This window comes from Caulobacter sp. CCNWLW153, assembly GCF_036889365.1.
GTDB lineage: Bacteria > Pseudomonadota > Alphaproteobacteria > Caulobacterales > Caulobacteraceae > Caulobacter > Caulobacter radicis.
On sequence record NZ_JBAKFV010000005.1, the window covers coordinates 42,803 to 97,173 of the forward strand.

Here is a 54,371-nt window from a genome sequence, read left to right on the forward strand (position 1 = left end):
CGAACCTACGACCAGCCGGTTAACAGCCGGCTGCTCTACCACTGAGCTACCGCGGAACAGGTCGCTCTCTGTCGAGGAGGCGGTTGATAGCGGCCGCTGCGACTCGACGCAAGACGCATGAACGTCGCATCGAAAACAAAAGCTTATGTTCTTGTGGAGGAATTTCTCGGCGAGGCGACTTCGACGGATCGAAGGAAGAGTGGCTCCGCGGGTAGGATTCGAACCTACGACCAGCCGGTTAACAGCCGGCTGCTCTACCACTGAGCTACCGCGGAACAGGTCGCTCTCTGTCGAGGCGCGGTTGATAGCCGCCCGACTGACTCGGCGCAAGCGCCTTCTGACAAAAAAACAGCCCGGCCAGAAAGCCGGGCTGTGAAAAGTTGAGTGATGGTGGGGCGCCTTCAAAAGAAGACGTCCACAGGCTCGCCAATCATGGTTAACGAGACCCTAATTTGAGCCCGACTTGCCAAAAGGTCGCAGGCCGAGCCGCCCGGTCGCGGCAATGTGTAACGGCGATACGCCGCTCCCTTCCCGCGACGCGACTCGGTCGCTAAAGCGTTCATGATGAACGAACCCGACGACCAGTGGTCCGTCACGCTCCAGCGCGGCGTGGCCAGCCTCGACTTTACCGTGACCCGCGACCCGACCGTCGGAACCCCGGTGATGACGGGCGCGCTGGGCGACGTGCGCGGCGCCCGGGCCCTGGTCCAGGCCGCCGCCCTGGCCGCCGTGGAAGCCGACCGCTGGGTGGCCACCGGCGCCGGCGACGTTCCCATCCCGCGTGACCTTGTGCTGACCCGCCGGGACCTGGCCAACGCCAAGGCGGCCGAACCGCCCGGCAGCGCCACCTCGCCGTTCACCGCCGGCTATGCGGCCGTCTATCGCCTGGAGCTGGCCCGCCTGCTGTGGTCGGCGATCTCGGACGCCCCCGCCCGCCGCCTGGAAGAGCTGGCGCGACGCATTCCGTCCTGAGGCCTCAGAACCGCCGCCACACGGCCAGGACCGCGCCCCGCTCGCGCAGGGCGTTGCGACCCGTGGCCGTGCCGACGGCCCCGGCCTGCACCGACCAGCCGGCCGGTAGGTCGTAGACGGCGGTGAGCTGGAGGTTGCGATAGCGGTAGGCCTCGAAGACCCCCTGCCCCGCGCCCGCCGAAGAGACATCGAAGACCTGGGCCAGCAGCATAAGCCGGTTGCTCGGCCGGCCGCCGATGGTGACATCCAGGCGTCGCTCGTCCGGCGCATCGCCCTCGCGACGACGAAGCCCCGCCTGCAGGTCGAGAAAGATCGGCCGTCCCGCCAACTTGCCGCTCTTCCCAAGCAGGAAGCGCGCGTCGTACTCGGCGTCGGGCGATCCACGCTGGGCCGCACCCGGATCGCCGTCGCCGCCCGGCAGCCGCACGGCGCTTTCGCTCGACAGCACCCAGGTCTTGCCCGACAGGATCTGGTAGCGCGCGGCCAGCTCCACGTGGCCAGGTTCGGTGTCGCGGGCGTCGCGCGTGCGCAGTCGCCGGACGGAGCCCTGGGCCCTGACGGTCAGACGATCCGACAGGCCGTATTCGGCGAAGGCCTGCAGCTCGGTCTTGCGATAGTCGACGATGTCGACCGCCTCGCCGTCGAGATCGAAGCCGTGCGTGCTGTCCTGGCGATGCAGGCTGACGATGATTTCCTTGTCGCCCTTGCCTTGCGTCCAGGCGGCTGCCTGGCTCTTGCCCGCCACGCCGAGCGGAATCGCCAGCGCCATCCAGGCGAGCATCATCGATCGTCGCGCCATGCCACCCCCACACGACCGGTTCGCGAGGATAGAAGCACAAACTATCGCATAAGATGTATATGATTTTATGAGATTGACTCGCAACAACAGTCGAAATAGACCTTGTTGCGATCAATTCTCAAATCCGATGTCGGGTTTCCTCCCCTCACCCACATCGACTGCGTCCGGCGGGGCTCCCCTCCGCCGGACGCCTTTTCCCGCCCGGAGCCCTTGATGAGTTGCGCCTGCGGACTGGACCTCGATTTCGAAGACACCGGCCCGGAAGGCCTGGCCCGCGGCGAGCGGCTCCTGTTGTGGGGCGTTCGCACCTGGGCCGCGCTGCGCCTGCAGGGCCAGCCGGCCGACGCCACGATCAGGACCGCCTTCGCCCGCGCGGCCTCGCCCCGCACGGCCTCGCTGTTCCTGCAGACGATGATGCTGATCGAGGGCGAACTGGTGCGCCCGTTGCAGATCCAGTGTCCGCACTGCGTCGGCTACGCCATCGACGAACAGAGGCTGGTGACGGCCTGCGGCCTGGCGGCGGCGGCCCCGGGGCTTGCCTCACGCCTGCTGTCGCCGCTGGTGGCGCGCCCGGACGTGACGGCGGTGCTGGCCCGCGCCCTCAATCACGCCATGGCGCTGGACGGCGCGCCGCTGCCCGTTCGCATGGGCGAACCGGCCGAGGATACGCGGCCGATGCAGACCGCGACGCTGCACTAGGCCCTAGACGGCGACCTCGAACCGCATGCCGTCATAGGCCGGCTCGACGCCCGCCGGCAGCCTGGCGGCCAGGGCGTTGTAGTCCAGGTCGATGTGCAGGTTGGTGAGCACCGCCCGCTTGGGCTGGGCGCGCTCAATCCAGGACAAAGCCCGCTCGACATTGGCGTGGGTGGGGTGCGGGATCCAGCGGAGGGCGTCGACGATCAGGACGTCGAGCCCCTCCAGCACCGGCCAGCTTTCCTCGGGGATCTGCAGCGCGTCGGGCGCATAGGCCACGCCGCCGAAGCGGAAACCGGCGGCGCGGATCTCGCCGTGGTCGACATCGAAGCTGGTGACAGGGATCCGGCCGCTTGGCCCCTCGACGCTCCAGCCCTGACCGTGCGGCGGCAGGTGGCGCGCCTCGCAGATGGCCGGATAGCCGCCCTTGGTCTCGAAGACGTAGCCGAAGCGCGCCAGGAGGCCGTCATAGGTCGCCGGATCCATGTAGGTCGGGATCTTGAAGCGGTGATTGAGGAAGAACGGGCGCACGTCGTCGATGCCGTGGGCCTGGTCGGCGTGGTCGTGGGTGAAGAGGACCGCGTCTATGCGCCCTGCCCCGGCCCGCGCCGTCTGCAGGCGCAGGTCCGGCGAGGTGTCGACCAGCACGGTGGTGTCGCCGCGCGGATCGCCGCCCGACAGCCGGCGCACCAGCATCGAGCAGCGCGAGCGGTGATTCTTCGGCTCGGCCGGATCGCAGTCGCCCCAATTGCCGTCAGCGCGCGGCACCCCGCCCGAGGAGCCGCTGCCGAGGATGGTGAACTCGAGCCGGTCGCCGGTCATGGACGCGGGATCTGGTCGAACAGGGCGAAGAAGGCGTCTTCGGAGCGCTTCTCGGCGTCGGCGCGGGTCCAGCCGCGGATCTCGGCCAGCTTGTCGACGATGTGCGGCAGGTGGGCCGGCTCGCAGCGGCGGCCACGCATCGGCACGGGGGCGAGGTACGGGCAGTCGGTCTCGACGATGATCCGGTCCTCCGGCATGTCGCGGATCACGGAGCGCACGTCCTCGGCCTGCTTGAAGGTGGCGATGCCCGAGACCGAGAACCAGGCGCCCAGAGCGGCGGCCCGGCGGGCGAGCTCTGCGCCGCTTGTGTAGCAGTGCATCAGGATCTTGAAGGCGCCCCTGGCGTGCTCCTCCTCCAGGATCTGGCCCATGACGTCGTCGGCCTCGCGGGTGTGGACCACCAGCGGCAGGCCCGTCTCGCGGGCGGCGGCGACGTGCTGCTTGAACACGGCGGCCTGAACGTCGCGCGGCGAAAGGTCGTAATGGAAGTCGAGCCCGGTCTCGCCGATGCCGACGACCTTGGGCTTGCCGGCAAGCTCGACCAGGTGGGCGCTCGTCAGGTCGACGTGATCCTTGGCCTCGTGCGGGTGAGCACCGACCGTGCACCAGATGTCGGCCTCGGTCATGGCGATGGCGTGGACGGCCGGGAAGTTGGGGATCTTGTCGCAGATGGTCAGCATCATTTCGATGCCGGCCTCGCGGGCGCGGGCGATGACCGCGTCGCGATCCTCGGCGAACTGGGGCGCGTGCAGGTTTACGTGGCTGTCGATGAGCATGCGGTCAGATGGAGGCCTTCGCCGCGGCGCGCAAGTCCGCAATCGCCGTCCAGAACACGTCGGCGCGGTCGAGGTTCACCGCCTCGGCCTCGATGGGCCAGCGCACCAGGCGCTCCCAGGCGGCGGCCCAGCGGTCGAGGCCGGACGGCGTGCGCTCGCCGGCCATGCCGACGGCCATGGCGTGGATCTGGTCGGCCAGGCGCTCGAACAGAAGCTCGAAGCGGGCCTGGCCCTCGGCGCCCTTGAAGGTATCGGCCAGGGCCAGCAGAGCGGCCTCGTCGATCTCGGGCAGCTTGCGCAGGATCTCGCCGGCGGTGTCGTCTGCCTCCAGGGCCTTGGCGGCGGCCAACTGCAGGGCCTTGCCGGGCGCGCCATGGGCCATCCGGCCCAGGCGTTCGGCCTGGCGGCGGTCGAGGCCCAGGCGGTGCTCGACCATGTCGGCGGCGCGCTCGACGCCGGGCGCGGGCACGGCCAGGCGGCGGCAGCGCGAACGGATCGTGGGCAGCAGCTTGCCGGGCGAATGGCTGATCAGCAGGATCACCCCGCGCGGCGGCGGCTCCTCCAGCGTCTTCAGCACCGCGTTGGCGGCGTTGACGTTGAGGTCGTCGGCGGCGTCGATGATCGCCACCCGGTAGGGCGAGGTCGCCGGCGAGTTGGCGAAGAAGCCGGGCAGCAGGCGGGCCTCGTCGACGGGGATCGACTTGCGGGCCTTGCCGTCGTCGGTGGCGCGCTCAAGCACCATCAGGTCGGGGTGCGAGCGGGCGGCGACCTGGCGGCTGACGAAGTCGGACGGGGCCGAACCCAGCGCGCCGAACGACTTGTCCTCCCGCGCGCCCAGCAACCGGCGGGCCATGCGGTAGGCCAGCGTGGCCTTGCCGACGCCCTCGGGGCCGGTCAGCAACCAGGCATGGTGCAGGCGCCCGCGCCCCAGAGCGTCGAGGAACGACAGCTCGGCCTTCTCCTGGCCGTCCAGCGAGAAGACGTCGCGGGGATGCGGAGGGGCGTCGCTCATGCCAGGTCCAGCCGTTCGCCGACGGCGGCCCAGACCGCGCGCGAAACCTCGTCGATCGAGGCGGTGGCGTCGATGACCGCGCAGCGCTCGGGCTCGCGGCGGGCGATCTCGAGGAAGCCGGCGCGCAGGCGCTCGTGGAAGTCGAGACCCTTGGACTCGAAGCGCGCCGCCCCGCCCCGGGCGGAGGCGCGTTCGAGGCCCACGGTCGCGGGCAGGTCGAAGACCAGGGTCAGGGCCGGGATCGTGGCGCCCAGCACGTGCTCTTCCAGGCTGGCGATCAGCGAGGCGGGCGCGTCGCCGCCGGCGCCCTGATAGGCCCGGGTCGAATCGGCGAAGCGGTCGCAGACGACCACCGCCCCGCGCGCCAGGGCCGGACGGATCACCCGCTCCACGTGGTCGCGGCGGGCGGCGTACATCAGCAGGGTCTCGGTGACCGGCGACCAGCGATCGGCCGCGCCGTGCACCAGAAGCTCGCGGATCGCCTCGCCGCCGGGACTGCCGCCCGGCTCGCGGGTCAGCACGACCTCGCGGCCCAGCGCCTCCAGGCGCTGCACCAGGAGGCGCACCTGGGTGGATTTGCCGGCGCCCTCGCCGCCTTCGAAGCTGATGAACGTTCCGCTGGCCATCGGCCTCAAATCGGCCGGAACGCCCGCCTTGTCCAGACCCGCTTAGGGCCTCAGCACCGTGGCGTCGCCAAAGCCCAGCGAAGCGACGCGGTCGCGGACGCTCCAGGCCAGGCCCTCGTCGTCGCCGGCGCTGACCAGCACGCGATAGAGCGTGCCGCCCGAGCGCTCCATCGGCTCGACGGTGACGCGCCCGGCCGAAGACAGGCGCTCGGCGGCGCGTTCGGCGTTGTCGCGATTGGCGAAGCTGCCCGCCTGGACGCGGTAGGCGCCCGACGGCGGGGCGGCGACGGTGACGATCTCGGGCTCGCGCGGCGGCGGGGCCACTGGCGGACGGTACGGCGCGACCGGCGGCGGCTTGACGGGAGCCGAGGCGTAGCGACGGGGCTGGTCGGCCGCGCTCTTCGGCGCGGGGCCGATGTAGCGCACGCGCACCTTGGCCAGGCCCTTGCCGCGATAGCCGAGCTCGTCGGCGGCGGCCTTGGACAGATCGATCAGGCGGTCGCCGACGAACGGCCCGCGGTCGTTGACCCGCAGGCGCATCTTGCGGCCGTTCTCGAGATTAGTGACCTCGACGATGGACGGCAGCGGCAGCGTCTTGTGCGCCGCCGAAGGCAGGTCCATGTCGAAGACCTCGCCGTTGGCGGTGCGGCGGTTGTGGAACTGCTCGCCGTACCACGAGCCGGTCCCGACCACGTCGTAGTTCGGATCGGCCTTCGGATAGTACCATATCCCCTTGATCTGATAGGGCTTCTCGGTGCCGCGCAGGCCCTGGCCGTAACCGGGCGGCGGCGGGCCGTGATACTCGCGATCGGGCGTGGACTTCGGAACGCCCTTGGCGATCGGCAGCCGCGGCGAAGGCGTGGCGCAGGCGGCCAGGCCCGCGGCGCCCAGCGCCACAAGGCCCAGGACCTTCAGCGCCCGGATTTCAGATCTGTGCTCGCGCCGCATACGTCGCCAAAACTCCGGATGGTTCGTCCCCCATCATGGTTTCAGCTTCGTTCAGATGTTTTTAGGCTTGGTTAAGGATGCCTGCGACAGATCGCTCTGGAGCCGAAGCACGGGCGCTGATATAGCCGCCCGCTCCGGGCAGGTGGCCGAGTGGTTTAAGGCAGCGGTCTTGAAAACCGCCGTGGGTGAAAGTCCACCGTGGGTTCGAATCCCACCCTGCCCGCCACGACCTCGTCGTCTTGGCCATGCTATCCCGGCGGCATGACCCTTCGCCTCCCCCTCCGCTCAGCCGCCTTCGTCGCCGCGCTCGTCTGCGCCGCGCCGGCCGTGGCCAACGACACCTCGGCCGAACTGGCCGCCGGCGGGCTGGTGGTCGACAAGGGCGCGCCGCGGAACCTGGTCAGATTCTGCGCCGATGGCGTGAAGAAGATCGGCCCGACGCAGTTCGAGGTGCGCCGGAAGAACTGGCGGCCGGAGAAGGACTTGCAGATCCTGCTGCTGGAGCGGCGGGAGCCGTAGGGGCAAATGAAGCCCTCTCTCTTTGAGAGAGGGTCCCCCTACCCCAGCCTCGCCAGGATCTCGTCCGTCCGCGTCACCACCGCGTACTCGCCGTCGAGGTTGGATAGGCTCATCAGGTGCCACTCCTCGGCATCGCGGACGACGCCTTCGAGGTCGGCCTTGTCGAAGGTGAAGCAGGCGTCGGCCGGCACGGCGACGTCGAAGCCCAGGCAGGCGGCTGAGCGCACGGTGGCTTCCACCGAGTTGTTGGTGGCCACGCCGACCACGACCAGGTGATGCACGTCGCGCAGGCGCAGCCAGCGCTCCAGCCCGCTGCCGGCGAAGGCGTCGGGGACGTTCTTCTCAAGGCGGTGCTCGGACGGCAGGGGCTCAAACCTTCCCTGGAACTCGCAGTTGGACGAGCCCGGCCAGAACGAGCCCTCGGGCGAGCGGCTCATATGGCGCACATGGACCACCGGCAGGCCGCGAACCCGCCAGGCGTGCAGCAGGTGGGCGGCGTTGTCCTCGGCCTCGAGGTTGTTGCGGGGCCCGGTGTTCTCCGGGAGCATGCCGCGCTGCAGGTCGATGAGGATGAGGGCCGTGGCGTTCATGGCCAAAGCTTGCTTCGGCGCCCCGCCCCAAGCAATGCCCGCGACGCCGAAGTGTGAAACTCTGGCGTCGAGGGCCCGCCCAAGGTAACCAACGGCCCTTTCCCGCCCTTCGCGTTCCACGGCCCAAGATCCCTAGCTCATGACCGACACCATCTCCGCCGCCGTTTATGGCTTCCCCCAGCGCGAGGTGATCGAGACGCCGCGCGGCGCCGTACAGACCGCGCCGACCGTGCCGGGCGCTCAGCCGCTTGAAGGCCTGGCCGACGCCTCGCTGGACGCCTTCGTGGTCCTGGCCCCGGCCGGCGCGGTGGAACGGCGCTACGTGCTGGCCCAGGCCCTGCGGGCGCTCAAAGCCGGCGGCCGCCTGACCGTGGCCGCGCCCAAGGATCGCGGCGGCCTGCGCCTGAAGAAGGAGCTGTCGGCCTTCGGCTGCACCATCGGCGAGGACGCCCGCCGTCACCACCGCATCTGCGTGACCCTGCGCCCCGAGGCGCCGACGGGCCTGACCGAAGCCCTGGCCGAGGGCGCGCCGCGCCGCATCGACGGCGAGGGCCTGTGGACCCAGCCCGGCGTGTTCAGCTGGGATCGGCTCGACACCGGCACCGCCCTGCTGATGCAGGCCCTGCCCGCCTTCTCGGGCGCCGGCGCGGACCTGGGCTGCGGCATCGGCGTGCTGGCCCACCAGGTGCTGGCCTCGCCCAAGGTGACCAAGCTTGCTTTGGTGGACATCGACCGCCGGGCGCTGGACGCGGCGCAGCGCAATGTCGACGACGCGCGGGTCAGCTTCTCGCACGCCGATATTCGCCTTGGCCTGCCGGAGCTTTCCAATCTCGACTTCGTGGTCTCCAACCCGCCGTTCCACGAGGGCGGCGGCGAGGACAAGGCGCTGGGCCAGGCCTTCATCCGGGGCGCGGCGGCGCTGCTGAAGAAGGGCGGCGTGCTGTGGCTGGTGGCCAACCGCCACCTGCCCTACGAGGCCGTGCTGGCCGATCACTTCACCCGTGTGAAGCCCGTGGTCGACCAGGAAGGCTTCAAGGTGCTCGAGGCCGTGAAATGACCAAGGCGCTGATGGCGCGGCTGGACCGGCTGCTGGCCAATCTGGGCTATGGCGCGCGGCGCGAAGTCCAGGCCCTGGTGGCGGCCGGCAAGGTGACCTTTGACGGCGCGCCGCTGAAGGACGCCGGCAAGCGCATCGCCGTGACCGCCGACCTGCCCCAGCATCTGTTCGTTCGCGGCGTTCCGATCGATCCGCCCGCGCCGCTGGTGCTGTTGATGAACAAGCCGCTGGGCGTGGTGTGCTCGCACCGGGAGGACGGGGCCAAGATCTACGACCTGCTGCCGCGCCGCTGGCAGATCCGTGACCCGGCCCTGTCGAGCGTCGGGCGGCTGGACAAGGACACCTCGGGCCTTCTGCTGATCACAGACGACGGCGACTTCCTGCATCGGGTGATCTCGCCCAAGCGGCATGTGGCCAAGACCTATCTGGCCAACCTCGACCGGCCGCTGTCGGGCAAGGAAAGCGAAGCCTTCGCCAGCGGGACGCTGATGCTGGAGGGCGAGGAAAAGCCGCTGCTGCCGGCGCAGCTGGACGTGGTGGACGACAAGACCGCCCGCCTGACCATCACCGAGGGCCGCTATCACCAAGTGCGCAGGATGTTCGCGGCCATGGGCAACCATGTGGTCGCGCTGCATCGCGAGCGGATCGGCGGCATCACCCTGCCGGCCGACCTGGAGCCCGGCAAGCACCGCATCCTCACCGCCGAGGAAGCCGAGCAGGTGTTTTCGTGAACGACATCGAGGTCGACGCGCGCGGCCATCGCTGCCCGGTGCCGACGCTGCGCCTGCGCCGGGCGCTGGAGCACGCGCCGGCCGGGGCGACGGTGCGCCTGCTGGCCGACGACCCGCTGGCGCGCATCGACGTGCCGCATTTCGCCCGCCAGCTGGGCGCGACGCTGGAAGGCGTCGAGGACCTGCCCTCGGGGGCGATCAGCTTTCGGGTGACGAAGGCGCCTTGAGGGCGATGGCCTTGGGGCCGTCGACCAGGGCCTGGGGGCGCTCGTCCAGCGCGATCTCGACCTCGGTGGCCAGGGCGCCGCCGAAGAACACCGCGTTCACGCTCCACGACAGCCAGATCAGGAAGATGATCACGGCCGAGATCGAGCCGTAGGTCGCGCCCAGATGAGCCACCTTCTCGACGTAGAAGGCGCTGGCCCACGACATGAAGACGCAGAACAAGCCCGCCGCGAAGCCGCCGGTCAGCGAGGCGCGCCAGCCGACGGGCTGGCGGGACATGGCGTAGCGATAGATCAGGGTCATGCCCACGATCAGGCCCATGGTCGCCCAGGTCCACTCGCTCTGGATCCAGGACACCCCTTCCAGCGGCCGCAGGTTCAGGGTGCTGGAGAGCAGTCGGAAGGTCAGGAACACCCCCGACATCAGGAACAGCAGGCCGAAGGCCGCGATCAGCACGAACAGCGCCATCAGGTTGAAGCCGAAGAAGCCGCGCTGGTCTTCCTCGTCGTGGATGAACGACAGGCCGGCCAGCAGGGCCTTGAAGCCGCGATGGGCGGCATAGACGCCGATGACCAGGATCACGAGGCTCTGCAGCGAGACGGTGTAGACCGGCGCATGGGCCAGGCGCTGCATCTCGCTCTGGAAGATCGGCCGCGCGCCCGTGGGCATCATGAAGGCCAGGGCGTCGGCCTGCCGGGCCGCGGTATTGGGGTCGAGGAGCAGGCTGTAGAGCCCGATCAAAATGGCCAGGCCCGGAAATACCGCCAGCAGGGCGAAGAACGAGACGCCGCCCACATAGAGCATGACGTCGCGCCCCCAAAGCCTGGAGAGGGCCAGGCCGAGAACGCGAAGGATTTCCTGAACCCAGTGGATCGGGTCGAGATCGAGGTCTCGCCAGCGAATGGGGGCCTTGGGGGGCTGCATTCGGCGGAAACTGCCCCCGGCCGTCCGGTGAAGCAACCCTTGGACGGCGACGCTCTCGATAAAGTCGCGCTATTCCAGATGGTCAAAGACGCGCCGCCTCAGGGAAAGCGACGCGTCTCCGCAGGTCTTGCCTGAACCGGTCGTCGCATCGAGGGACGGGTTGGCGCGGCGGCCGGTCACAGTTCGAAGGTAGGATTCGCCGCCTGAACCGCATCTGAACGCGGTTGTCAGCTTGCGCGGGGGTAGCGAAACCCTCGCCCTTCGACAGGCGCAGGGTGAGGTCTTCTAATGCGCCGCCTGCGCCTTGATCCTCATCCTGAGCTCGTCGAAGGACGAGGATCACACAGGACGACTACAGCGCCCCCACGGCCTCCAACGCCGCAATGGCTTCGGGATCGAAGCCCCAGTCGCCGAGCGCGGCGGCGTTGTCGGCGCCGATCTTGGGCGGCGGGCCCTGGATCACGCCGGGCGTGGCCGAAAAGCGCGGCGCGGGGGCGGGCTGGACGACGCCGGCGACCTCGACGAAGGTCTCGCGGGCCTTGTTGTGGGCGTGGCCGGGCGCCTCGTCCATCGACAGCACGGGGGCGAAACAGACGTCCGTGGCGTCCATGATCTCGCACCACTCGTCGCGGCTCTTGGTCGCGATGACGGCGGCCAGCTTCTCGCGCAGGGCCGGCCAGTCTTCGCGGCTCATCTGGGCCTGGAAGTGCGGATCGGTGATGCCGGTCTTTTCCAGCAGCAGCAGGTAGAACTGCGGCTCGATCGAGCCGATCGACACCCACTTGCCATCGGCGCACTGGTAGGTGTCGTAGAAGTGGGCCCCGCCGTCGAGCAGGTTGCTGCGCCGGCCCTCGCGCCACATGCCCATGGCCTTGAAGCCGTAGAACATGGCCATCAGCGAGGCCGCGCCATCGCTCATGGCGCAGTCGATGACCTGGCCCTGGCCCGTCTCGCGGGCGTGGATCACCCCGGCCAGCAGCCCGAAAGCCAGATAGAGCGCGCCGCCGCCGAAGTCGCCGACGAGGTTCAGCGGCGGGACCGGCTTGTCTTCCGTGCCTATGGCGTCCAGCGCGCCGGTGATGGCGATGTAGTTCATGTCGTGGCCGGCGGCCTTGGCGTAGGGCCCCGTCTGCCCCCAGCCGGTCATGCGGCCGTAGACGAGCCTGGGGTTACGGGCCAATGCCGCGTCGGGACCCAGTCCCAGCCGCTCCATCACCCCGGGCCGGAAGCCCTCGAACACCGCGTCGGCGGTCTCCATCAGCTTCAGGCAGGTCTCGACGGCGGCGGGCTGCTTGAGGTCCAGCGCCACCGAGCGGCGGCCGCGGGCGGTGACGTCGGCCGGCGAGGAGCGGCCCGAGCCCTTGCGATCGATACGCACGACATCGGCGCCCAGGTCCGACAGCAGCATGCCGCAGAACGGTCCAGGGCCGATCCCGGCGAACTCCAGCACCTTCAGCCCCGACAGCGGTCCCTGGCCCATCGCTTCCTCCCGTTTCGATCTCGTTGGAGGCAGTAGGACCCGGTTGACGCCCGGTCAGGCAAGCCCGGGTCAAATCGCCTGTCGACAAGGTAAAGACTGCGACCACGCATCCCTTTGCCGCACCCTCGCCTCTGCTATGTTGGCTCGCGAATCGAAGGCCTGCGCCAGCGGAGAACGAATTTGGCGGTGAACGCCCGGATCCTGATCGTGGCGCGTGACGACACGCGGGCCGGTCCCCTGTCCGAAGGGCTGGACCGCCTGGGCTGGCGCACCATCACCGCACGCGGCCCCTATGCCGCCCTCGCCGCGTTGGGCGACCTGCAGATCGAGGCGGTGATCGTCGACCTGGACGCCGCCGGTCCCGACAGCCAGACCCTGGCTCGCCGCCTCAAGGCCGCCGTGGCCCCGCGCCGCCTGCCGGTGATCGCCATCGGCGAGCCTGGGACGGACGTGGGCCAGAGCGCCTTCGACCTGACCCTGTCGCCGCCGCTGCACCCGTCTCAGGCGGTGCTGCGCCTGGAATCCCTGGTCCGCACGGCCATCGCCGAGGAAGAGTTCGAGCTTCGGCTGACCACCTTCGGCGATCGCGGCCGCCGGCTGGATCTGCCGGAAGCCTCCGCCGTCCCCTATCGCGTGCTGGCCATCGGCGAGCCGGCCCCGCAGTTCCTGGCCCTGTCCAACGCCCTGACCCGCGGCGGAGCCGACGTGGTCGGCGCGTTCACCGCCTACACCGCCTTCGACTACCTGCACGAGCGGGCCTTCGACGCGGTGGTGCTGTGGGCCGGCGAAAACCAGCAGGAGGCGCTGTCGATCGCCGCCGGCATGCGGCGCAACACCCGCCTCTTCCACATCCCGGCGCTGCTCTACATGAACGCCGAGAGCTACGTGACCATGTCCGAGGCGTTCCATCGCGGCGTGTCGGACGTGGCCTCGCCGCAGACGCCGGAGGGCGACACCGCCCGCCGCGTCATCGAACTGGCCCGCAACTACCGTCGCGGCGAAGCCATCCGGGGCGCGCTGGAGAAGGCCCGCAGCTCGGGCCTGATGGACGCGGCCACGGGCCTGTTCACCCGCGACCTTTTCGCCGCCCACCTGGCCCGCCTGGCCGGCGCCGCGCGCGAGCGCGGGCGTCCGCTGTCGATCGGCGTGCTGCGCGTGGCCGACAAGGCCGACGTCGTCTGGGCTCGCCAGAACGGCTGGCTGGACCGCGCCATCCCGCAGATCGGCTCGATGGTCGGCCGCCTCGTCCGAGTCGAGGACACCGCCGCCCGCCTCGCGCCCGAAGTCTTCGCCCTGGCGCTTCCGGCCACGAACCTGGCCGCCGGCAAGGCCGCCGCCGAGCGCATCGCCGCCGTCATCGGCTGCACCGCCTTCGACGCCGGCGAGGACCGCAGCCCGTTCGTCTGCGAGTTCGACATCGGCGTCGCCCAGATCGAGCCGGGCGAGACCGCCATCCACGCGCTGGAGCGCGCCGCTTCCCTGGCCCTCCAGAAGGCCATCTAGTTTTCGAGGAGTTCCCATGGGCCAGCCGATCACCGTCGACGTCGTCGCCGACGTCGTCTGCCCCTGGTGCTATCTCGGCTGGCGCCGGGTGAAGAGCGCTCTGACCGCGCGCCCCGACCTCGAGCCGATCATCATCTGGCGTCCCTACCAGCTGGACCCCGCCCTGCCCGAGGAAGGCGTCGACCGCGCCGCCTACATGGCCGGCAAGTTCAAGGACCAGACCCGGCTTAAGGCGGTGCACAAGGCCCTGCAGGACGCCGGCGCCGAGGAAGGCATCGCCTTCGCCTTCGACAAGATCGCCCTGTCGCCCAACACCAGCGCCGCCCACCGCCTGATCCGCTGGGCGCGCGGCGCGGCCGTGCAGGACGCCGTGGTCGAGGGCCTGTTCGCCGCCTATTTCGAGGAAGGCCGCGACATCGGCGATCCCGTCGTGCTGGGCCAGATCGCCAAGGCGGCCGGCATGGACGAGGTCGCGGTGCTGCAACTGCTGTCGGAAGGCGCCGACAAGGACGTGATCGCCCAGCAGCACGCCATGGCCGTGCAGGGCGGCGTCACCGGCGTGCCGGTGGCGATCTTCGCCGGCAAGGTGGCGGTGGTGGGAGCCGAGAGCCCCGAGAACCTGCAGAAGGCTATCGACCAGGCGCTTCTCTAAAAACCTCTCCCTCTGGGAGAGGTGGGATAGCCTCCAGCCGCATCCGATAGGCCATCACCGCCGTGTGGCCGAGCTTCTCGACCAGGCGCCAGTTGACGATCGCTCCCACCGGCGCGCCGACGACCGGCAGCAGTTGGGCCAGCTTCGCCAGGTCGATGTGGTCGCGGTACTGCTGCTGGAAGGCCCGCCAGTCGAAGCCGGAGAGGTCGGTCGGATGCTGGCGGGCGTCCCAGCCGTCCATGGCCTCGAAGACCTTGGCGCGATGCGCCGCGTCCGAGAAGGCCAGCTCGAAGATGTGCAGGATGTAGAGCCGTTCCGACAGCTCCGAGCCCTCATGGCCGAAGGCGGCGGCGATCTCGAACAGCAGCTTGATCTTGAAGCTCATCAGCAGCGGGAAGTCGGCGGCGGCCAGGACGAAGCCCCCTGCCCCGGCGATCCCGCCCTCGGCGGCGGCGGTCTTCTTCCAGTTGTCGATCGCCGTCCGCACGCGCTCCAGCCGCTCGTCGAGCGTGGCCTGGACGAGCGGCGCGCCGGTGGCGAAATCCGAGCCTGTGAGAATGGCGCGGGTCATGCCCTGCATCGCCGTGGTGATGGCGGCATGGACCTTTTCCGGAATGATCCGATTGACCTTCAGCTGGACGGCGCGGGCGGCCAGCCCCAGCGCGCCCGGCGGCCTGGTCATCTCGGCTCGCCAGGCGGCGAGGTCGGCGGTGGCGGCGGTCTGGGCCAGGTTGAAGCTCCGAAAGTGAATCGCGGCGACGTCCAAGCGTTCGCCGCCGGATCATGCCGCAGTCGGCGAGGCGGTCGAAGTCCCCAGAAGATTAACGCTCAACAGGCCCGTGGATCATTTGACCACGGCCGTCCACACCAGCGTCCACACGGGCATCCACACGCGCTTCCTGCGTCCACACCTATAGTGGCCTATATCCCCAACACCGCCCGCCCGCCGTCTCGCGGCGCAGCGGCCCACCGCCTATACCTTGCCTACCCATTCACCATGTGACTTCGCGACGACCTTGAGCCAGCTGAAATTGCCGTTGGAACGCCTGCCCACCTTCGAGCGGGTCGACTTCGCCGTCTCGCCGGCCAACGAGGACGCCGTGCGCGCCGTCGACGCCTGGCCAGAATGGCCGAACGGCCGCCTGGCCCTGATCGGTCCGTCGGGCAGCGGCAAGACGCATCTGGCGCGCGCCTGGGCCGCGGAGGCCGGCGCGGTGATCATCGACGCCACCGATCCCCATCAGGCGCCGTTGAACCTGCCGGCCCTGCGCGGCCGCGCCGTGCTGGTCGAGAACGCCGACCGCCGCGCGCTGGGCGGCGTCGTGTCGGACGAGGACCTGTTTCACCTCTTGAACATGGCAGGCGTCGACGGCGGCAGCCTGCTGCTGACCGCCCAGACCGCGCCGCTGGAATGGCAGACGATCGTGCCGGACCTGCGTTCGCGCCTTAACGCCATGACCGCGGCCGTCATCGACGAGCCTGACGACGTGGTGCTGGAGGCCGTGCTCCGCCGCGCCTTCGCCGACCGCCTGATCCGTCCCGCCGACGACGTCTACGCCTATCTGCTGCGTCGCATTCCGCGCAGCGCGCCGGAAGCCGTGGCCCTGGTGGCGCTGCTGGACGAGGCCGCCTCGGAGGGCAATCGCGGCATCACCCGGGCCTTCGTCGCCCAGGTGCTGGCCTTCGGCGAGGACGACGCGTTCGAGGACTAGACGGGACTGATCGAAAGCCCGGCTTTTCTTGAACAAATCCCTGTTTGTCTTGCGGCTGTCATCGGGCTCGTCCACCATGCCGGGCATTGCCCTGGAGTAGACGATGACAGACGCCGCCGCCCTCGCGCCCTCCCTTCACAAGGTGGAGACCGCGCCCGAGGATCGCGTGCGCCTGACCCTGGACGAAGACCTGCTGGCCTCGCCGGAACGGTTCTTCAATCGCGAACTCTCGTGGCTGGCCTTCAACCAGCGCGTGCTCGAGGAAAGCGCCAACCCGCGCCACCCGCTGCTGGAACGCCTGCGCTTCCTGTCGATCAGCGCCAACAACCTCGATGAATTCTACATGGTCCGCGTGGCCGGCCTGAAGGGTCAGGTGCGCGAGGCCGTGCGCGTGGTCAGCCAGGACGGCCTGACCCCTGGCGAGCAGCTGACCCGCATCAACGCCTCGGCCTTCCAGCTGATGAGCGAGCAGCAGAAGATCTGGCGCGAAGTGCGCGCCGAACTGTGGGCCGAGGGCCTGAAGCTGCTGGACGCCAAGGACATCGTCGGCGCCGACCGCGAGCGCGCCGAGGAGATCTTCAAGTCGCGCATCTTCCCGGTGCTGACGCCGCTGGCGGTGGATCCGGCCCACCCCTTCCCGTTCATCCCGAACCTGGGCTTCTGCCTGGCGTTGAAGCTGCGCCGGATCTCGGACGACAAGCACCTCTACGCCCTGGCGCCGATCCCCTATCAGGTGCAACGCTTCTGGGAGATCGCCAGCACCGCCCGCGGCCGCAAGCGCGAACGCAAGATCGTGGCGCTGGAAAGCTTCATCATCCTGTTTCTCGACCACCTGTTCCCCGGCTACGAGGTCGAGGGCCGGGGCCTGTTCCGCCTGATCCGCGACAGCGATCTGGAGATCGAGGAAGAGGCCGAAGACCTGGTGCGCGAGTTCGAGGCCCGCCTGAAGAAGCGCCGCCTGGGCCGCGTGGTGCGGGTGAAGATCCAGACCACCATGCCCGCCGACCTGCGCGATTTCATCATCGAGGGCCTGCGCGCCCAGCCCGAAGACGTGGTGCTGGTCGACGGCAAGCTGGGCCTGGCCCAGATGAGCGAGCTGATCCCGCCCGACCGTCCGGACCTGAAGTTCAAGCCCTACAACGCCCGCTTCCCCGAGCGCGTGCGTGACCACGGCGGCGACTGCTTCGCGGCGATCCGCGAAAAGGACATCCTGGTCCACCACCCGTTCGAGAGCTTCGACGTGGTGGTGCAGTTCCTGCGCCAGGCCGCCCGCGACCCCAACGTGCTGGCCATCAAGCAGACGCTGTACCGCACCTCCAAGGACAGCCCGATCGTGGCGGCCCTGATCGAGGCGGCCGACAACGGCAAGAACGTCACCGCCCTGGTCGAGATCAAGGCGCGGTTCGACGAGGAAAATAACCTGAAGTGGGCCCGCGACCTGGAACGGGCCGGCGTGCACGTGGTGTTCGGCTTCGTCGACTGGAAGACCCACGCCAAGCTGTCGGTGGTGGTCCGCCGCGAGGGCGACGCCCTGCGCACCTACTGCCACTTCGGCACCGGCAACTATCACCCGCAGACGGCGCGGGTTTACACCGACCTGAGCCTCTTCACCTGCGACCCGGCCATGGGTCGTGATGGCGGCAAGCTGTTCAACTTCATCACCGGCTACGCCCAGCCCGGCGCGCTGGAGAAGCTGTCGTTCTCGCCCCAGACACTGAAGCCGGACCTCCTGGCCATGATCGCCGCCGAGGCCGCCAACGCCCGCGCCGGCAAGCCGGCCGGCATCTGGGCCAAGATGAACGCGGTGGTCGACCCGCAGATCATCGACGCCCTCTACGCCGCCAGCCAGGACGGCGTGCAGATCGACCTGGTCGTGCGCGGCATCTGCTGCCTGAGGCCTGGCATTCCGGGCCTGTCGGAAAACATCCGGGTCAAGTCGATCGTCGGCCGCTTCCTGGAGCACGCCCGCGTCGTGGCCTTCGCCAACGGCGCCGACATGCCCAGCGCCCAGACCCGCGCCTTCATCAGTTCGGCCGACTGGATGCCGCGCAATCTCGACCGCCGGGTGGAAAGCCTGGTGCCGATCGAGAACCCGACCGTACACCAGCAGGTGCTGAGCCAGATCATGGTCGCCAACCTCAATGACGAGGCCCAGAGCTGGCGCCTCGACAGCGAGGGCCACTACGCCCGCGATCCGGCCTGGGACACCAAGGGCGCGTTCTCGGCTCACGAGTACTTCATGACCAATCCGAGTCTGTCAGGCCGGGGTCATCACGTGCAGGACCTGCCGCGAGCGTTCGACCACGTCGGCCCCAAGCGTAAGCGCTAGGATCTGGCGCTGAAAAACTGGGGAGCGACGGCTTTCGTGACGGTTTCGTCCAAGGCCGCCGCTTCCCCTGCGCGACGAATGCGTTAAACCAGCCTCATGCCTCTCTCGGCGCCGCGCGACGCGGCCGTGATCGATATCGGCTCCAACTCGGTCCGCCTGGTGGTGTACCGACTGGAAGGTCGCGCCATCTGGACCGTCTTCAACGAGAAGGTGCTGGCTGGCCTTGGCCGTGAACTCGGCTCCAAGGGCCGCCTGGCGCCCGACGGCGTAGCCCAGACCCTGGCGGCGCTAAAGCGCTTCAAGGCCGTGCTGGAAGCCGTGCAGCCGGCCGAGACCTTCGTGGCCGCCACCGCCGCCGTGCGCGAGGCCAGCGACGGCGCGGCCTTCGTCAAGCGCGTTGCCGAGGAGACCGGCCTCACCATCCGCGTGCTCTCCGGCGAGGAAGAGGCCCGCTACGCCGCGCTGGGCGTTCTGGCCGGCGCGCCGGACGCCACGGGCGTGGTCGGCGACCTGGGCGGCGCCAGCCTCGAACTGGTGCGGCTGGAGCCGACCGGCGCGGGCCAGGGCGTGACCCTGCCGCTGGGCCCCTTCAGCCTGGGCCTGACCGAGGGCTTCGACGCCGACCGCGTGCGGCGCCTGGCCGCCCAGCGCCTGGCCCCGGTGGCCGAGGTGTTCAAGACCGACGCCTTCCACGCCGTGGGCGGCGCCTGGCGCAACCTCGCCTTGCTGCACATGCGCCTGTCCGGATATCCGCTGCAGGTGGTGCACCAGTACGAGATCGGCCGCAGCGAGGCCCTGGAGGCCGCGCGCCTGGTTTCGCACCAGTCCAGAAGTTCGCTCGAGCGCATCGAGGGGATGTCCAAGAAGCGCATCGAGACCCTGCCCTACGCGGCCGTGGTGCTGGAGAGCCTGATCGAGCGCCTGGACCTCAAGCGCATCGAGATCTCGGCCTTCGGCGTGCGCGAGGGCCTGCTGTTCGAAGCCATGGCGCCGCGCGTGCGGGGCCTGGACCCATTGATCGAGGGCTGCGCCTCGCTGACGGCTCGCCAGGGCGTGGCCGACGACCTGGGCGTGGCGCTGCAGGCCTGGCTGGAGCCGGCGTTCGGCAAGCTGGAGAGCCTGTTCGACGGTCGCGACGCGGTGCTGACGGCGGCCGCCTGCCGCCTGGCCGACCTTGGCGCGCGACTGCACCCGGACCATCGCGCCGACCTGGTTTTCGAACAGGTGCTGCGCGCCCCGATCGCCGGCCAGACCCACGTTGAGCGCGCCTTCCTGGCCGCCGCCGCCTTCGCCCGCCACTCCACCCCGTTCAATCCGCCCGAGATGGACGTGCTGGAGCGGCTGCTGACCCCGGCGCGCCTGAAGCGCGCCCGGGCCCTGGGCGCGGCGATCCGCCTGGGCTGCGACCTGTCGGGCCGCAGCCCCGCGCTGCTGTCGCGCTCGCGGCTTGCGATCGAGAAGGCCGACGTGCAGCTTTCGGCCGAACCTGGCTACGCAGCGCTGCTGCTGGGCGAACAGACCGCCAAGCGGGCCAGCAGCCTGGCCCAGGTGCTGGGCCTGAAGCTCAAGGTCCTGCCGCTCTAGCCGCGACAGCGGGCCGCAGGCGAACGGCGTTTTTCCAGCATGGTTTGTTAGCCACGCCACGCCGAAGCTTCTCCCCTCAGCACGGGGAGAAAAACGACATGCAGAAGCAGGTCGCCTACGACGTTCACGACAGCATCGACACGGCCCGACAATCGCCGGCGAAACCCGAAGCGGTCCGGTTGGCAGGCGCCTCAGCCACCCCCGTGGACAGTCCGGCCAGGCAGTTGCAGCGCGATGTCGCGGCGGCCTTCGGGGCCAGGCGCGGATGGTCGGTGCGGCGCACGGTGGTGCTGGGCGCGGCCTATCACGGCGTGATCCTGTCGGCCCTGGTCCTGGCGGCCGCCGAGACCTTCGGCCACGTCGCCGGCTAGGCGGCCTCCTCGTCGCCAAGCACGCGCAGCAGGACGGCGTACAGCGCGGTCACCTCGAACGGCTTCTCGACGAAATCCTGCATGCCCGCGGCCTGGCAGGCGGCGATGTCGCCCTCGGCCACGGCGCCGGTGACGGCGACTACCGGCGTCAGGCGGTTCAGCCCCTCGGCGCGCAGGCGGCGGGTCGTGTCCAGGCCGTCGAGGCCCGGCATGTTGACGTCCATCAGGATGGCGTCGAAGCGGGTCTGCGACGCCAGCGACAGGGCCGTCTCGCCGTCGGCGGCCACGGTGACGTCCAGGCCGAAGGCTTCCAGCACCTGGGCCAGGGTGCGGCGGTTGATCTCGTGGTCGTCGACCACCAGCACCGCCGGAGCATCCGAGAAGCCGTCGGCGGGCGCATCCAGCGGCTCCGGCGTCGGCGGCTCCTCGCCCTCGAGCGCCGGCAGGGTGAGCACGAAGCGCGCCCCGCGCCCCTCGGCCGAGACGGCGCTCAGGTCGCCGCCCATCAGGCGGGACAGGTCGCGGCTGATGGCCAGGCCCAGGCCCGTGCCGCCGAAGGTGCGCGCGGTGTCGGCGCCCAGTTGGTCATAGGCCGTGAACAGCCGCGCCAGCTGCTCGGGACCCAGGCCCGGCCCGGTGTCGGTGACCGCCAGGGTCAGCATCAGCTCGCCTTCGACGCGAGGCGCCATCGACAGCTCGATGCAGACCCGTCCCTCGGGCGTGAACTTGATGGCGTTGGACAGCAGGTTGTTGAGCACCTGGCGCAGGCGCACCGGGTCGCCCTTGATCCAGCGCGGCAGGCGCCGCCCGCCGGTGAAGCGCAGGGCCAGCCCCTTGTCGCGGGCCTCGGCGCGCCAGAATCGCAGGGTGTCGCAGATCAGGGTGCGCGGCGCGAAGTCGATGGACTCGACGGTCATGCGGCCGGCCTCGATCTTCGACAGGTCGAGCAGGTCATTGAGCAGGGCGCGCATCATCACGCCTGCGTCGGCGATGAGCTCGGCCTTGGCCTTGGCTGGACCGCCCGCCCCCCGGGCGAGTTCGCCCGCCCCGGCCAGGATGGCGCTGAGCGGCGTGCGCAGTTCGTGGCTGACCATCGCGACGAAGGCGCTCTTGGCGGCGTCGGCGGCCACGGCCTGTTCGCGGCGGATCTCGGCGGCGGCGCGGGCCTCGCGCTCGGCCAGCAGGGTCTGGCGCGACCAGCCGAAGACGAGCGAGGTGACCAGCACCATCAGCCCGCTGCCGATCAGAAACGCCTTCACGCCCACATCTTCGTGGTTGGCGGCCAGGATCGGGGCCGCGAACAGATAGCCCAGATGCGGCGTCGCGGTCACCGCGAAGGCCAGCCGCGAGCCCTTGGCGCCCATCAGGGCGGTCATCACCGAGCCGGCCAGCAACAGGGCGCCGCCCGCCGCGCCCGCGGGCAGGCCGGTTCGCCACAGCGGCACCGCCAGCCAGCCGAACGCGACGGCCAGCAGGAAGTCGGCGCCCAGGCAGGGAAGAACCCAGCCGCGCGGATTGCGCCCGAAAGCGTGCAAGGCCAGGGCCTGGAGGCCCTGGGCCGTCAAGCAGGCCAGCGTCCAGGGCAGCATGAAGGAAAACCGCGGCTGCAGGCCGACCGCCGCGCAGACCATCGCGATGACGAACAAGCGCAGCGGAATCTGCTGCCGCAGGGCCTTGGCCGGCCTTGCATAACTACGCGCGGCCCTGACCAGCCACGGATCCGGTTCCGCGTACGCCAACTCGACCTAGTTCCCCAGTCTTCGGCCGTCCCCACAGCCGATTACCCCCGCGACGCTTATAGCGCCCGGAGGTCAACAATCGTTTTTCAAAGCGTGTCGGCCATAAGGCAGCTGTGCCGTCTTGCACAAAGACGTCGCCCGCACTTCGCGCCGGGGACGCTGGCGGCGCAACCCTCTTTTGAGTCGCGCCGCCGACAGGTCCCGATCAGGCCGGACGCGGGGTCCGGCGGACTTCCACGACGCGGACCTTGACCCCGTCGAGCACCAGGGCCAGTTCGCCCCGCTTGATCTTCAGGGCGTCGCTGCCGAAAGCCTCGCGGCGCCAGCCCTGCAGGGCGGGCGTATCGGCCTCGTCGTCGGCGGCGATCTTTTCCAGGTCCGAGACGGTGGCGATCAGCTTGGAGGCCACGCCGGCTTCCTCGGCGCGGGCCTTGAGCAGCACCTTGAGCAGCTCGACCACGGCGCCGGCCGAAGGCGGCGGCGGCGGGCCGGGCTTGTCGACCACGGGAGCATAGCCCTCGGGATCGGCCAGGGCGGCCTTGATCGCGGCGATCAGGTCGGGACCGAACTTGCTGCCGCCGAAGCCCTTGGGCACGCCGCGAAGGGTGTTGAGCCCTTCCAGCGAAGTCGGGGCCTGGGTGGCCAGTTCGTCGATGGCCTCGTCCTTGAGGATGCGGCCACGCGGCTGGTCGCGCTGCTGGGCGGTGCGCTCGCGCCAGGCCGAGACCGACTTGAAGACCGCCAGGTACTTGGCTTGCGTCTTGCGCGGGCGCAGGCGGCGCCAGGCCTTTTCCGGATCGACGTCATAGGCGGCCGGATCGCTGAGCGCCTTCATCTCCTCCTCGACCCAGGCCAGGCGGCCTGATTCCTCGAGTCGGTCACGCAGCACCGGGAACAGGCGCGCCAGGTGCGTCACGTCGGCCAGGGCATAGGCCAGCTGGGCGTCGGTCAGCGGGCGGCGGGCCCAGTCGGTGAAGCGGCTCGACTTGTCGATCTCGATCTTCAGCATCTGGCGCACGAGGGCGTCATAGGCGATCTGCTCGCCGAAACCCGCGGCCATGCCGGCCACCTGGGTATCGAACAGAGGCGTAGGCATCGCCTTGAGATTATTGAAGATCTCGACGTCCTGACGGGCAGCGTGGAACACCTTCAAGAGGGTCTCGTCGCGCATCAGCTCGAGCAGTGGCTCGAGGTCGAGGCCCTCCGCCAGCGGATCGATCACCGCGTCGGAAACGGGCGAAGCGACCTGAATCAGGCAGAGCTTTGGCCAATAGGTGGTCTCGCGCATGAACTCGGTGTCCACGGCGATGAAGGGCTGCCCCTTCAAACCATTACAGAACTCCGCCAGCGCGGCGGTGGTGGTGATCGGCGTCATCGGCTGCTAATAGCCTCGCGCACCCCCGAGTCTGCAAGCGTCAAGCGTTGCGGAGCAGCCACTTTTCTGACCCAAAGCGCCTGAGACGGGCCGTGGAGGGCCTGGAACCACAGATGAGCGACCCGATGAGCGATCCGAAGACCGACCAAGCCGGCGGCCTGACCTACGCCCAGGCCGGCGTGGACATCGATGCCGGCAACGCCCTCGTCGACGCCATCAAGCCGCTGGCCAAGGCGACTCGCCGCCCCGGCGCGGAAGCCAGCCTCGGCGGCTTCGGCGCGCTGTTCGACCTCAAGGCGGCCGGCTACGAGGACGCCCTGCTGGTGACCACCACCGACGGCGTCGGCACCAAGCTGCGCATCGCCATCGACGCGGGGATGCACGCCACGGTCGGCATCGATCTCGTCGCCATGTGCGTCAACGACCTGCTGGCGCAGGGCGCCGAGCCGCTGATGTTCCTGGACTACTTCGCCACCGGCAAGCTGGACGTCGAGACCGCCAAGAGCGTGGTCGCCGGCATCGCCGAGGGCTGCAAGCTGGCCGGCGCGGCCCTGGTCGGCGGCGAGACCGCCGAAATGCCGGGCATGTACGGCGATGGCGAGTACGACCTGGCCGGCTTCTCGGTCGGCGCGGTCGAGCGCGACGGCGTCCTGCCCAAGCTGGACAAGCAGCGCGCCGGCGACGTGATCATCGGCATCGGCTCGTCGGGTCCGCACTCGAACGGCTACTCGCTGGTGCGCCGCGTGGTCGAGCGCTCGGGCCTGGCCTGGGACGCTCCGGCGCCCTTCGAGGAAGGCAAGACGCTGGCCGAGGCCCTGATGGCCCCGACCCGCATCTATGTGAAGTCGATCCTGCCCCTCCTTCAGTCGGGTCGCGTCAAGGGCGGCGCCCACATCACCGGCGGCGGCCTGATCGAGAACCCGCCGCGCTGCATCGCTGACGGCCTGGTCCCCGAGTTCGACTGGAACGCCTGGGCCCTGCCGCCCGTGTTCGAGTGGCTGCAAGAGGTCGGCCAGATCGACGCCCATGAACTGCGCCGCACCTTCAACTGCGGCGTCGGCTTCATCCTGATCGTCGCGCAAGCCGACGTCGAGCCGGTGCTCGCCGCCCTGCTGAACGCCGGCGAAGACGCCTTCGTCTGCGGCCAGCTGGCCAAGGCCTGATGTCCGCACGCACGAAGGTCGCCGCCCTGATCTCGGGCCGGGGCTCCAACATGGAAGCCCTGGTCCGCGCCGCCCAGGACCCGGCCTGCCCTTTCGAGATCGTCCTCGTCCTGGCCAACAAGGCCGACGCCGGTGGTCTGGCGACGGCTGAAGCGGCCGGGATCGAGGCCCTGTGCGTGCCGAGCAAGCCGTTCGGCAAGGACCGCGAAGCCCACGAACGCGCGGTCGACGCCGCCCTGCGCGAGCGCGGGATCGAGGTCGTCGCCCTGGCCGGCTACATGCGGATCCTGACGCCCTTCCTGGTCGACGCCTGGGAAGGCCGGATGCTGAACATCCATCCGTCCCTGCTGCCCAAATATCCGGGCCTCGACACCCACGCCCGCGCCATCGCGGCGGGCGACGCGGAAGCCGGCTGCACCGTGCATCTGGTCACGGCCGGCGTCGACGAAGGACCGATCCTGGGCCGGGCTCGCGTGGCGATCGAGGCTGGCGACGACGATCATGCGCTGGCGGCTCGGGTGCTGGTGGAAGAGCACAAGCTCTATCCGGCGGTGCTGGCGGAGTTCGTTCGGGGGCTTTGAGGGCGGTTTTCGCTTCGTGGCGCCTCGTGCTACGATCGCTCCATGAAGTCCGAGCCCTCAATCTTCGACGAGATCGATGAAGACGCGGACGCGCATCGCCATGCTGAGGCGCTGGACGATATTGCGGCTGGCCGTCTGATTCCGAACGATGAGGTCTGCGCCTGGCTGGAGAGCTGGGGTACGCCGGATGAAAAGCCGGCCCCGGCCTCGTGGTTCAAGTAGTCTGGACCCGTAGCGCAGCTGCAGACCTTCGCGCGATCCAAGCCTATGTCGCCGAATTCAAACCGCTGGCCGCTCAGCGCCTAGCTGCGCGACTCGTTAGCGCCGCCCGTAGTCTGGAAACAACGCCGGATCGCGGGCGGACGATCAACCGAGGGCGACGGGAGCTCACGGTCATCCCGCCTTATCTGATCAGATACATGGTTCAGACCGACCGCGTCGTGATCCTGGAGATCCGCCACGGCGCTCGCGAGCCAGACTGACCCAAGAAAACAAAAAGGCCGGCGGGTCGCCCCGCCGGCCTTTTCATAACCTAAAGCCCGGAAGCCTTAGCCGACGATGTCGGCGTCGGTGAAGAACTGGGCGATTTCGATGCCGGCGTTCTCGAGGCTGTCCGAACCGTGGACCGAGTTTTCGCCGATCGACAGGGCGAACAGCTTGCGGATGGTGCCTTCGGCGGCGTTGTCCGGGTTCGTGGCGCCCATGACTTCGCGGTACTTGGCCACGGCGCCTTCGGCTTCCAGGACCTGCACGACGACCGGCTCGGCGGTCATCTGGGCGACGAGTTCACCGTAGAACGGGCGCTCGGCGTGGACTTCGTAGAACTTCTTGGCCTGAGCTTCGGTCAGGTGGACGCGGCGCTGGGCGACGATGCGCAGACCAGCTTCCTCGATCACGGCGTTGATCTTGCCGGTGATGTTGCGGCGGGTCGCGTCGGGCTTCAGGATCGAGAAGGTGCGTTCGGTCATTCCGAAAATCTCACAGAGAAAGTTTGTGAATTGGGAGGTTGCGGGCTTATAGCCGGGCGCCTCCTCGCCGCCAACCCCGCGTTCCCAACATGCTTCAGATCAACGACCTTACTTTCGACGCCTGGGGACGCCGCTTCTTCGAGAAGGCGACCGTCAGCCTGCCGCCGGGCGCCAAGGTCGGCCTGATCGGCCGCAACGGCGTGGGCAAGTCGACGCTGTTCAAGCTGATCCTGGGCCACCTGGTCGCCGCCGGCGACGAGATCAGCCTGCCCAAGAACGCCCGCATCGGCTCGGTCGACCAGGAGCACCCGGCCACGCCCGTCTCGCTGCTCGACACCGTGCTGGAGGCCGACGAGGAGCGTCATGGCCTGTTGACCCGGCTGGAAACCGCCGATCCCGAGGAGATGGGCGAGATCTGGGGCCGGCTGATCGAGATCGACTCCGACTCGGCCCCGGCGCGGGCTTCGGAAATCCTGGCCGGCCTCGGTTTCAGCCAAGACGATCTTGCACGGCCGATGAGCGAGTTCTCCGGCGGCTGGCGGATGCGTGTGGCCCTGGCCGCGGCCCTGTTCGCCGAGCCCGACATGCTGCTGCTCGACGAGCCGACCAACTATCTCGACCTGGAAGGCGCCCTCTGGCTGGAAGCCCGGCTGAAGAAGTATCCGCACACCGCCCTGATCGTCAGCCACGACCGCGAGCTGCTCAACAACAGCTGCACGCACATGCTGCACCTGGCCGGCGGCAAGCTGGAGCTCTACACCGGCGGCTACGACGACTTCGAAAAGCGCCGCGCCGAGAAGGCCCGCCTGCAACTCTCCGCGAAGGCCAAGCAGGACGCCGAGCGCGCCCACCTGCAGGCCTTCGTCGACCGCTTCAAGGCCAAGGCCTCCAAGGCCGCGCAAGCGCAGTCCCGCATGAAGCGCCTGGCCAAGATGGAGCCGGTGGCGACCACCATCGAGGAGCGCGTCGCGCCCTTCACCCTGCCCTCGCCGCCCAAGCCGCTCGCCCCGCCGCTGATCCGGCTGGAGAAGGCCGACGTCGGCTACGAGGCCGGTCGCGCAATCCTGAAGAACCTCAACCTGCGCATGGACCTGGACGACCGCATCGGCTTGCTGGGCGTCAACGGCGCGGGCAAGTCGACCTTCGCCAAGATGATCGCCGGCGCGCTGGACATCCAGAAGGGCGACCTGCACCGCGACAAGAAGATGAAGGTCGGCTGGTTCCACCAGCACCAGATCGAGGCGATGGATCCCAACGACACCCCGCTGGAGATCGTCCGCCGGGCCATGCCGGACGCCAGCGAATCCTCGCGCCGCTCGCGCCTGGCGCAATGGGGCCTGAACTTCGACAAGCAGGACACCACGGTGGCCAACCTGTCGGGCGGCGAGCGCGCCCGCCTGCTGCTGAACCTGGTGGCCATGGACGCCCCGCACGTCCTGATCCTCGACGAACCGACCAACCACCTCGACATCGACAGCCGCCGGGCCCTGCTCGACGCGCTGAACGACTACGAGGGCGCGGTGCTGCTGATCACCCACGACCGCTCGCTGATGGAGCTGGTGGCCGACCGGCTGTGGCTGGCGGCCGACGGCAAGGTCGCGCCGTTCGATGGCGACATGGACGACTACGCCAAGTTCGTGCTCGAGCGCGCCAAGCAGGCGGTCAAGCCGACCCAGGTGGCGCGCGAGCCGGCCAAGGCCGAAGCCGCTTCTCCGGCCGCTCCGAAGAAGGTCGCCGTCGAGCCCCTGCGCCGCAAGGTCGAGGCCGCCGAGCAGGTGATGAACCGCAAGACCCGGGACCTGGCCGAGCTGGAAGCCCAGCTGGCCGACCCGCAGCTCTATGTGAAGACGCCCGCCAAGGTTCCGGAGCTGGAAAAGCGCCGCGACAACGCCAAGGCCAGGCTCGACGAGGCCGAAGCTGCCTGGATGGAGCTGGCCGAACAGCTGGCCGAGGCCGAGGGCTAGGTCCGCAACTCTCGGTAAACGCCAGTAAACCAAGAGATTTAGCCGTTCCGACAGACCTTCGGGCGTACTGATGCGGTCATGACCGCAGCCCTTTCCAGCCGCAACCACGTCGTCGCCAACCCCGAAGGGTTGTCGGCCGCCGCCGTGCTGGAAGCCTTCGCCACCTGGCTCGACCAGCGCCTGGCCGAGGCCACGCGGCTGGAGATGGACCTGGCCTTCCGCGACCGTCCGTTCGACGTCGAGATCGGTCGCGTTCCGGCCCTGGTGGGCTGGGAGCACCGCTATCTCACCCCGGGCGCCGCGGCCCCCAAGGGCAAGATGTGGACGGTCTATCGCCTGCACGACCAGACCGGCCGCCCCAGCGAACTGGCCACGGCCCGCGCCCAGGCCGACAAGCTGGAAGACCTTACGCCGCTGCTGGGCGAGCTTGGCTATCTGGGCGTCTTCGACGGCGAGGCGGCGATGTTCCCGGGCCTGGGCAAGCGCTAGCCGCGCTTACGCCGAGCTTCCTCCGCCTCGTACGCCTTGAGCGTCTTGGCGATTCCAGGCCGGGCCGGCGATCGATCACGCTGAAACTCGTATGGCATGTCGCGAACCGCCGTCCAGGAGCGGATGCCTTCGTTCGTTCCTGATGACCTTCGGGCATAGCGGAAACTGAAAACGGCCCCCTCCGGCCCTTCGCCCACCTCCTCCAGAGGGGGGATCCGTATGGGCGACCTTCCCCCTATGGGAGAGGGTTCAAGGTCAGCGACGTGGCTTCCGCCGCGCCGTCGGAACGCAGGACCAGGACGTTCGTCCCGGCCAGCACTCGCACCGTTCCGCCCGAGGTCACGCCGGCGCCGCCGTTGGCCGACACCGTCATCGGCCCCTGCCCCACGATCTTCACCGCATAGGTCCCGGCCCGCTCGGCTTTCACCGTGTAGCGCAGCCATTCGCCGGCGGTGAAATCGGTGATGCGCTTGCCGTCGGGGGCGATGTCGACGCCGTCGTTGCGGTACGCACGGCCGGTGTTCCAGAGCGTGCGTTCGCCGCCGGTGGCGACGTGGTAGTTGGCCGCGTCCTGGTCCCAGTAGGCCCGGCCGATAGGGCCCAGGTCGTAGTCGACAGCCGAGATGCTCCCGCCCTTGGCGGTGATCCGGTGCGGCTTGAACGGCCGGGCCGAGTCGTCGTGCGGCTGGCGCAGCATGGCGTCGATCACGTCGGGATGGGGCGTGTTGTTCTCGAAGCGCACGTCGCGGGAGGCCAACTTCATCAGCACCGCATAGGCCTTGTCGGCCGAGACGGGCGTCTTGGCCTCGCCCGTCAGCGTGGCGGCCACGGCGTCGTAGTCCGGGCCGACCTCGACCTGTAGCGGCTGGTTGAAGCCGATCTTCTTTAGCGGCCAGAAGGCCCAGCCGATGCCGTGGCTTTCCACCAGACGGATGGCGTCGGCGAACCAGACGTTGGAGTTCTCGCCCGACTCGCCCAGCCAAACCGGCAGGCCGGTCTGCTCGCGCAGCTTCAGGAAGGGCTCGAGCGCGGCCTCGTCGTTGCGGTTCCAATACTTGTGGAACGACAGCGCCATGTTGCCGTCCCAGGGCTTGCCCATGCCCTTGTAGTTGTTGCCCCAGCAGTTGCCCTCAATGATCACCAGGTGGCGCTGGTCAACCTCGCGGATGGCCGCGGTGACGCGGCGCTGGAAGTCCCAGAGCAGCGCCTGCTTCTCGTCGCCGCAGCCGTTCTTCGTCGCCGGCATGTCGAAGTCCCAATTGGGCTCGTTGAGCACGTCGTAGGCGGCAATGGCCGGCTCGTCCTTGTAGCGGTCGGCGAGCTTCTTCCAGAGGGCGATGGTCTTGCGCTGGTTCTCGGGCGCCTCCCACAGCGAGGGCCTGGCCGGATCGCGGTCGGAGATGGCCAGATCGTTGCCCTGCCCGCCCGGCGCGGCGTGCAGGTCGAGGATCAGGTGCATGCCGGCGGCCTTGGTCCAGGCCAGCAGGTCGTCGATGCGCCTGAAACCGTCCTCCTTCCAGGTGTCGACGCCCGGAACGGGTTCCTGGTCGGCCGGCAGGGTCAGCAGGGCGTAGTGCATCGGCAGGCGCACCGAGTTGAAGCCGGCGGCGGCCATGTAGTCGATGTCGGCCTTGGTGGTGTGGTTGTCGAGCCAGGCGGTATGGATCGCCGCCTCGCGTTCGGGGCCGACCAGGGCGGCGATCCTGCCGCGGATCACGTGCTCCTGGCCAAGCTTGGACAGACGCAGCATGTAGCCCTCCTGCAGCATCCAGCCCCCCAGGCCCATGCCGCGCAGGATGACCGGCGCGCCGGTCTCGTCGACGATGCGGCCGTCCTTCGCCTTCAGCCACTGGGGCCCCGGCGGCGGCGCGGAACCGGCGGCGACGGCGGAGGAAACGGCCAGCAGCGATGCGGCGGCGGCCAGGACGGCGGCGAACTTCATGCTCAAACTCCCCAGGCGCGCGCGGCTGTTTGGGAGCGCCGCGACGTCGCGCGGAGACTTGGCCCGGGGACTTGGATTCTGTCTAGATGGACTCCGCATTTGTCCATGAGGACAAATGGTTAGGGGGAAATTCTAATTCGCCACCTCGCTCGTCATCCCGGCCGTAGCGAAGCGTAGAGCCGGGACCCAGGGGCGGCGCGCAGGGAGGCGGCGACGGCCGCGGGCGCAAACCCTGGCGCCGCGCCCGGTCCCCTGGGTCCCGGATAAGCGCTGCGTGCTTTCCCGGATGACGGCTCTGGAGATGCTTTAAAAGGTAGGCGACTCGGCCTCAGCCGCACTTCACCTGCTGCACGACGCCGGTGTCGGGGTTGAACAGGATGTTCAGGCGATCGGCGCGGTAGTCCATGGTCACCGGGCAGGTGGTGCAGGCCACGCGCCAGCGCGAGGGGTCGACCGGAGCCGGCAGCTGCGTGCGGTTCTTGCCGACGAACGCTTGCGCGTCCTTCAGGCCGCACTGGTCCTTCTCGGGCTCCGGCGGCTTGGGCAGGGCGATGGCCGGCGGGGCCACGGGGGTTTCGGGCGGCGGCGGCGGCGCGGGTTCGGGCGCGCTGGTCGAGCAGGCCGCCAGGACCATGGTCGCACCCAGGACGGTCAACAGCCGCTTCATGCCTTCTTCTCCCATCCGCGTTCGGCCTGCTGCCAGTAGGAAACCGGGTGGCCGGCGGCCTTGAACGCCTTCCAGCGGCCCCGCGCCAGCCGCAGGGCCTCTTCGTCACGGCCGTCGAACAAGAGGATGCAGCGCGTAAAATCGCTCAGATCCCCCGGCTCGGCGCCGTCGAGCAGGAACAACGCATCGCCGCCGTTCGGGTTGTCGAGGGCTGCGCTGAGCAGCACCGGCTGGCGTTCGGCCAGCGGCTCCTCGGCCAGGCCGTGCGGCAGGAAGCTGTCGTCCCGAAAGGTCCAGAGGTGGGCGTCCAGCGCGTTGAGGCGCGCCGGATCCCCTCCCCTGACCAGAGCCTTCCAGCCGCGCCCCAGGGTCTTTTCCAGCAGCTCGGGCAGCACCTGCTCGGCGCTGCTTCGCTCCAGGTGGTAGAACCAGATCTCGCAGGGCGCGGCCGACATCAGGCGGATCAGCCCTCGTAGGCGTCGGCGACGAGGCGGTTGAGCAGGCGCACGCCGAAGCCGACGGCGCCGTCCGGCACGGTCGGATCGGTCGAGCCCTTGCGCCAGGCGGTCGAGGCGATGTCGAGGTGGGCCCACGGCACGCCGTTGACGAAGCGCTGCAGGAACAGGCCCGCGGTGATCGAGCCGGCCGGGCGGCCGCCGATGTTCTTCATGTCGGCGATCGGGCTTTCGATCTGCTTCTCGTAGGCCTTGGGCAGCGGCAGGCGCCACAGCGGCTCGCGCTCGGCGTCGCCGGCGGCCAGCAGCTTCTCCGACAGGCCGTCGTTGTTGCTGAACAGGCCCGCGTAGTCGTTGCCCAGCGAGATGATGATCGCGCCGGTCAGGGTGGCCAGGTCGACCATGAACTTCGGCTTGAAGCGGTCCTGCGTGTACCAGAGGGCGTCGGCCAGAACGAGGCGGCCCTCGGCGTCGGTGTTGATGACCTCGATGGTCTGGCCCGACATCGAAGTGACGACGTCGCCAGGACGCTGGGCGGCGCCGTCGGGCATGTTCTCGACCAGGCCCAGCACGCCGATGGCGTTGACCTTGGCCTTGCGGCCGGCCAGGGCGTGCATGACGCCGGCCACGGCGGCCGCGCCGCCCATGTCCCACTTCATGTCTTCCATGCCCTCGGCGGGCTTGATCGAGATGCCGCCGGTGTCGAAGCAGACGCCCTTGCCGACGAAGGCGATCGGCTGGGCCGACTTGTCGGCCGCGCCATTCCACCTGGCGATGACCAGCTGGCTTTCGCGGACGCTGCCCTGGCCGACGCCGAGCAGGCTGCCCATGCCCAGCGCGGCCATTTCCTTTTCGCCGAGGATCTCGACCTCGAGGCCCAGGCTCTCGAGGCCCTTCACGCGGGCGGCGAACTCTTCGGGGTGAAGGATGTTGGCCGGTTCCGACACGAGATCGCGGCTGAACAGGATGGCGTCGGCGATCGGCTCCAGTGCGGCGAAGGCCTTCTGGGCCTTGGCAGGATCGGCGGCGGCGACCTTGACCGTGGCGACCGAGGGCTTCTTCTCGGCCTTCTCGGTGGTGCGGTACTTGTCGAAGCGGTAGGCGGCCAGCTTGACGCCGAAGGCGACGCGGGCGGCGGTCTCGGCGTCGCCGCCGAGCTTGAGCAGCAGTTCGGTCACGCCCGAGGTCTTCACCGCGTTGTAGGCGTGGGCGGCGGCGATCTCGACCGTCTCGGGCTCGACGACGCCGGCGCCGTCGACGCCGATGACCACCACGCGGGCGGCGTCGAGGCCGGCCGGGGCGACGATGTCGAGCACCTGGCCCTTGGCGCCGATGAAACGGCCGCCGGCCGCGGCGCGGGCGATGGCGCCGCCGGCGGCGTCGTTGACCGCCTTGGCCTCGGGCGAAAGGGCCGCCGCCTCGTAGGCGAGAACCGCGAGAGCGGCGGTGGCGCCGGCCTGGCTGTCGGCGGGGACGAACTCGATACGCATTGAGCGCTCCTGGGAAGCGGGAGATCCGATCGCGGCGCGGCCTTGAGAAGGCCGCGATCCGACGCGACAGGACGTGAACGCCCGGCATAGTCCATGCCGAACCCTGGGAAAAGACCGTCGCCGTTCACAGCCCCGTCACGCCGCCCCGCATAATGTCTTCGGTTGTGCCAAGCCGAGCCAGACGTGTAGAACACGCCCACCGCCGGGGTTCGCCGCGCGAATCCGTGAAGCCCCCGAAACCACCCCCTGCATGCGCCTGATCGAACGCTATCTCTTCCGACAGCTGGTCGGGCCGACCATCCTGGCCACCGCGGCCCTGGCGGCGCTGGCGCTGCTTGCCCGCAGCCTGTCGGAATTCGACATCCTGGTGGAGCAGCGCCAGACGGCGCTGATCTTCGCCAAGATGATCCTGCTGGCCCTGCCGCAGCTGCTCAACATCATCATGCCGGTGGCGCTGTTCGTGGCCGCCCTGGTGGCGCTGAACCGCCTGCACACCGAGCAGGAAATCGTCGTCTGCTTCGCCGGCGGCATGAGCCGCTGGCGGGTGATCTCGCCGGCCATGCGGCTTTCGGTGTTCGCGGCGCTGATCTCGCTGGCGCTGGGCCTTTGGGCGCAACCCTGGTCGGCGCGGCTGATCCGCGAGACGGCCTTCGACATGAAGACGGATCTCGCCTCGACCCTGGTGCGGCCTGGCGAGTTCACCGAGCCCGGCCCCGGCCTGACGGTCTACGCCCAGACCATCGACCGCGACAACCTGATCAAGAACCTCTTCATCCACCAGGAAAAGCCCAACGGCGGCTCGGTCACCTACACGGCGCGCGAAGGCGTGATCGCCAAGCGCAACGACCTGCCGGTGCTGATCATGCGCAAGGGCTCGAACCAGGAATTCTCAAGCGCCGGCGTGCTGAACTACCTGTCGTTCGAGGAATACGTCTTCGACCTGTCGACCCTGTTCCAGAGCGACGAGCTGCTGCACTACAAGATCGCCGACCGCTATCCGCACGAGTTGTTCTTCCCGGACATGACCCAGGACTGGGAACAGCATAACCGCGTGAAGATGCTGGCCGAGGGCCATTCGCGGCTGGCCAGTCCGCTCTACAACATCGCCATGATGGCCATGGCCCTGGCGGCCGTGATCGGCGGCTCGTTCAGCCGCATGGGCTATGGCAAGCGCATCGCCGCCGTCGGCGCCGCCGCCGCCGTGGTGCGGATCCTGGGCTTCGGCGTGCAGGCCGCCTGCGACGACCAGGCGTGGCTGAACGTCCTGCAGTACGCCGTGCCGATCGCCGCCACCTGGTGGGGCCTGGCCCAGATCTTCCGCCAGAAGGTCAAGCGCTACGTGCCGATCGCCGCGCCGGTCGGCCTGCAGCCGCTGGGAGGCGTGTCGTGATCGGCATCGGCATGCTCGAGCGCTACGTGCTGCGCAAGACGCTGGCCTCGCTGGGCGCGGCCCTGGCGGTGCTGGGCGCGCTGGTGATGCTGATCGCCTTCGTCGACATCACCCGCAATGTCGGCACGCGCTCGGAAGACGCGGGCTTTGGCCAGCTGCTGTACCTGACCGTGCTTCAGGCGCCGGCCACCCTGTTGACCCTGACGCCGTTCATCTTCCTGTTCGGCACCCTGGGCGCGTTCGTCGGCCTCAACCGCCGCAGCGAGCTGATCGCCATGCGCGCGGCCGGCGTCTCGGCCTGGCGCTTCATCCTGCCGGCGGCCTTCGCGGCCTTCGCCATGGGGATCGTCACCGTCACCCTGCTCAATCCGCTGACCTCGGCGATGAGCGCGCGGTTCGAGACCGAGCGCGACGCCCTGCTGGCCGGCTACCTGAAGAACACCCCCAAGGGCGCCTGGCTGCGCCAGGGCGACGACAAGCGCCAGATCGTCATCCGCGCGCGCATGCGCGACATGGTCGACGGCGCGGTGCGCCTGCGCGGGGTCTCGTTCTTCGTCTACGACGTCAAGCCGGACGGCAGCCTGGTCTTCACCCGCCGCTACGAGGCCGCCGAAGCGCGGCTGGAGCCCGGCTTCTGGCGCCTGACCGGCGTCAGCGAGGCCACGCCCGGGGCCGGCGCCCTGCGCTCGGAAAGCGCCTCGGTGCCGTCGGACCTGGACGAGCGCACTGCCGCGGACCGCTTCAAGAACCCGCAGGCCGTGGCGTTCTGGCGTCTGCCCGAGACGATCACCCGCACCGAGGCGGCCGGCTTCTCGGCGACGCCGTTCAAGATGCGCCTGCAACAGATGCTGGCCACGCCGCTGCTGTTCGCGGCCATGTCGATCCTGGCGGCCGCCTTTTCGCTGCGCCTGATGCGCCTTGGTGGCCTTGCGGCCCTGGCCGGCTCTGGCGTTGCGCTCGGGTTTGGCTTCTTCTTCTTCAACGAACTGTGCGGCGCGCTCGGCAAGGCCGACGTCCTGGGGCCGATCCTGGCCGCCTGGACCCCTCCGGTCGCGGCGCTTTTGGCGGGGCTGACCCTGCTTTGCTATACCGAGGATGGTTGAGTCTGTGACGCCGGCATCGAGGCCCCTGATGATCGATCTAAGCCCAGCGCCGGGCGCGGCGGTTCGCAAGCTGCTGATGGCCGGCGTCGCCTGGCTGGCCGTGGCCGCCGCGAGCGGCGTCGCCCAGGCCCAGCAGTCGCTCGCCACCATCCCGGAAGTCCCGGCCAAGCCGGCCGTGGCCGACGATGGCCTGGGCGACGAGGGCTATTATCTCGAATCCGACCTGCTGATCCGCGACGACGCTTCCCAGACCATGACGGCGCGCGGCTCGGTCGAGGTCCGCTACCAGGGCCGCACCCTGCGCGCCCAGGAAGTCATCTACGACACCAAGACCGGCGTGGTGACCGCCCACGGCAAGGTGTCGCTGATCAACGCCGACGGCACGGCCCAGTTCGCCGACGACCTGACCCTGGACAAGGACATGCGCGCCGGCTTCGCGCGCAACTTCTCCACGCGCATGGACCAGAACGTGAAGATCGCGGCCGCCACCGCGATCCGCCGCAACGAGCAGGTCACAGAGCTCAACCAGGCGATCTACACCCCCTGCGACGTCTGCGCCGAAAAGCCCACCCCGACCTGGTCGATCGAGGCCGACAAGGTGGTCCAGGATAAGAACCGCCAGATCGTCTACTACCACGGCGCCAAGATCCGCCTGTGGGGCGCGCCGCTGCTGTACCTGCCGCTGTTCTGGCATCCGGACCCGCAGGCGCCGCGCAGCTCGGGCTTCCTGACGCCGAAGGTGGGCCTGTCGCAACGTCGCGGCCTGTCCTACCAGCAACCCTACCTGCAGGTGATCTCGCCCTCCCAGGACGTGATCATCAGCCCGCAGATCAACACGAAGGTGAACCCCTTCCTGAACGTCAACTACCGCAAGCGCTTCTACTCGGGGATGCTCGAGGCGCGCATGGGGGCGACATACGAGAAGGAGTTCGACAACCGCGGCAATCGCTTCGGCGACGCCACGACGCGCAGCTACATCCTGGCCAAGGGCGCGTTCGACATCGACGACAAGTGGAAGTGGGGCTTCAGCGCCGAGCGCGCCTCCGACGCCCTGATCTTCGACAAGTACGACATCAACGACGTCTATCAGCAGCGCGGCCTGTTCACGAGCGAGGATCACCGCCTGACGTCGCAGATCTACACCTCGCGGCAGGACGACCGCTCGTGGCTGTCGATCTCGGCCGTTTCGGTGCAGGGCCTGCGCGTGGTCGGCACGGACTCCACGACCGGCCTGGGCAACAAGTTCGAGAACAGCGGCGCCTTCCCGCTGATCGGCCCGCTGGTGGAAGGCCGCTGGGAGCCTGAATCCCCGGTCCTGTTCGGCCGCCTGCGGCTGCAGGGCTCGGGCGTGCTGCTCAACCGCTCGGAATCGCAGTTCGGCGAGTCGCCCTACGACCTGCCGACCTATCGCGGCCAGGACGGGGCCGATAGCGCGCGGGCCAGCGCCCAGGCCGACTGGCGCGCCAGCGCCGTCGTCGGACCGGGCCTGCGCGTGCAGCCCTTCGCCCAGGTTCGCGGCGACGCCTACAAGATCAAGGGCGTCTACCTGACGACCGAAGCCCTGGCGGCCGGCGACGACTCCGAGGTCAACTACACGCGCACCATGGGCGTGGCCGGGGTCGACCTGAGCCTCCCGCTCTACAAGGGCCTGAAGAAGGGCGGCAGCGTCATCCTTGAGCCGCTGGTGCAGATCGCCACCGGCTCGGACAGCTCCAGCGTGCCCGTGGTCGTCGCCCGCAACGGCGCCAGGACCTACCTGTACAACGAGGACAGCTCGGCCTTCGAGTTCGACGAGACCAACCTGTTCCGCACCAACAAGTCGCCGGGCTTCGACCTCTACGAGGGCGGCACCCGCATGAACGTGGGCGGCCGGGCGACCTTCAACACGGCCGACGGACGCGGCGGCAGCGTGCTGGTCGGCCGCAGCTTCCGCACCGAGTACGACCCGCTGCTGCCCGATCGCACGGGCCTGCGGGACAAGTCGTCCGACTGGATCGTTGCGGCCACCGTCACCCCGGTGCGCGGCATCAACGCCTATATCCGCACGCGCCTGGACTCCGACACCACCAAGATCAATCGCCTGGAAACCGGCGCCGACGCCTACACCTCGCGGCTCCAGGGTTCGTTCCGCTACCTGAAGGACAACGTCGACTCCAACGGCGAACGGCAGGAAAACTTCGAAACCCGCGGCCAGTTGCAGCTGACCAAGAAGTGGGCCCTGACGGCGTTCGGCCAGCTGGACCTGGTGGCCGAAACCTGGCGTCGCCGCGACCTCGGCGTGGCCTACACGGACGATTGCATCCGCATCGACATCATCTACCAACAGGAAGACCGCTATAGCTCGACGGTGAGCGGTCTCAGGCTCCAGCCTGACCGTTCGGTCGTCGTGCGCCTAACGCTCGCCACATTGGGTGATACAGGGTACAGCGACTAAGCAATCCTACGTCCGGGGGGACGTGCGGGCGTCCGCACGCGTCCCCGTGACGCAACCAGACGCGACCGCCGAAGGCCCGCCGGAAGCTCGCCGCGTCGAAGACATTGAAATCGAGACCGGCCGGCCAAGCCGGGCTCCAGAGGAACGACACTACCCATGCGGTCTGCGCGTAGCGTGACGACTTTTGCGGCCAGCGCCGCGTCCATCCTCGCCCTGACCGTGGCGGGCCTTCCCGCCCAGGCCCGACAGGCCGCGCCGCTGGTCGACGCCCCGCCGGCGGCCGCCGAGCCTCGCGCCAATCCGCTGTCGGAAAGCGTCGCGGCGGTGGTCAACGACGACATCATCTCGTCCTACGACCTGATGCAGCGCATGCGCCTGCTGATGGTGACCTCGGGCCTGCAGCCGACCCAGGAAAACCTGCCCCAGCTGGAGCAGGAAGCCCTGCGCTCGCTGATCGACGAGCACGTGCAGATGCAGGAGCTGCGTCGCGTCGAGCGTGAACAGAAGATCACGATTATCTCGACCGAAAAGGAAGTCGACGAAGAGATCGCCAGCATCGCCCAGGGCAACAAGATGACCGGCGAGCAGCTGCTGGCCAGCCTGGCGGCCCAGGGCGTTAGCGCCGACACCTGGCGCGCCCAGATCCGCGCCGAAAGCAGCTGGCAGAACTGGATCAGCGGCCGCTACGGCTCGCGCCTGCGCATCGGCGAAGACCAGATCAAGGCCTTCGAGCGCCGCCTGGCCGATTCGGCCAGCAAGCCGCAGTACCAGGTCAGCGAAGTGTTCATCGACGCCGTGCGCGTCGGCGGCGCCGAGGTGGCGCTGAACGGCGCCCGCCAGCTGGTGGGCCAGATGCAGCAGGGCGCGCCGTTCGCGGCCGTGGCCCGTCAGTTCTCGGCCGCCTCGACGGCCGCCAACGGCGGCGACGCCGGCTGGGTCAGCCCGGGCGAGATGCCGGCCGAGGTCGACGCCGCGCTGGAACAGCTGCGCCCCGGCCAGCTGTCGGCCCCGATCCCAGTCAAGGACGGCGTCTACATCGTCTACCTGCGCGACAAGCGCTCGGGCGCCAAGGCGACCCTGGTCGACCTCAAGCAAGTGGCCGTCGGCCTGCCCAAGGACGCCCCGGAAGCCGACGTCCAGGCCGCGACCGCCTTGCTGGCTGGCCTGAAGCCCAAGCTGACCAGCTGTCAGACGCTGGAAGCCGAGGCCGGCAAGGTGAACGGCGTCGTCGCCGGCGACCTCGGCGAAGCCGAGATCGGCGACCTGGCGCCGTCGTTCCAGGCGGCCGCCAACACCCTGAACGTCGGCCAGGTGTCGGATCCGATCCGCACCGACGCTGGCCTGCACCTGATCGCCGTGTGCGGCAAGCGCCAGTCCGGCGGTGCGACCCCGTCGCATGACCAGATCGAAAATCGCCTTAAGGGTCAGCAACTTGCGCTGATCTCCAAACGTTACCTGCGAGACCTGCGCAACTCCGCCACCATCGAGACCCGGTGAAGACAGACACCCTGGCCCTGAGCGTCGGCGATCCCGCCGGCGTCGGGCCCGAAATCATCGCCAAGGCCTGGGCCGCGCTCCGCGAGAGCGGCCCGGTGTTCATGGCCGTCGGCGACCTGCAGAGCCTGGCCGCCGCCGGCGGCGGCGTGAAGGTGCGGCCCGTGACCGGCCCGGTCGAGGCCGCCCAGGTGTTCTCCGAAGCCCTGCCCGTGCTGGACCTGCCGTTGCAGTCGCCGGTGGTGGCCGGCAAGCCCTCCAGCGCGCACGCCGGCCAGATCATCCGCTGGATCGAGACCGGCGTCGGACTGGCGCTCTCGGGCGCCGTGGCGGGCCTGGTCACCGCCCCGATCGCCAAGGCCCCGCTCTATGAGGCAGGCTTCAAGTTTCCCGGCCATACCGAATTCCTCGCCGAGCTGACCGCGCCGGCGCCCTTCGAGGGCGCGCGCGGCCCGGTGATGATGCTGACCGCCGGCGACCTGCGCGCCACGCTGGTGACCATCCACCAATCCGTCGGCAGCGTGCCGGCTTCGCTGAGCGTCGAGCGCATCGTCGAGGCGGGCCTGGTCACCGCCCAGGCCATGAAGACCGATTTCGGGATCGCCGCGCCGCGCCTGGCCGTGGCCGCGCTGAACCCGCACGCCGGCGAGGGCGGCGCCCTGGGCCGCGAGGAGATCGAGACGATCATCCCGGCGGTGCAGGCCCTGCGCGAGCGCGGCGTCGACGCCCGCGGCCCGGCCCCCGCCGACAGCCTGTTCCACGCCGACGCCCGCGCGACCTACGACGCGGTGTTGTGCATGTATCACGATCAGGCCCTGATCCCGGTGAAGATGCTCGACTTCTGGGGCGGGGTGAACGTCACCCTGGGCCTGCCGATCGTGCGCACCTCGCCCGATCACGGCACTGGCTTCGACATCGCCGGCCGGGGTCTGGCCCGTCCCGACAGCCTGATCGCCGCCATTCGCCTGGCCGCCGAGATCGCCGCCCGGCGCAACGCCTAGAGACGGCTGGGCTTTCGAGGCTTTTGGCTCTAGAGGGAGGCGATGACGTCCCCTTCCCTCGCCGACCTGCCGCCGCTGCGTGAGGCGCTCGAGCGCCACGGCCTGCTGGCGCGCAAGAGCTTCGGCCAGCACTTCCTGCTCGACCTCAACATCACCCGCAAGATCGCGCGCCTGGCCGAGGTCGGCGAAGGCGACACCGTGATCGAGGTGGGCCCTGGTCCCGGCGGCCTGACGCGGGCCCTGCTGGAGACCGGCGCCAAGGTGGTGGCGATCGAGAAGGACAGCCGCTTCCTGCCGCTGCTGGGCGAACTGGCCGACGCCGCCGACGGCCGCCTGACCCTGGTCGAGGGCGACGCCCTGCGGGCCGACATGGCGACGCTGGCCGGCGGCGGCCCGGCCCACATGGTCTCCAACCTGCCCTACAACGTCGGCACGCAACTGCTGATCAACTGGCTCACGGGGCCCTTCCGGCCGCTGTCGATGACCCTGATGTTCCAGAAGGAAGTTGCCGACCGCATCGCCGCCCAGGACGGCGACGACGCCTATGGGCGCCTGGCGGTGCTGTCTCAGACCGTCTGCAGCGCCAGGGTTGTCATGGACCTGCCCGCCCGCGCCTTCACCCCGCCGCCCAAGGTGGCGTCGGCGGTGGCGCGCCTCGTGCCGCTGGAGCCGGCGCCGGACAAGGCCATGGTCTCGGCCCTGGAGCGGGTGACGGCCGCCGCTTTCGGCCAGCGTCGCAAGATGCTGCGCTCGAGCCTCAAGCCGATCGGCGGCGGCGCGCTGTGCGAGGCGGCGGGCATCGACCCCGACGCGCGGGCCGAGACGATCCCGATCGAAGGCTTCCAGGCCCTGGCTACGGCCCTGCTGAAGGCCTGATCAACTCCACCACGACTTGCAAAAGCCGACCGGGCGGAGGAACCTTCGCCGCATGCAGCCCGCGCCCGAGCAGCAACATCTGGTCCTGGTCGTCGATGACGACCCGCTGGTGACCGAGTTCGTCAGGTTTCGGCTGGAGATGGAGGGCTTCGCGGTGGAGGTCGCCCACAACGCCGAGGACGCCTTGACGGCCGCCCTGCGCCGGCCGCCGCACCTGTTGCTGCTGGACATCGCCATGCCCGAGATCAACGGCCTGACGCTGCTGCGCCGCCTGCGGGCGGAAAAGCGGTTGAAGGCCGTGCCGGCGATCATGATAACCGCCTCGGCCGAAGGGGCGAACGTCAAGGCGGCCATGGAGGCCGGTGCTGTCGGCTACGTCCTCAAGCCCTTTTCCGTCTCCGACCTGCTGGCCCGGGTGCGGGCGGCGACCAAGAATCAGTCCCGCGTCTGGTTGTGACGCGTCCCCGGAGTTGCGCATGACCTCCCGCCCCCTGGCCCTGGTGATCGACGACGACCCGCTGATGCTGGAGTTCGTGTCGACCGCGCTCGAAGGCGGCGGCTTCGAGGTCGAGACGGCCGAGGACGCCCAGCGGCTGCTGGCCGACGTCCAGGACCGCCATCCGGCCATCGTGTTCCTGGACGTGCGCATGCCCGGCGAGACCGGGATCGAGGTGCTGCGCCGTCTGCGGGTCAGCGACTGGGGCCGCGAGGTGCCGGTGGTGATCATGACCGGCGAGCGGCGCCTGGACCGCGTGGTCGAAGCCATGAGCGCGGGCGCGACGACCTACATGATGAAGCCGTTCACGCCCGTGCAGATCGTGCTGCGGGCCCGCGAGCTGATCCAGCCGCGCGAGAGCGGCAGCTTTCACTACTAGAACCGTCCCTTGCCAGTCCCCCGATCCGCTCAATCCCCGCGAAGGCGGGGACCCAAGCTGAGTTTTGGGATGGAGCGGTAGCGGTAAGCAGACCGCCAAGGCCGCTTGGATCCCCGCCTTCGCGGGGAATCTCGGAAAATGGGGACGGGCCGGAGATTTCCCCGGCCGCCCCTCAGATATCTTCCGCCAGCAGGTCGCCGACCAGGTCGCCGATCCAGGGGTTGCGCGAGCGCTTCTGGCGTTCGGCGTGGTAGATGTGGGCGAGGTCGGCGTAGGCCTTGTCGAAGTCGTCGTTGAGCACGACGTAGTCGAACTTCTCCCAGGCGGCGACCTCGTCCTTGGCGCGGGCCAGGCGGCGGGCGATGACTTCCTCGCTGTCCTGGCTGCGGGCGTGCAGGCGGCGGCTCATCTCGGCCAGCGACGGCGGCAGGATATAGACCAGCACGCTGTCGGCGCCGGCCTGTTCGTGCACCTTCATGGCGCCCTGGAAGTCGATGTCGAACAGCACGCTCTCGCCGCGCTCCAGCGCTTCCATGATCGGACCGCGCGGGCTGCCGTAGTGATTGCCGTAGACCTCGGCCCATTCGAGGAAGGCGTCGTCCTCGATCATCACCTTGAAGTCGTCCTTGGAGACGAAGTGATAGTCGCGGCCGTGATGCTCGCCCGGACGCGGGTCGCGGGTGGTGGCGCTGATCGACAGGTGCAGGTCGCCGTGATCGGCCACCAGGCGGCGGGTCAGCGAGGTCTTGCCGACGCCCGAGGGGGCCACGACCATCAGGAGGAGCCCGCGGTGCTTGCGCCCGTGCTTTTCGGCCGGGTTATTCGACATTCTGAACCTGTTCGCGAAACTGTTCGATCGTGGCCTTGAGTTCGAGGCCGTGGGCGGTCAGCGCGGCGAGCGCCGACTTGCTGCATAGGGTGTTGGCCTCGCGCATGAACTCCTGCGAGAGGAAGTCCAGCCGCCGGCCCGAAGCGCCGTCGCTGGACAGCAGGGTGCGCGCGGCGGCCACATGGCCGGCCAGGCGGTCGAGCTCCTCGCGGACGTCGGCCTTGACCGCCAGGGCGGCGGCCTCCTGCAGGATGCGCTCCTGCGAGGCGCTTTCGCCCAGAAGTTCGGACATGCGGCGCTCGAAACGCTGCTTGAGGATAGCCGGCTGGCCCTCGGCCTCGGCGGCGGCGAGACCGGTGAGGGTCTCGATGCGGTCGACGAGGCCCGAGAGCACCGGCGAGAGCGAAGCGCCCTCCTCCAGCCGCGCGGCCTTCAGGCCGTCGAGGGCCTGGTGGATGCTGGCGGCGATGGCGGCTTCCAGGGCGGCGCGGGCGTCCGGGTCCTCGTCGTCTTCGCGGACCTCGATGACGCCGCGCAGGGCCAGGAGGCCGTCGAGGCTGGGCTTGCCGACCATGCCGGTGGCCACATAGGGCGATCCGGCCTTGAGATAGCGCTCCAGCACCTCGACATTGACCTGCGGCGCGGCGGCGGCCTCGGCCTTGCGGGCCTGGACGCCGAGCGTCAGCTGGCCGCGCTGGAAGCGGCCTTGCGCGCCGTCGCGGGCGGCGCGGTCGAGGCTTTCCAGGCCCGGCGGGCCCCGGAAACGGGTCTCGAGGTTTCGGCCGTTGACGCTGCGCGCCTCGACGGCCCAGCTCCAGTCGCCCAGAGCTCCCTCGACACGCGCGAACCCGGTCATGCCCGACAGCGCCATGGTCAGTTCCCCGCTGCTTCCGAAGCCTTGGCCTCTCGCTCGATGCGACGCCACTGGGCGACGTTGCGCTCGTGCTCTTCGTAGGTCTTGGCGAAGACGTGCCCGCCGGTGCCGTCGGCGACGAAATAGAGCTCGTCGGTCTTGGGCGGGTTCATCACCGCCGCCAGGGCCTCGCGGCCCGGATTGGCGATCGGCGTCGGCGGCAGGCCGGTGATCTTGTAGGTGTTGTAGGGCGTGAAGGTGTCGAGTTCCGACCGCCGCAGGCCCCGGCCCAAAGGCCGGCCGCGGGTGATGCCATAGATCACCGTCGGGTCGGTATCGAGCCGCATCCCCAAGCGCAGGCGGTTGGTGAACAGGGCCGCGACGCGCGGACGCTCGCTGGCCAAGGCCGTCTCCTTCTCGACGATCGAGGCCAGGGTGACGGCCTCGTCCTTGGTCTGGAACGGCAGGCCTGCCTGGCGCTGCTCCCACAGGGCGTTCAGCACCTTGTCGCGGTCGTCCATCATCCGCTGCAGGACGGCGGCCCGCTCCTCGCCGCGCTCGACCTGGTAGGTCTCGGGCAGGACGGCGCCTTCCGGCGGGGTCGGCACGTCGCCGACCAGGACCGGCGAGCGTTGCAGGATCTCGACGACCATCTCGGAGGTCACGCCCTCGGGCACGGTGACCTGGTGGCGCACCACCTTGCCGTCGCGGACCATGGCCAGGACGTTGGCGAGCGAGGCTCTGTTGGGGAACTCGTATTCGCCGGCCTTCAGCCGACGCGCCGCGCCGGTGACCTGGGCGGCGGTCAGGAACAGCGACGAGGAACGGATCGCGCCACCGGCCTCCAGGGCCCCGGCGATCTCCGAGACGCTGGCGCCGCGGCGGAGCACCACCGAGGTATATTCGCCGTTCTTGGCCTTGGGGCCCGGCCCGCTGTAGAGCCAGACAGCCCCGCCGCCGACGGCGAGGGCCGCGACCGCGGCGACCACGAGGCCGCCGCCGGCCATGGCGGCCAGGCGACGTCCCAGGGTGGCGGTCTCCCGCTTGCGGGCCTTCGACGCCCGCTTGGGCGCCGAGGCCTTCTTTTGCGGACGCGGCGGCTTGCTCACGAGACTTGGCTCACGAGATTTTACGGAACACGACGGAGGCGTTGGTGCCGCCGAAGCCAAAGCTGTTGGACACGGCCACGTCGATCTTCATCGGCACGGCCTTGTGGGGCGCGAGGTTCATCGGCACGTCGACGTCGGGATTGTCGAGGTTGATGGTCGGCGGCGCGACCTGGTCGCGGATGGCCAGGATCGAGAAGATCGACTCGATGGCGCCGGCCGCGCCCAGCAGGTGGCCGGTCATCGACTTGGTCGACGACATCACCACGTTCTTGGCGTGATCGCCGAGGAACGCGGCCACGGCGCCGGCTTCCAGGCCGTCGGCCATGGTCGAGGTGCCGTGGGCGTTGATGTAGTCGATGTCCGAGGGCTGGAGGCCCGCGTCCTTGACGGCCGCCGCCAGGGCGCGACCGCCGCCTTCGCCGTTCTCCGACGGGGCGGTGATGTGATAGGCGTCGCCCGACAGGCCATAGCCGACCACTTCGGCGTAGATCTTCGCGCCACGGGCCTTGGCGTGCTCGTACTCCTCGAGCACCACGACGCCGGCGCCTTCACCCATGACAAAACCGCCGCGGTCCTTGTCGTAGGGACGCGAAGCCTTCTCGGGGGTGTCGTTGAAATCGGTGGCGACCGCGCGGCAGGCGATGAAGCCGGCGATGCCGAGCTTGCAGACGGCCGCTTCCGCGCCGCCGGCGACCATCACGTCGGCGTCGCCGTACTTGATCAGGCGCATGGCGTCGCCGATGGCGTGGGCGCCGGTGGCGCAGGCCGTAACCACGGCGTGGTTGGGGCCCTTGAAGCCGTACTTGATCGAGACCTGGCCCGAGATCAGGTTGATCAGGGCCGAGGAGATGAAGAACGGGCTGACGCGGCGCGGGCCCTTGGCTTCCAGTTCCAGCGCGGTGTCGGCGATGGTCGACAGGCCGCCGATGCCCGAGCCCAGGATGACGCCCGTGCGCCACTTCTGCTCGTCGGTTTCCGGAACCCAGCCCGAATCCTTCACGGCTTCGTCCGCGGCGGCGATGCCGTACAGGATGAAGTCGTCCACGCGCTTCTGGTCGCGCGGGCTCATGGTCTGGTCGGGGTCGAACGAACCCTCGACATCAGGACCGCCGCCGCCACGGCCATCGACGCGCGGCACTTCGCACGCGACCTGACAGGCATAGTCGGTCGGGTCGAAAGCGGTGATGCGGCCCGCGCCGGACTTGCCGGCCACGATGTTCTTCCAGGACACCTCGACGCCCTGGCCCAGAGGAGTCAGCAGGCCCAGCCCGGTGACGACGACTCTACGCATGGATTGCTCCCAAACCTTCCGACGCATCGGCCAGGACGAAAGGCGAAAGCCTCAAGCCCGGTTGCGACGCGAATCTTGGCCACATACGAAAACCGCCGCGCGCACGATGGCAAGAGCCCGTGCTGCGCGGCGGCTGATAGTGCTGTTCGCCCGTGAGGGTACGAACCCGACGCCCTTAGGCGCCGGTCTTTTCCGTGATGAACTTCACGGCGTCGCCAACCGTCTGGATGTGCTCGGCGGCGTCGTCCGGAATTTCGATGTCGAATTCTTCTTCGAACGCCATCACGAGCTCGACGTTGTCGAGGCTGTCGGCGCCCAGGTCGTCGATGAAGCTGGCCTTCTCGGTGACCTTCTCGGGATCGGCATCCAGGTGTTCGATGACGATCTTACGCACGCGCTCGAGAATGTCGGACATTCTGTTAGTCCCTCGTTTTGAAATCTGTTTACCCCCGGACGGTATGCAATCTGCTTCACCGTCCGTGAGATGTCGGGTCACCGCCTATCACGTTCCTTTTCGGGTGACCAGCGGGTCAGCCGCCAAGAAGCATGGCCGTTGTGGACCAAGGCGGCGTTCGCCTAGATCATGGCCATGCCGCCGTTGACGTGCAAGGTCTGACCGGTGACGTAACCGCCCTGATCGCTGGCCAGGTAAACGCAGGCGGCGGCGATATCGCTCCCCTCGCCCAGCTTGCCGGCCGGAATGGTCGACAGGATGCCGGCCTTCTGCTGGTCGTTCAGGGCGTCGGTCATCGGGCTGGCGATGAAGCCGGGGGCGACGCAGTTGACGGTCACGCCGCGGCTGGCCAGCTCCTGGGCCAAGGCCTTGGAAAACCCGATCATTCCGGCCTTCGAGGCCGCGTAGTTGGTCTGGCCGGGGTTGCCGGTGACGCCCACGATCGAGGTGATGCCGATGATGCGGCCAGCGCGGCGCTTCATCATGCCCTTGGCGGCGGCGCGGGCCAGGCGGAAGTAGCCCTCCAGGTTCACCTTGATGACGGTGTCCCAGTCCTCGTCCTTCATGCGCACGATCAGGCCGTCGCGGGTGATGCCGGCGTTGGCGATGACGATGTCGAGCGGGGCGCCGGCGGCTTCCTCGGCCTTGGCGACCAGGCCGTCGACCGCTTCCGCGTCCGACAGATTCGCCACCACGAACGAGGCGCGCTCGCCCAGCTCGTTCTTCAGTTCGGTCAGCGCCGATTCGCGGGTGCCCGAGAGCACGACATGGGCGCCCTGGCCGTGCAGGGCGCGGGCGATGGCGCCGCCGATGCCGCCGGTGGCGCCGGTGACGAGGGCGGTCTTGCCGGTGAGGTCGAACATTTGAGTTCTCCGGTTCGGAGGAAAGGTGAAGCGAGAACCTCGTCCTTCGACAAGCTCAGGATGAGGGTCTCGAATGGATCGCCGCGCCTGACGTCCTCATCCTGAGCTTGTCGAAGGATAAGGACGCGGCAAGGCGTTTCAAAGCGAGCTGGCGAAGGCTTCCAGGTCGGCGGGGCTGTTCAGCGGGGTCGCCTCGGCGTCCGGGGCGATGCGCTTGGCCATGCCCGAAAGCACCTTGCCGGCGCCGGCCTCGGCGAAGCGGGTGACCCCGCCCTCGCCGGCCAGCCAGGTCATGCTCTCGCGCCAGCGGACGCGGCCGGTGACCTGCTCGACCAGCAGCTTGCGGATGACGTCCGGGTCGTGGACCGGGACGGCGGTGACGTTGGCCACCAGCGGCGCGCGCGGGGCCAGGATCGTGGCGCTGGCCAGGGCGGCGGCCATCTCGTCGGCGGCCGGCTGCATCAGCGGGCAGTGGAAGGGCGCGGAGACGTTCAGCGGAATGGCGCGGGCGCCCAGTTCCTTGGCCTTCTCGATGGCCTTGTCGACGGCGGCCTTGGCGCCGGAGATCACGACGTTGCCGTTGTTGTTGTCGTTGGCCACGACGCAGACGCCGACTTCCGAGCCGGCGGCGGCGGCGGCCTCGGCCAGGGCGATGTCGGTCTTGGGACCGATCAGCGAGGCCATGGCGCCCTCGCCCACCGGCACGGCGCGCTGCATGGCCTGGCCGCGCAGCTTCAACAGACGCGCGGTGTCGGCCAGGCTGATGGCGCCGGCGGCGGCCAGTGCCGAGTATTCACCCAAGCTGTGGCCGGCGACGAAGGCGGCGCGATCGATGCCGACGCCGAACTCCTTCTCCAGCGTGCGGGTGACCGCCAGGCTAACGGCCATCAGGGCCGGCTGGGCGTTCTCGGTCAGGGTCAGGTCGCCCTCGGGACCTTCACGCATCAGTTGGGACAGCTTCTGGCCCAGGGCGTCGTCGACTTCCTGGAACACCTCGCGGGCGGACGCGAAGGCCTCCGCCAGCTCGACGCCCATGCCAACCGATTGGCTGCCCTGTCCCGGGAAGATGAAGGCGATGCTCATGACGGCCCGCTCCTCTAAGATTCAATGTCTTGGGCGCGGAGGGTTAGGGGAAAGCCGGTGACTGGGCAAGCCGGACCGCTGTTTTGCCGATACTTGCTTTCCGTTGGGGCACGTCCACATTGCTGGCCAAGCCGCATCCCAGGCTTCCGGAGTCGCCAAGATGAACCGCCCCGCCCTCGCCGCCTGCCTGCTCGCCCTGGGCCTAGCCGCCGCCTCGCCGGCCCTGGCGGCCCTCAAGCCCGGCGACAAGGCCCCCGACTTCACCGCCCCCGGCGCCCTGGCCGGCAAGGACTTCCAGTTCAAGCTGTCCAAGGCCCTGAAGAAGGGTCCGGTGGTGCTGTACTTCTTCCCCGCCGCCTACACGGCCGGCTGCACGGCCGAGGCCCACGAGTTCGCCGAGGCCACGCCCGAGTTCCAGAAGCTGGGCGCGACCGTGATCGGCGTCACGGCCGGCAATGTCGACCGCATCAAGGACTTCTCCAAGGAACACTGCCGCGACAAGTTCGCGGTGGCCGCCGCCACGCCCGACCTGATCAAGACCTACGACGTGGTGCTGGACAAGCGCCCCGAATGGTCGAACCGCACCTCGTACGTGATCGCGCCGAACGGCAAGGTCCTGATGGCCTACACCGACGGCAACTTCCAGGGCCACGTGACCAAGACCATGGATGCGGTGAAGGCGTACAAGAAGAAGTAGGGCTGGGCTCCCGCCTTCTCTTCAATCGTCATCCCGGCTCTTCGCTTCGCTACGGCCGGGATGACGAAGTTGGGGGACTAGAACTTCACCTTCACCCCGGCGCTCCACATCGCCGGCTCGTCGGCCAGGCGGTAGACGATCAGGCCGGGGATGAAGACCGCGCCGGAGACGTAGTCCTTGGCGTCGAGGACGTTGCGGCCCTGGACGAACACCCGCCAGGCCGCCGAGGGCGATTCCCAGGCCAGGCTGGCGTTGACGCGATCGACCGCCCCGATGCGGCCGGCCTGGGCGTTGGTGGCCTCGGCGTAGCGCGGGCCGCGGTGGCTGTAGTCGGTCGAGACGATGATCGCCCCGCCCTTCAGCGCCCGCGGCTCGATGCGCCAGGAGCCGCCGACCTGGGCCTGCACCTTCGAGACCAGCGGCAGGACCTCGGCCCCGGCCTGGGCCGCGGCGGTCGAGGCGTCCAGCTTCTCGTACTCGGCGTCGGTCAGGGCCAGCGAGGCGAAAAGGTCCAGCCCCTTCATCGGCGTAGCGGCGGCCTCGACCTCAAGGCCGGCGATCCGCGCCTCGGCCGCGTTCTGGGTCAGGATCGAGCCGTTGCTGATGACGTTCTGCTGCAGGTCCTTCAACTGCTGGACATAGGCGGCCAGGTTCAGGCGGGCGCGGCGGTCGAAGGCCTCGATCTTGGCGCCGGCCTCGTAGGACCAGGCGGATTCGGGGTCGTAGGCCTTGGTGAAGATCGACGGCTCGGCGATCGACAGGACCACGAAGCCGCCGGCGCGGTAACCGCGCGCGATCGTGCCGTAGACCATGACGTCGTCGCTGGCTTCGTACTGAAGATTGAACTTCGGGGTCCAGACCTTCCATTCACCTTCGTTGGATCGGCTGGTCAGGCTGGCGGGATAGGCCGCCAGGCCGTTCTGGATCGTGCCGGCGATGGTCTTTTCGTCCCTGGTCCAGCGCAGGCCGGCCGAGCCCCTGAGCCGGTCGGTGAAGCGCCACTCCAGCTGGCCGTAGGCGGCGATGCTTTCCGAGGTCGCGTGGATCGTGGTCGGCAGCAGCGGCACGGGGAACGGGCCGTAGATGCCCGAGCCGACGGTGTCGGACAGCACCTGGCTTCCGGTCTCCCTGAACCAGAACAGCCCGCCGATCCATTGCAGGCGGCCGTCGAACGTCTCGCCCAGGGCCTGGAACTCCTGGCTGGCCTGTTCCTGGTCGGTGTCGCTGCCACGCAGGAAGCCGGCGACGAGGCCCGAACCGGTCACCAGGCCGCCGGAGAAATCGAGCGTCCAGCGATCGTCCAGGCGCTGGTAGGCGGTGATCGACTTCAGCTGGATCCCGTCCAGATCGTAGCCCAGGTGCAGGGCCAGATTCTTCTGCTCGGTCTTGGTGTCGGTATTCAGCGGCGAGCGGGTGGAGCCGAACTGGCCGCCGGCCAGGGGTTGGAGGCTCACCGGATCGAGCGGCGAGAAGTGCTGGCCATCGGTGTCGGTGCGTGCATAGGCGGCCGAGACGGTCGCGCTGAGCAGACCGGTGTCGATCAGGCCCAGGGAGAAGCGCGCGCCGGCGTCGCGGCGTTCACCGACGCGGCGGTTCAGGGCCGTGTTCTGCTGCCAGCCGTCGCGGTCGGAGAACAGGGCCGAGACCGTGGCCCCGACATGGTCGGTGATCCTGCCGCCGGCGCTGCCCCGATAGCGCTGCAGGCCGTAGTCGCCCCACGAGGCCTCGACGAAGCCGCCGGGCGCGTCGCCGGGCTGGCGGGTGACGTATTTCAGCGCGCCGGTCATCGAGTTGCGGCCATAGAGCGTGCCCTGCGGTCCGCGCAGCACCTCCACCCGCGTGACGTCGGCCAGGTCGAGGTTCGCGACCGACAGGCGGGCCTGGTACACGTCGTCGACATAGATGCCGACGGGCGGCTCGGAGGTGATCATGCCGCCGGTCTGGTCGAGCGCGCCGCGCAGGGCGACCTGCACCGTCGAGGGCGAGGCGCTGATCTGCGAGACGTAGAGGCTGGGCACGGCCGCGCCCAGGGTCTCGGCCTTGGTGATCTGAAGCTGGTCGAGGGCCTTTGCGCCAAAGGCGCTGACAGCGACCGGCGCGTCCTGCAGCTTCTGCTCGCGCCGCTGCGCGGTGACGACGAGGTCCTCGACCGCGACCGGCGCCTCCTGGGCCAGGGCCGGCGTCGCGCCGACCAGCATGGCTAAGGCCGACGCGCCGTATAGAACCGACTTTCGCATGTATCCGCTCCCCCTCTGGTGGAGCGATCAGGAGGGAAAGGCTTATGCGCGGGCGCAAACCCGCCCTCGCCGGCGCCCGCTGGTCGGACAGGCGTTCGGGAAACTCGCGACGGATTGTCGGGAAAGCGGCGCGGCTGCGCCGGCGGTCACCAGTTGGTCTTGACCAGCTTGACCATGAAGCGGCCGTCCTGGACGCGCTCGTCCTCGGCGCGGACGCTGACCGAGAACTCGGCCGGGATATCGAAAGGCCGGATCAGGCTGAAGTCGACGCCCTCGTCGCCCATGGTGCCGCCGCCCAGGCCGATCGAGGCGATCTGGCGGCCGTCGAGGGTCAGGGCCGAACGCACGTTGGCGCGGGCGATCGGGACCGAAGCCGGCAGGATCATCGACCGCGTGGCGTTCATGTCGACCGACACGCTGACATAGTTGGACTTGGGCAGGTCGCCGAACCCGAACAGCCGCGACAGCGAGGAGCGGACACCGGCCTCGCGCTTGTTCAGCGACGCGCCCAGCGCCAGGGCGCGCGGGCTGGGGCCCTGGTCGGCCTTGGCCGTCATGTTCAGGTTGAAGTCGTAGGTCGGCTGCTCGATGCTGCCGGCGACCTTGGCCACGAAGGTGGTGCTTTCGGCGTCGGACGAGAGATCGAGCGGCAGGGCCGCCGAGTAGCCCGTGAAGCGGCCGTCGTTGGACGACACCGACAGGTCGGGCTTCCTGATCGCCTGGGCCATCACCGGGACAGCCGTCATCGACAGCGCGAACGCGCCGCCAAGGATCAGGCTCTTCACGGTTGCACCCCGCATGCCCCTTCCCTAACCACCCCAGGTATTAACGGCAAGCTGCGTTGCGTCAGGAAAACGACTCCGGCCCCGCCTTTTTCGGTTTCGCCCAGGACGCGGGCGCCGCCCTGCCCGCCGCCCGGGCCAAGGCCAGCCTTGCCTCGCCGCCGCGTTTCCTGTAGTAGCGCGCGTTCTCACGGAAGGCGGTCTTGAGCGAACCCCTCACGGGGCCGGGATTATCCCGCTCGTCGCACAGGATCCATCGTGGTCGTCGGACTTCCGCCGCCGACCGCGCCGCTTTGCCATAACGGAAGAGGAAAACATGTCGTTCTACGAACACGTGGTCATCGCGCGGCAGGACATCTCGCCGCAACAGGCCGAAGCTCTCAACGAGCAAATCAAGACCCTGATCGAAGAAGGTGGTGGTCACATCGCCAAGATCGAATACTGGGGTCTGCGTAACCTCACCTACCGCATCAAGAAGAACCGCAAGGGCCACTATTCCCTGCTCGCCATCGACGCCCCGGCGCCGGCGGTGAAGGAAATGGAACGCCAGCTGTCGATCAACGAAGACGTGCTGCGTTTCATGACCATCCGCGTGGAAGAGCTGGACCTGGAACTGTCGCCGGTTCTGGCCCGTCGCGACCGTGAGCGCAGCGATCGCCCCGAGCGTTCGGACCGCCCTGAGCGTTCCGAGCGTCCGCGCGAAGACTTCGCCCCGCAAGCGTAAGGGAGAAATAGATCATGACCGATACGACTGCTCCCGAAGCCGCGGCTCCGGCCGCCGCCGCCACCGGCGGCGCCCGCCGTCCGTTCTTCCGTCGCCGCAAGGTTTGCCCGTTCTCGGGCGCCAACGCACCGAAGATCGACTACAAGGACGTGAAGCTGCTGCAGCGTTACGTTTCCGAGCGCGGCAAGATCGTTCCGTCGCGCATCACCGCGGTGTCGGCCAAGAAGCAACGCGAACTGGCCAAGGCCATCAAGCGCGCCCGCTTCCTGGCTCTGCTCCCCTACGTCGTGAAGTAAGGGAGACGCCACGATGAAAGTGATCCTGCTCGAACGAGTCGAAGGCAAGGGCGTCCTGGGCGACGTGGTGACGGTGAAGGACGGGTTCGCCCGTAACTACCTGCTGCCGCGCAACAAGGCTCTCCGCGCCAACTCGAACAACCTGAAGGCCTTCGAGGCGCAACGCGCCGAGATCGAAGCCCGCAACCTGCGCAACCGCGAAGCCGCCGGCAAGTCCGGTGAGTCGCTGGACGGCACGCAGTACATCCTGATCCGTCAGGCTGGCGAAAGCGGCCAGCTGTACGGTTCGGTCGCGGGCCGCGACGTCGCCGACGCCATCAAGGCCGAAGGCGGCAAGGTCGACCGCTCGATGATCGTGCTGGACAAGCCGATCAAGACGCTCGGCGTCCACGAAGTGAAGGTGAAGCTGCACGCTGAAGTGACCGTCACGGTCACCCTCAACATCGCGCGCAGCGCCGACGAAGCCGAGCGCCAAGCGCGCGGCGAAAACGTCATCGCCTCGCAGTTCGAGGAAGAGCGTCTGGCCGACGCCGAAGCCGCCCAGGACCTCCTGGAAGGCGGCGCCGGCGCGCAAGAAGGCGACTACGAAGCCTGATTTTTCAGGACCTTCGCAGACGAATGAGAACGGCGCGGAGCAATCCGCGCCGTTTTTTTCTGCGCCGAAATCTAGAATTGCTCAGATTGTAGGAAGAGCGACGTTCGCGCAGGTTGAGCCTGTCTAACCGCCTGTCGGCCAGAACGAGACGCGAAAGCGCCCCCGACCGACAGCGTTTCGAGGGGATTACACCATGCGTACTCAACTGCTGCTGCTCGCCGCGG

57 protein-coding genes and 3 tRNA genes (2 of these 60 running past the window's edge) are annotated in these 54,371 nt (G+C 69.1%); 32 read left to right on the plus strand and 28 right to left on the minus strand.

Annotation, left to right across the window (positions count from 1 at the left end; genetic code table 11):
• Window positions 1-56 (minus strand) — tRNA-Asn (locus V6S85_RS09470); it reaches 119 nt to the left of the window's first position.
• 144 nt (window positions 57-200) lie between these two features.
• Window positions 201-275: transfer RNA gene (locus V6S85_RS09475), tRNA-Asn, on the minus strand.
• A gap of 289 nt (window positions 276-564) precedes the next feature.
• Between V6S85_RS09475 and V6S85_RS09480 the strand changes: the two genes are divergently transcribed.
• The gene (locus V6S85_RS09480; protein ID WP_116564758.1) at window positions 565-972 is read left to right on the plus strand and encodes a hypothetical protein; all 408 of its coding nucleotides are present in this window, start codon (window positions 565-567) and stop codon (window positions 970-972) included.
• Between the two features lie 4 nt (window positions 973-976).
• Here the strand turns inward: V6S85_RS09480 and V6S85_RS09485 are convergent, their stop codons facing one another.
• A complete protein-coding gene (locus V6S85_RS09485; protein WP_334348798.1) occupies window positions 977-1,771 on the minus strand; it encodes a hypothetical protein in 795 nt (264 codons plus the stop codon).
• Window positions 1,772-1,984: 213 nt separating this feature from the next.
• On the opposite strand from V6S85_RS09485, the gene V6S85_RS09490 reads away from it, so the two are divergent.
• Window positions 1,985-2,470 carry a hypothetical protein gene (locus tag V6S85_RS09490; protein ID WP_116564498.1) on the plus strand — a complete coding sequence of 162 codons (486 nt, stop codon included), beginning with the start codon at window positions 1,985-1,987 and terminating at the stop codon, window positions 2,468-2,470.
• Window positions 2,471-2,473: 3 nt separating this feature from the next.
• Here V6S85_RS09490 and V6S85_RS09495 read toward each other — a convergent pair whose 3' ends face one another.
• From V6S85_RS09495 to V6S85_RS09515, 5 genes are read right to left on the minus strand one after another with little or no spacing between them, the layout of a single operon-like run.
• Window positions 2,474-3,289 carry an MBL fold metallo-hydrolase gene (locus V6S85_RS09495; RefSeq protein ID WP_334348799.1) on the minus strand — a complete coding sequence of 272 codons (816 nt, stop codon included), beginning with the start codon at window positions 3,287-3,289 and terminating at the stop codon, window positions 2,474-2,476.
• Window positions 3,286-4,065 carry a TatD family hydrolase gene (locus V6S85_RS09500; protein ID WP_116564502.1) on the minus strand — a complete coding sequence of 260 codons (780 nt, stop codon included), beginning with the start codon at window positions 4,063-4,065 and terminating at the stop codon, window positions 3,286-3,288. Before V6S85_RS09500 ends, V6S85_RS09495 begins: the two co-directional genes overlap by 4 nt.
• Window positions 4,066-4,069: 4 nt before the next feature.
• Entirely contained in the window at window positions 4,070-5,077 is a 1,008-nt protein-coding gene (locus V6S85_RS09505) for a DNA polymerase III subunit delta' (RefSeq protein WP_116564504.1), read from the minus strand.
• Window positions 5,074-5,703, minus strand: a complete 630-nt coding sequence (gene tmk / locus V6S85_RS09510; RefSeq protein ID WP_334348800.1) for a dTMP kinase — start codon at window positions 5,701-5,703, stop codon at window positions 5,074-5,076. The genes V6S85_RS09505 and tmk overlap by 4 nt, the downstream gene beginning before the upstream one ends.
• A 42-nt stretch (window positions 5,704-5,745) precedes the next feature.
• Window positions 5,746-6,651 (minus strand): septal ring lytic transglycosylase RlpA family protein, encoded by a 906-nt coding sequence (locus V6S85_RS09515; RefSeq protein WP_334348801.1) that lies wholly within the window; start codon window positions 6,649-6,651, stop codon window positions 5,746-5,748.
• 136 nt (window positions 6,652-6,787) lie between these two features.
• On the opposite strand from V6S85_RS09515, the gene V6S85_RS09520 reads away from it, so the two are divergent.
• Window positions 6,788-6,877, plus strand: a tRNA-Ser gene (locus V6S85_RS09520).
• A gap of 35 nt (window positions 6,878-6,912) precedes the next feature.
• Entirely contained in the window at window positions 6,913-7,170 is a 258-nt protein-coding gene (locus V6S85_RS09525) for a DUF4424 family protein (RefSeq protein WP_334348802.1), read from the plus strand.
• Window positions 7,171-7,208: 38 nt separating this feature from the next.
• On the opposite strand, the gene V6S85_RS09530 is transcribed toward V6S85_RS09525, so the two are convergent.
• A complete protein-coding gene (locus V6S85_RS09530) occupies window positions 7,209-7,760 on the minus strand; it encodes a cysteine hydrolase family protein (RefSeq protein ID WP_116564512.1) in 552 nt (183 codons plus the stop codon).
• Window positions 7,761-7,899: 139 nt separating this feature from the next.
• Between V6S85_RS09530 and V6S85_RS09535 the strand changes: the two genes are divergently transcribed.
• From V6S85_RS09535 to V6S85_RS09545, 3 genes are read left to right on the plus strand one after another with little or no spacing between them, the layout of a single operon-like run.
• Window positions 7,900-8,817 carry a class I SAM-dependent methyltransferase gene (locus V6S85_RS09535; protein WP_334348803.1) on the plus strand — a complete coding sequence of 306 codons (918 nt, stop codon included), beginning with the start codon at window positions 7,900-7,902 and terminating at the stop codon, window positions 8,815-8,817.
• Entirely contained in the window at window positions 8,814-9,548 is a 735-nt protein-coding gene (locus V6S85_RS09540) for a pseudouridine synthase (RefSeq protein ID WP_116564516.1), read from the plus strand. The genes V6S85_RS09535 and V6S85_RS09540 overlap by 4 nt, the downstream gene beginning before the upstream one ends.
• Window positions 9,545-9,775 (plus strand): sulfurtransferase TusA family protein, encoded by a 231-nt coding sequence (locus V6S85_RS09545; RefSeq protein WP_116564518.1) that lies wholly within the window; start codon window positions 9,545-9,547, stop codon window positions 9,773-9,775. Before V6S85_RS09540 ends, V6S85_RS09545 begins: the two co-directional genes overlap by 4 nt.
• Here the strand turns inward: V6S85_RS09545 and V6S85_RS09550 are convergent.
• Together V6S85_RS09550 and V6S85_RS09555 are read right to left on the minus strand one after the other, a co-directional pair.
• Window positions 9,747-10,697 (minus strand): YihY/virulence factor BrkB family protein, encoded by a 951-nt coding sequence (locus tag V6S85_RS09550; protein WP_101717409.1) that lies wholly within the window; start codon window positions 10,695-10,697, stop codon window positions 9,747-9,749. The two genes, V6S85_RS09545 and V6S85_RS09550, sit on opposite strands and share 29 nt — an antisense overlap.
• 352 nt (window positions 10,698-11,049) lie before the next feature.
• Window positions 11,050-12,177 (minus strand): CaiB/BaiF CoA transferase family protein, encoded by a 1,128-nt coding sequence (locus V6S85_RS09555; RefSeq protein WP_334348804.1) that lies wholly within the window; start codon window positions 12,175-12,177, stop codon window positions 11,050-11,052.
• 180 nt (window positions 12,178-12,357) lie between these two features.
• Here V6S85_RS09555 and V6S85_RS09560 point away from each other — a divergent pair, with 180 nt between their 5' ends.
• The gene (locus V6S85_RS09560) at window positions 12,358-13,680 is read left to right on the plus strand and encodes a diguanylate cyclase domain-containing protein (RefSeq protein WP_116564522.1); all 1,323 of its coding nucleotides are present in this window, start codon (window positions 12,358-12,360) and stop codon (window positions 13,678-13,680) included.
• A gap of 16 nt (window positions 13,681-13,696) precedes the next feature.
• Complete coding sequence (locus tag V6S85_RS09565; RefSeq protein WP_116564524.1) at window positions 13,697-14,332, plus strand: DsbA family oxidoreductase; 636 nt, start codon at window positions 13,697-13,699, stop codon at window positions 14,330-14,332.
• On the opposite strand, the gene V6S85_RS09570 is transcribed toward V6S85_RS09565, so the two are convergent.
• A complete protein-coding gene (locus V6S85_RS09570; protein WP_279325477.1) occupies window positions 14,310-15,062 on the minus strand; it encodes an EcsC family protein in 753 nt (250 codons plus the stop codon). The genes V6S85_RS09565 and V6S85_RS09570 overlap by 23 nt on opposite strands.
• A gap of 286 nt (window positions 15,063-15,348) precedes the next feature.
• Between V6S85_RS09570 and hdaA the strand changes: the two genes are divergently transcribed.
• From hdaA to V6S85_RS09590, 4 genes are all read left to right on the plus strand, one after another.
• Entirely contained in the window at window positions 15,349-16,044 is a 696-nt protein-coding gene (gene hdaA / locus V6S85_RS09575) for a DnaA regulatory inactivator HdaA (RefSeq protein ID WP_116489636.1), read from the plus strand.
• A gap of 103 nt (window positions 16,045-16,147) precedes the next feature.
• A complete protein-coding gene (locus V6S85_RS09580) occupies window positions 16,148-18,373 on the plus strand; it encodes an RNA degradosome polyphosphate kinase (protein ID WP_243410459.1) in 2,226 nt (741 codons plus the stop codon).
• Window positions 18,374-18,469: 96 nt separating this feature from the next.
• On the plus strand, window positions 18,470-19,957 hold the full coding sequence (locus tag V6S85_RS09585; protein ID WP_334348805.1) for a Ppx/GppA phosphatase family protein: 1,488 nt from the start codon (window positions 18,470-18,472) through the stop codon (window positions 19,955-19,957).
• A gap of 98 nt (window positions 19,958-20,055) precedes the next feature.
• Entirely contained in the window at window positions 20,056-20,328 is a 273-nt protein-coding gene (locus V6S85_RS09590; RefSeq protein WP_334348806.1) for a hypothetical protein, read from the plus strand.
• Here V6S85_RS09590 and V6S85_RS09595 read toward each other — a convergent pair.
• Window positions 20,325-22,067: an ATP-binding protein gene (locus V6S85_RS09595; RefSeq protein ID WP_334348807.1), complete on the minus strand. Its 1,743-nt coding sequence runs from the start codon at window positions 22,065-22,067 to the stop codon at window positions 20,325-20,327. The genes V6S85_RS09590 and V6S85_RS09595 overlap by 4 nt on opposite strands.
• Before the next feature lie 205 nt (window positions 22,068-22,272).
• On the minus strand, window positions 22,273-23,442 hold the full coding sequence (gene rnd, locus V6S85_RS09600; RefSeq protein WP_116489633.1) for a ribonuclease D: 1,170 nt from the start codon (window positions 23,440-23,442) through the stop codon (window positions 22,273-22,275).
• A 125-nt stretch (window positions 23,443-23,567) separates the two neighbouring features.
• On the opposite strand from rnd, the gene purM reads away from it, so the two are divergent.
• From purM to V6S85_RS09620, 4 genes are read left to right on the plus strand one after another with little or no spacing between them, the layout of a single operon-like run.
• The gene (gene purM / locus V6S85_RS09605; protein ID WP_334348962.1) at window positions 23,568-24,605 is read left to right on the plus strand and encodes a phosphoribosylformylglycinamidine cyclo-ligase; all 1,038 of its coding nucleotides are present in this window, start codon (window positions 23,568-23,570) and stop codon (window positions 24,603-24,605) included.
• Complete coding sequence (purN, locus tag V6S85_RS09610; protein ID WP_334348808.1) at window positions 24,605-25,186, plus strand: phosphoribosylglycinamide formyltransferase; 582 nt, start codon at window positions 24,605-24,607, stop codon at window positions 25,184-25,186. Before purM ends, purN begins: the two co-directional genes overlap by 1 nt.
• A gap of 42 nt (window positions 25,187-25,228) precedes the next feature.
• The gene (locus V6S85_RS09615; RefSeq protein WP_116564535.1) at window positions 25,229-25,408 is read left to right on the plus strand and encodes an antitoxin; all 180 of its coding nucleotides are present in this window, start codon (window positions 25,229-25,231) and stop codon (window positions 25,406-25,408) included.
• Window positions 25,396-25,668: a type II toxin-antitoxin system RelE/ParE family toxin gene (locus tag V6S85_RS09620; protein WP_116564537.1), complete on the plus strand. Its 273-nt coding sequence runs from the start codon at window positions 25,396-25,398 to the stop codon at window positions 25,666-25,668. Before V6S85_RS09615 ends, V6S85_RS09620 begins: the two co-directional genes overlap by 13 nt.
• A gap of 66 nt (window positions 25,669-25,734) precedes the next feature.
• Here the strand turns inward: V6S85_RS09620 and ndk are convergent, their stop codons facing one another.
• A complete protein-coding gene (gene ndk / locus V6S85_RS09625) occupies window positions 25,735-26,154 on the minus strand; it encodes a nucleoside-diphosphate kinase (RefSeq protein ID WP_058350417.1) in 420 nt (139 codons plus the stop codon).
• An 89-nt stretch (window positions 26,155-26,243) separates the two neighbouring features.
• On the opposite strand from ndk, the gene V6S85_RS09630 reads away from it, so the two are divergent.
• Both V6S85_RS09630 and V6S85_RS09635 read left to right on the plus strand, forming a co-directional pair.
• Window positions 26,244-28,118, plus strand: coding sequence for an ABC-F family ATP-binding cassette domain-containing protein (locus tag V6S85_RS09630; RefSeq protein WP_334348809.1), 1,875 nt, complete (start codon window positions 26,244-26,246; stop codon window positions 28,116-28,118).
• Between the two features lie 78 nt (window positions 28,119-28,196).
• Entirely contained in the window at window positions 28,197-28,607 is a 411-nt protein-coding gene (locus tag V6S85_RS09635; RefSeq protein WP_334348810.1) for a hypothetical protein, read from the plus strand.
• A gap of 235 nt (window positions 28,608-28,842) precedes the next feature.
• Here the strand turns inward: V6S85_RS09635 and V6S85_RS09640 are convergent, their stop codons facing one another.
• The 4 genes from V6S85_RS09640 to V6S85_RS09655 all read right to left on the minus strand — a co-directional run bounded on the left by V6S85_RS09640 (window position 28,843) and on the right by V6S85_RS09655 (window position 33,161).
• The gene (locus tag V6S85_RS09640) at window positions 28,843-30,549 is read right to left on the minus strand and encodes a cellulase family glycosylhydrolase (protein WP_334348811.1); all 1,707 of its coding nucleotides are present in this window, start codon (window positions 30,547-30,549) and stop codon (window positions 28,843-28,845) included.
• Between the two features lie 328 nt (window positions 30,550-30,877).
• A complete protein-coding gene (locus tag V6S85_RS09645; protein WP_165828704.1) occupies window positions 30,878-31,216 on the minus strand; it encodes a peptidase inhibitor I78 in 339 nt (112 codons plus the stop codon).
• Complete coding sequence (locus V6S85_RS09650; protein WP_116489626.1) at window positions 31,213-31,671, minus strand: DNA polymerase III subunit chi; 459 nt, start codon at window positions 31,669-31,671, stop codon at window positions 31,213-31,215. Before V6S85_RS09650 ends, V6S85_RS09645 begins: the two co-directional genes overlap by 4 nt.
• An 8-nt stretch (window positions 31,672-31,679) precedes the next feature.
• Complete coding sequence (locus V6S85_RS09655) at window positions 31,680-33,161, minus strand: leucyl aminopeptidase (RefSeq protein ID WP_116564545.1); 1,482 nt, start codon at window positions 33,159-33,161, stop codon at window positions 31,680-31,682.
• Between the two features lie 250 nt (window positions 33,162-33,411).
• Here V6S85_RS09655 and lptF point away from each other — a divergent pair, with 250 nt between their 5' ends.
• The 8 genes from lptF to V6S85_RS09695 all read left to right on the plus strand — a co-directional run bounded on the left by lptF (window position 33,412) and on the right by V6S85_RS09695 (window position 42,334).
• Window positions 33,412-34,551, plus strand: coding sequence for an LPS export ABC transporter permease LptF (gene lptF / locus V6S85_RS09660; RefSeq protein ID WP_334348812.1), 1,140 nt, complete (start codon window positions 33,412-33,414; stop codon window positions 34,549-34,551).
• 11 nt (window positions 34,552-34,562) lie between these two features.
• The gene (lptG, locus tag V6S85_RS09665; RefSeq protein WP_431830621.1) at window positions 34,563-35,654 is read left to right on the plus strand and encodes an LPS export ABC transporter permease LptG; all 1,092 of its coding nucleotides are present in this window, start codon (window positions 34,563-34,565) and stop codon (window positions 35,652-35,654) included.
• A gap of 28 nt (window positions 35,655-35,682) precedes the next feature.
• Window positions 35,683-38,088 carry an LPS-assembly protein LptD gene (locus V6S85_RS09670; protein ID WP_334348813.1) on the plus strand — a complete coding sequence of 802 codons (2,406 nt, stop codon included), beginning with the start codon at window positions 35,683-35,685 and terminating at the stop codon, window positions 38,086-38,088.
• Between the two features lie 156 nt (window positions 38,089-38,244).
• Complete coding sequence (locus V6S85_RS09675; RefSeq protein WP_116564552.1) at window positions 38,245-39,585, plus strand: peptidylprolyl isomerase; 1,341 nt, start codon at window positions 38,245-38,247, stop codon at window positions 39,583-39,585.
• Window positions 39,582-40,583 (plus strand): 4-hydroxythreonine-4-phosphate dehydrogenase PdxA, encoded by a 1,002-nt coding sequence (gene pdxA, locus V6S85_RS09680; protein ID WP_116564554.1) that lies wholly within the window; start codon window positions 39,582-39,584, stop codon window positions 40,581-40,583. The genes V6S85_RS09675 and pdxA overlap by 4 nt, the downstream gene beginning before the upstream one ends.
• 42 nt (window positions 40,584-40,625) lie before the next feature.
• A complete protein-coding gene (rsmA, locus tag V6S85_RS09685) occupies window positions 40,626-41,459 on the plus strand; it encodes a 16S rRNA (adenine(1518)-N(6)/adenine(1519)-N(6))-dimethyltransferase RsmA (RefSeq protein ID WP_334348814.1) in 834 nt (277 codons plus the stop codon).
• A gap of 52 nt (window positions 41,460-41,511) precedes the next feature.
• Window positions 41,512-41,916 (plus strand): response regulator transcription factor, encoded by a 405-nt coding sequence (locus V6S85_RS09690; RefSeq protein WP_334348815.1) that lies wholly within the window; start codon window positions 41,512-41,514, stop codon window positions 41,914-41,916.
• A 19-nt stretch (window positions 41,917-41,935) separates the two neighbouring features.
• Complete coding sequence (locus tag V6S85_RS09695; RefSeq protein WP_101717384.1) at window positions 41,936-42,334, plus strand: response regulator; 399 nt, start codon at window positions 41,936-41,938, stop codon at window positions 42,332-42,334.
• A 172-nt stretch (window positions 42,335-42,506) separates the two neighbouring features.
• Here the strand turns inward: V6S85_RS09695 and gmk are convergent, their stop codons facing one another.
• The 7 genes from gmk to fabD form a co-directional block, all read right to left on the minus strand.
• Complete coding sequence (gene gmk / locus V6S85_RS09700; protein WP_116564561.1) at window positions 42,507-43,163, minus strand: guanylate kinase; 657 nt, start codon at window positions 43,161-43,163, stop codon at window positions 42,507-42,509.
• Window positions 43,153-44,034, minus strand: coding sequence for a YicC/YloC family endoribonuclease (locus V6S85_RS09705; RefSeq protein ID WP_116564563.1), 882 nt, complete (start codon window positions 44,032-44,034; stop codon window positions 43,153-43,155). Before V6S85_RS09705 ends, gmk begins: the two co-directional genes overlap by 11 nt.
• 2 nt (window positions 44,035-44,036) lie before the next feature.
• Entirely contained in the window at window positions 44,037-45,125 is a 1,089-nt protein-coding gene (gene mltG / locus V6S85_RS09710; RefSeq protein WP_243410464.1) for an endolytic transglycosylase MltG, read from the minus strand.
• A gap of 10 nt (window positions 45,126-45,135) precedes the next feature.
• Window positions 45,136-46,416 (minus strand): beta-ketoacyl-ACP synthase II, encoded by a 1,281-nt coding sequence (gene fabF / locus V6S85_RS09715; protein ID WP_334348816.1) that lies wholly within the window; start codon window positions 46,414-46,416, stop codon window positions 45,136-45,138.
• Between the two features lie 175 nt (window positions 46,417-46,591).
• A complete protein-coding gene (locus V6S85_RS09720; RefSeq protein WP_007672577.1) occupies window positions 46,592-46,831 on the minus strand; it encodes an acyl carrier protein in 240 nt (79 codons plus the stop codon).
• 161 nt (window positions 46,832-46,992) lie between these two features.
• Window positions 46,993-47,733, minus strand: coding sequence for a 3-oxoacyl-[acyl-carrier-protein] reductase (gene fabG / locus V6S85_RS09725; protein ID WP_101712922.1), 741 nt, complete (start codon window positions 47,731-47,733; stop codon window positions 46,993-46,995).
• Window positions 47,734-47,871: 138 nt separating this feature from the next.
• Complete coding sequence (gene fabD / locus V6S85_RS09730; RefSeq protein ID WP_116564567.1) at window positions 47,872-48,816, minus strand: ACP S-malonyltransferase; 945 nt, start codon at window positions 48,814-48,816, stop codon at window positions 47,872-47,874.
• 160 nt (window positions 48,817-48,976) lie between these two features.
• Here fabD and V6S85_RS09735 point away from each other — a divergent pair, with 160 nt between their 5' ends.
• The gene (locus V6S85_RS09735) at window positions 48,977-49,513 is read left to right on the plus strand and encodes a peroxiredoxin (RefSeq protein WP_116564569.1); all 537 of its coding nucleotides are present in this window, start codon (window positions 48,977-48,979) and stop codon (window positions 49,511-49,513) included.
• Window positions 49,514-49,590: 77 nt separating this feature from the next.
• Here the strand turns inward: V6S85_RS09735 and V6S85_RS09740 are convergent, their stop codons facing one another.
• Both V6S85_RS09740 and V6S85_RS09745 read right to left on the minus strand, forming a co-directional pair.
• A complete protein-coding gene (locus V6S85_RS09740; RefSeq protein ID WP_334348817.1) occupies window positions 49,591-51,750 on the minus strand; it encodes a TonB-dependent receptor in 2,160 nt (719 codons plus the stop codon).
• Window positions 51,751-51,896: 146 nt separating this feature from the next.
• Window positions 51,897-52,535 (minus strand): hypothetical protein, encoded by a 639-nt coding sequence (locus tag V6S85_RS09745; protein ID WP_334348818.1) that lies wholly within the window; start codon window positions 52,533-52,535, stop codon window positions 51,897-51,899.
• A gap of 313 nt (window positions 52,536-52,848) precedes the next feature.
• Here V6S85_RS09745 and rpsF point away from each other — a divergent pair, with 313 nt between their 5' ends.
• The 4 genes from rpsF to V6S85_RS09765 all read left to right on the plus strand — a co-directional run.
• Entirely contained in the window at window positions 52,849-53,256 is a 408-nt protein-coding gene (rpsF, locus tag V6S85_RS09750) for a 30S ribosomal protein S6 (protein WP_101712926.1), read from the plus strand.
• 14 nt (window positions 53,257-53,270) lie between these two features.
• Window positions 53,271-53,552, plus strand: coding sequence for a 30S ribosomal protein S18 (rpsR, locus tag V6S85_RS09755; protein ID WP_116564575.1), 282 nt, complete (start codon window positions 53,271-53,273; stop codon window positions 53,550-53,552).
• A gap of 13 nt (window positions 53,553-53,565) precedes the next feature.
• Window positions 53,566-54,147, plus strand: a complete 582-nt coding sequence (gene rplI, locus V6S85_RS09760) for a 50S ribosomal protein L9 (protein ID WP_116564577.1) — start codon at window positions 53,566-53,568, stop codon at window positions 54,145-54,147.
• 193 nt (window positions 54,148-54,340) lie between these two features.
• Window positions 54,341-54,371 carry the beginning of a TonB-dependent receptor plug domain-containing protein gene (locus V6S85_RS09765; protein ID WP_334348819.1) on the plus strand. 2,378 nt of this gene lie beyond the right edge of the window, so 31 of the gene's 2,409 nt are visible here — the first part of the coding sequence; it begins with the start codon at window positions 54,341-54,343; the stop codon falls past the right edge of the window.

Bases quoted from the DNA above. Each gene is read 5' to 3' on its own strand.
- rpsR (WP_116564575.1), top strand. From the start codon at position 53,271: ATGACCGATACGACTGCTCCCGAAGCCGCGGCTCCGGCCGCCGCCGCC.
- V6S85_RS09650 (WP_116489626.1), bottom strand. From the start codon at position 31,671: ATGTCGGCCGCGCCCTGCGAGATCTGGTTCTACCACCTGGAGCGAAGC.
- V6S85_RS09495 (WP_334348799.1), bottom strand. From the start codon at position 3,289: ATGACCGGCGACCGGCTCGAGTTCACCATCCTCGGCAGCGGCTCCTCG.
- V6S85_RS09540 (WP_116564516.1), top strand. From the start codon at position 8,814: ATGACCAAGGCGCTGATGGCGCGGCTGGACCGGCTGCTGGCCAATCTG.
- rplI (WP_116564577.1), top strand. From the start codon at position 53,566: ATGAAAGTGATCCTGCTCGAACGAGTCGAAGGCAAGGGCGTCCTGGGC.
- V6S85_RS09705 (WP_116564563.1), bottom strand. From the start codon at position 44,034: ATGGCGCTGTCGGGCATGACCGGGTTCGCGCGTGTCGAGGGAGCTCTG.
- rpsF (WP_101712926.1), top strand. From the start codon at position 52,849: ATGTCGTTCTACGAACACGTGGTCATCGCGCGGCAGGACATCTCGCCG.
- lptG (WP_431830621.1), top strand. From the start codon at position 34,563: ATGCTCGAGCGCTACGTGCTGCGCAAGACGCTGGCCTCGCTGGGCGCG.
- fabD (WP_116564567.1), bottom strand. From the start codon at position 48,816: ATGAGCATCGCCTTCATCTTCCCGGGACAGGGCAGCCAATCGGTTGGC.
- gmk (WP_116564561.1), bottom strand. From the start codon at position 43,163: ATGTCGAATAACCCGGCCGAAAAGCACGGGCGCAAGCACCGCGGGCTC.
- V6S85_RS09480 (WP_116564758.1), top strand. From the start codon at position 565: ATGAACGAACCCGACGACCAGTGGTCCGTCACGCTCCAGCGCGGCGTG.
- V6S85_RS09590 (WP_334348806.1), top strand. From the start codon at position 20,056: ATGCAGAAGCAGGTCGCCTACGACGTTCACGACAGCATCGACACGGCC.
- fabG (WP_101712922.1), bottom strand. From the start codon at position 47,733: ATGTTCGACCTCACCGGCAAGACCGCCCTCGTCACCGGCGCCACCGGC.
- V6S85_RS09675 (WP_116564552.1), top strand. From the start codon at position 38,245: ATGCGGTCTGCGCGTAGCGTGACGACTTTTGCGGCCAGCGCCGCGTCC.
- V6S85_RS09740 (WP_334348817.1), bottom strand. From the start codon at position 51,750: ATGCGAAAGTCGGTTCTATACGGCGCGTCGGCCTTAGCCATGCTGGTC.
- V6S85_RS09585 (WP_334348805.1), top strand. From the start codon at position 18,470: ATGCCTCTCTCGGCGCCGCGCGACGCGGCCGTGATCGATATCGGCTCC.
- V6S85_RS09645 (WP_165828704.1), bottom strand. From the start codon at position 31,216: ATGAAGCGGCTGTTGACCGTCCTGGGTGCGACCATGGTCCTGGCGGCC.
- V6S85_RS09630 (WP_334348809.1), top strand. From the start codon at position 26,244: ATGCTTCAGATCAACGACCTTACTTTCGACGCCTGGGGACGCCGCTTC.
- V6S85_RS09515 (WP_334348801.1), bottom strand. From the start codon at position 6,651: ATGCGGCGCGAGCACAGATCTGAAATCCGGGCGCTGAAGGTCCTGGGC.
- ndk (WP_058350417.1), bottom strand. From the start codon at position 26,154: ATGACCGAACGCACCTTCTCGATCCTGAAGCCCGACGCGACCCGCCGC.
- tmk (WP_334348800.1), bottom strand. From the start codon at position 5,703: ATGGCCAGCGGAACGTTCATCAGCTTCGAAGGCGGCGAGGGCGCCGGC.
- V6S85_RS09580 (WP_243410459.1), top strand. From the start codon at position 16,148: ATGACAGACGCCGCCGCCCTCGCGCCCTCCCTTCACAAGGTGGAGACC.
- V6S85_RS09690 (WP_334348815.1), top strand. From the start codon at position 41,512: ATGCAGCCCGCGCCCGAGCAGCAACATCTGGTCCTGGTCGTCGATGAC.
- V6S85_RS09525 (WP_334348802.1), top strand. From the start codon at position 6,913: ATGACCCTTCGCCTCCCCCTCCGCTCAGCCGCCTTCGTCGCCGCGCTC.
- V6S85_RS09490 (WP_116564498.1), top strand. From the start codon at position 1,985: ATGAGTTGCGCCTGCGGACTGGACCTCGATTTCGAAGACACCGGCCCG.
- V6S85_RS09505 (WP_116564504.1), bottom strand. From the start codon at position 5,077: ATGAGCGACGCCCCTCCGCATCCCCGCGACGTCTTCTCGCTGGACGGC.
- V6S85_RS09695 (WP_101717384.1), top strand. From the start codon at position 41,936: ATGACCTCCCGCCCCCTGGCCCTGGTGATCGACGACGACCCGCTGATG.
- V6S85_RS09485 (WP_334348798.1), bottom strand. From the start codon at position 1,771: ATGGCGCGACGATCGATGATGCTCGCCTGGATGGCGCTGGCGATTCCG.
- V6S85_RS09500 (WP_116564502.1), bottom strand. From the start codon at position 4,065: ATGCTCATCGACAGCCACGTAAACCTGCACGCGCCCCAGTTCGCCGAG.
- V6S85_RS09565 (WP_116564524.1), top strand. From the start codon at position 13,697: ATGGGCCAGCCGATCACCGTCGACGTCGTCGCCGACGTCGTCTGCCCC.
- V6S85_RS09670 (WP_334348813.1), top strand. From the start codon at position 35,683: ATGATCGATCTAAGCCCAGCGCCGGGCGCGGCGGTTCGCAAGCTGCTG.
- V6S85_RS09530 (WP_116564512.1), bottom strand. From the start codon at position 7,760: ATGAACGCCACGGCCCTCATCCTCATCGACCTGCAGCGCGGCATGCTC.
- V6S85_RS09535 (WP_334348803.1), top strand. From the start codon at position 7,900: ATGACCGACACCATCTCCGCCGCCGTTTATGGCTTCCCCCAGCGCGAG.
- V6S85_RS09735 (WP_116564569.1), top strand. From the start codon at position 48,977: ATGAACCGCCCCGCCCTCGCCGCCTGCCTGCTCGCCCTGGGCCTAGCC.
- V6S85_RS09635 (WP_334348810.1), top strand. From the start codon at position 28,197: ATGACCGCAGCCCTTTCCAGCCGCAACCACGTCGTCGCCAACCCCGAA.
- V6S85_RS09550 (WP_101717409.1), bottom strand. From the start codon at position 10,697: ATGCAGCCCCCCAAGGCCCCCATTCGCTGGCGAGACCTCGATCTCGAC.
- rnd (WP_116489633.1), bottom strand. From the start codon at position 23,442: ATGACGCCGATCACCACCACCGCCGCGCTGGCGGAGTTCTGTAATGGT.
- V6S85_RS09555 (WP_334348804.1), bottom strand. From the start codon at position 12,177: ATGGGCCAGGGACCGCTGTCGGGGCTGAAGGTGCTGGAGTTCGCCGGG.
- purN (WP_334348808.1), top strand. From the start codon at position 24,605: ATGTCCGCACGCACGAAGGTCGCCGCCCTGATCTCGGGCCGGGGCTCC.
- V6S85_RS09640 (WP_334348811.1), bottom strand. From the start codon at position 30,549: ATGAAGTTCGCCGCCGTCCTGGCCGCCGCCGCATCGCTGCTGGCCGTT.
- fabF (WP_334348816.1), bottom strand. From the start codon at position 46,416: ATGCGTAGAGTCGTCGTCACCGGGCTGGGCCTGCTGACTCCTCTGGGC.
- V6S85_RS09615 (WP_116564535.1), top strand. From the start codon at position 25,229: ATGAAGTCCGAGCCCTCAATCTTCGACGAGATCGATGAAGACGCGGAC.
- lptF (WP_334348812.1), top strand. From the start codon at position 33,412: ATGCGCCTGATCGAACGCTATCTCTTCCGACAGCTGGTCGGGCCGACC.
- rsmA (WP_334348814.1), top strand. From the start codon at position 40,626: ATGACGTCCCCTTCCCTCGCCGACCTGCCGCCGCTGCGTGAGGCGCTC.
- V6S85_RS09720 (WP_007672577.1), bottom strand. From the start codon at position 46,831: ATGTCCGACATTCTCGAGCGCGTGCGTAAGATCGTCATCGAACACCTG.
- purM (WP_334348962.1), top strand. From the start codon at position 23,568: ATGAGCGATCCGAAGACCGACCAAGCCGGCGGCCTGACCTACGCCCAG.
- V6S85_RS09655 (WP_116564545.1), bottom strand. From the start codon at position 33,161: ATGCGTATCGAGTTCGTCCCCGCCGACAGCCAGGCCGGCGCCACCGCC.